General features: G+C 38.1%; 53 protein-coding genes (2 of these 53 only partly in view). 40 read left to right on the top strand and 13 right to left on the bottom strand.

The window, feature by feature from the left end; all coding sequences use genetic code 11:
* A protein-coding gene (locus tag F933_RS13875; protein WP_005062244.1) for a glucose/quinate/shikimate family membrane-bound PQQ-dependent dehydrogenase crosses the window boundary here: on the top strand, positions 1-1,812 show its 3' portion. 612 nt of this gene lie to the left of the window's left edge; 1,812 of the gene's 2,424 nt are visible here — the last part of the coding sequence; its start codon lies off the left edge, out of view; its stop codon occupies positions 1,810-1,812.
* A gap of 67 nt (positions 1,813-1,879) precedes the next feature.
* Here the strand turns inward: F933_RS13875 and F933_RS13870 are convergent, their stop codons facing one another.
* Positions 1,880-3,004, bottom strand: coding sequence for a linear amide C-N hydrolase (locus F933_RS13870; protein WP_005062243.1), 1,125 nt, complete (start codon positions 3,002-3,004; stop codon positions 1,880-1,882).
* A gap of 327 nt (positions 3,005-3,331) precedes the next feature.
* Between F933_RS13870 and uraD the strand changes: the two genes are divergently transcribed.
* The 4 genes from uraD (at position 3,332) to F933_RS13850 (ending at position 7,066) form a co-directional block, all read left to right on the top strand.
* Positions 3,332-3,832 (top strand): 2-oxo-4-hydroxy-4-carboxy-5-ureidoimidazoline decarboxylase, encoded by a 501-nt coding sequence (gene uraD / locus F933_RS13865; protein ID WP_005062242.1) that lies wholly within the window; start codon positions 3,332-3,334, stop codon positions 3,830-3,832.
* A complete protein-coding gene (gene uraH / locus F933_RS13860) occupies positions 3,832-4,167 on the top strand; it encodes a hydroxyisourate hydrolase (RefSeq protein WP_005062240.1) in 336 nt (111 codons plus the stop codon). Before uraD ends, uraH begins: the two co-directional genes overlap by 1 nt.
* A 43-nt stretch (positions 4,168-4,210) precedes the next feature.
* Entirely contained in the window at positions 4,211-5,587 is a 1,377-nt protein-coding gene (locus F933_RS13855) for a nucleobase:cation symporter-2 family protein (RefSeq protein ID WP_005062238.1), read from the top strand.
* A 183-nt stretch (positions 5,588-5,770) separates the two neighbouring features.
* Entirely contained in the window at positions 5,771-7,066 is a 1,296-nt protein-coding gene (locus F933_RS13850) for an OprD family outer membrane porin (protein ID WP_005062234.1), read from the top strand.
* Between the two features lie 134 nt (positions 7,067-7,200).
* On the opposite strand, the gene hpxO is transcribed toward F933_RS13850, so the two are convergent.
* A complete protein-coding gene (hpxO, locus tag F933_RS13845) occupies positions 7,201-8,358 on the bottom strand; it encodes an FAD-dependent urate hydroxylase HpxO (protein WP_005062226.1) in 1,158 nt (385 codons plus the stop codon).
* A 227-nt stretch (positions 8,359-8,585) separates the two neighbouring features.
* Positions 8,586-9,296 carry a FadR/GntR family transcriptional regulator gene (locus F933_RS13840; RefSeq protein WP_005062225.1) on the bottom strand — a complete coding sequence of 237 codons (711 nt, stop codon included), beginning with the start codon at positions 9,294-9,296 and terminating at the stop codon, positions 8,586-8,588.
* Between the two features lie 167 nt (positions 9,297-9,463).
* Between F933_RS13840 and alc the strand changes: the two genes are divergently transcribed.
* From alc to F933_RS13820, 3 genes are all read left to right on the top strand, one after another.
* Positions 9,464-10,468: an allantoicase gene (gene alc / locus F933_RS13835; RefSeq protein WP_005062224.1), complete on the top strand. Its 1,005-nt coding sequence runs from the start codon at positions 9,464-9,466 to the stop codon at positions 10,466-10,468.
* A gap of 66 nt (positions 10,469-10,534) precedes the next feature.
* A complete protein-coding gene (locus F933_RS13830; RefSeq protein WP_005062223.1) occupies positions 10,535-11,053 on the top strand; it encodes an ureidoglycolate lyase in 519 nt (172 codons plus the stop codon).
* A 532-nt stretch (positions 11,054-11,585) separates the two neighbouring features.
* Positions 11,586-11,966, top strand: a complete 381-nt coding sequence (locus F933_RS13820) for a hypothetical protein (protein WP_005062213.1) — start codon at positions 11,586-11,588, stop codon at positions 11,964-11,966.
* Between the two features lie 89 nt (positions 11,967-12,055).
* Here the strand turns inward: F933_RS13820 and F933_RS13815 are convergent, their stop codons facing one another.
* Positions 12,056-13,069: an isopenicillin N synthase family dioxygenase gene (locus F933_RS13815; RefSeq protein WP_005062212.1), complete on the bottom strand. Its 1,014-nt coding sequence runs from the start codon at positions 13,067-13,069 to the stop codon at positions 12,056-12,058.
* A 652-nt stretch (positions 13,070-13,721) separates the two neighbouring features.
* On the opposite strand from F933_RS13815, the gene F933_RS13810 reads away from it, so the two are divergent.
* From F933_RS13810 to F933_RS13795, 4 genes are read left to right on the top strand one after another with little or no spacing between them, the layout of a single operon-like run.
* On the top strand, positions 13,722-14,699 hold the full coding sequence (locus F933_RS13810) for an ABC transporter substrate-binding protein (protein WP_005062211.1): 978 nt from the start codon (positions 13,722-13,724) through the stop codon (positions 14,697-14,699).
* Positions 14,700-14,751: 52 nt separating this feature from the next.
* Positions 14,752-15,567 (top strand): ABC transporter ATP-binding protein, encoded by an 816-nt coding sequence (locus tag F933_RS13805; RefSeq protein WP_005062209.1) that lies wholly within the window; start codon positions 14,752-14,754, stop codon positions 15,565-15,567.
* Positions 15,560-16,354, top strand: a complete 795-nt coding sequence (locus F933_RS13800) for an ABC transporter permease (RefSeq protein ID WP_005062207.1) — start codon at positions 15,560-15,562, stop codon at positions 16,352-16,354. Before F933_RS13805 ends, F933_RS13800 begins: the two co-directional genes overlap by 8 nt.
* A complete protein-coding gene (locus F933_RS13795; protein WP_005062205.1) occupies positions 16,351-17,793 on the top strand; it encodes an amidohydrolase family protein in 1,443 nt (480 codons plus the stop codon). Before F933_RS13800 ends, F933_RS13795 begins: the two co-directional genes overlap by 4 nt.
* Before the next feature lie 249 nt (positions 17,794-18,042).
* Here the strand turns inward: F933_RS13795 and puuE are convergent, their stop codons facing one another.
* Positions 18,043-18,993 carry an allantoinase PuuE gene (gene puuE, locus F933_RS13790; RefSeq protein WP_005062203.1) on the bottom strand — a complete coding sequence of 317 codons (951 nt, stop codon included), beginning with the start codon at positions 18,991-18,993 and terminating at the stop codon, positions 18,043-18,045.
* Between the two features lie 131 nt (positions 18,994-19,124).
* Complete coding sequence (locus F933_RS13785; protein WP_005062199.1) at positions 19,125-20,054, bottom strand: LysR family transcriptional regulator; 930 nt, start codon at positions 20,052-20,054, stop codon at positions 19,125-19,127.
* A gap of 176 nt (positions 20,055-20,230) precedes the next feature.
* On the opposite strand from F933_RS13785, the gene F933_RS13780 reads away from it, so the two are divergent.
* The 9 genes from F933_RS13780 (at position 20,231) to F933_RS13740 (ending at position 31,294) form a co-directional block, all read left to right on the top strand.
* A complete protein-coding gene (locus tag F933_RS13780) occupies positions 20,231-21,286 on the top strand; it encodes an aromatic ring-hydroxylating oxygenase subunit alpha (RefSeq protein ID WP_005062193.1) in 1,056 nt (351 codons plus the stop codon).
* 148 nt (positions 21,287-21,434) lie between these two features.
* On the top strand, positions 21,435-22,187 hold the full coding sequence (hutC, locus tag F933_RS13775; RefSeq protein ID WP_005054455.1) for a histidine utilization repressor: 753 nt from the start codon (positions 21,435-21,437) through the stop codon (positions 22,185-22,187).
* Positions 22,184-22,765, top strand: a complete 582-nt coding sequence (locus tag F933_RS13770) for a HutD/Ves family protein (RefSeq protein WP_005062190.1) — start codon at positions 22,184-22,186, stop codon at positions 22,763-22,765. The genes hutC and F933_RS13770 overlap by 4 nt, the downstream gene beginning before the upstream one ends.
* Before the next feature lie 248 nt (positions 22,766-23,013).
* On the top strand, positions 23,014-24,681 hold the full coding sequence (hutU, locus tag F933_RS13765; RefSeq protein WP_155757864.1) for a urocanate hydratase: 1,668 nt from the start codon (positions 23,014-23,016) through the stop codon (positions 24,679-24,681).
* 85 nt (positions 24,682-24,766) lie between these two features.
* A complete protein-coding gene (hutH, locus tag F933_RS13760) occupies positions 24,767-26,305 on the top strand; it encodes a histidine ammonia-lyase (protein WP_005054450.1) in 1,539 nt (512 codons plus the stop codon).
* Positions 26,306-26,369: 64 nt separating this feature from the next.
* Complete coding sequence (locus F933_RS13755; protein ID WP_005062182.1) at positions 26,370-27,782, top strand: amino acid permease; 1,413 nt, start codon at positions 26,370-26,372, stop codon at positions 27,780-27,782.
* A 51-nt stretch (positions 27,783-27,833) separates the two neighbouring features.
* Positions 27,834-29,039, top strand: a complete 1,206-nt coding sequence (gene hutI / locus F933_RS13750) for an imidazolonepropionase (protein ID WP_005062174.1) — start codon at positions 27,834-27,836, stop codon at positions 29,037-29,039.
* 30 nt (positions 29,040-29,069) lie between these two features.
* A complete protein-coding gene (gene hutG, locus F933_RS13745) occupies positions 29,070-29,990 on the top strand; it encodes a formimidoylglutamase (protein ID WP_005054445.1) in 921 nt (306 codons plus the stop codon).
* 32 nt (positions 29,991-30,022) lie between these two features.
* Positions 30,023-31,294 carry a Glu/Leu/Phe/Val family dehydrogenase gene (locus F933_RS13740; RefSeq protein ID WP_005054442.1) on the top strand — a complete coding sequence of 424 codons (1,272 nt, stop codon included), beginning with the start codon at positions 30,023-30,025 and terminating at the stop codon, positions 31,292-31,294.
* A 65-nt stretch (positions 31,295-31,359) separates the two neighbouring features.
* On the opposite strand, the gene F933_RS13735 is transcribed toward F933_RS13740, so the two are convergent.
* Together F933_RS13735 and F933_RS13730 are read right to left on the bottom strand one after the other, a co-directional pair.
* Positions 31,360-32,187 (bottom strand): SDR family oxidoreductase, encoded by an 828-nt coding sequence (locus F933_RS13735; protein WP_005062172.1) that lies wholly within the window; start codon positions 32,185-32,187, stop codon positions 31,360-31,362.
* A 37-nt stretch (positions 32,188-32,224) separates the two neighbouring features.
* Positions 32,225-32,941 (bottom strand): enoyl-CoA hydratase/isomerase family protein, encoded by a 717-nt coding sequence (locus F933_RS13730; RefSeq protein WP_005062170.1) that lies wholly within the window; start codon positions 32,939-32,941, stop codon positions 32,225-32,227.
* Between the two features lie 117 nt (positions 32,942-33,058).
* Between F933_RS13730 and F933_RS13725 the strand changes: the two genes are divergently transcribed.
* Together F933_RS13725 and F933_RS13720 are read left to right on the top strand one after the other, a co-directional pair.
* Positions 33,059-34,123 (top strand): AraC family transcriptional regulator, encoded by a 1,065-nt coding sequence (locus F933_RS13725; RefSeq protein WP_005062168.1) that lies wholly within the window; start codon positions 33,059-33,061, stop codon positions 34,121-34,123.
* 68 nt (positions 34,124-34,191) lie between these two features.
* The gene (locus F933_RS13720; RefSeq protein ID WP_005062165.1) at positions 34,192-34,515 is read left to right on the top strand and encodes a hypothetical protein; all 324 of its coding nucleotides are present in this window, start codon (positions 34,192-34,194) and stop codon (positions 34,513-34,515) included.
* A gap of 69 nt (positions 34,516-34,584) precedes the next feature.
* Here F933_RS13720 and F933_RS13715 read toward each other — a convergent pair whose 3' ends face one another.
* Positions 34,585-36,006 carry an aminotransferase-like domain-containing protein gene (locus F933_RS13715; protein ID WP_005062159.1) on the bottom strand — a complete coding sequence of 474 codons (1,422 nt, stop codon included), beginning with the start codon at positions 36,004-36,006 and terminating at the stop codon, positions 34,585-34,587.
* Between the two features lie 232 nt (positions 36,007-36,238).
* Here F933_RS13715 and F933_RS13710 point away from each other — a divergent pair, with 232 nt between their 5' ends.
* Both F933_RS13710 and F933_RS17290 read left to right on the top strand, forming a co-directional pair.
* Positions 36,239-37,057 (top strand): hypothetical protein, encoded by an 819-nt coding sequence (locus F933_RS13710; protein ID WP_005062153.1) that lies wholly within the window; start codon positions 36,239-36,241, stop codon positions 37,055-37,057.
* A gap of 44 nt (positions 37,058-37,101) precedes the next feature.
* Entirely contained in the window at positions 37,102-37,275 is a 174-nt protein-coding gene (locus F933_RS17290) for a cbb3-type cytochrome oxidase assembly protein (RefSeq protein ID WP_005054427.1), read from the top strand.
* Between the two features lie 66 nt (positions 37,276-37,341).
* Here the strand turns inward: F933_RS17290 and F933_RS13705 are convergent, their stop codons facing one another.
* On the bottom strand, positions 37,342-38,349 hold the full coding sequence (locus tag F933_RS13705; protein ID WP_005062152.1) for a helix-turn-helix domain-containing protein: 1,008 nt from the start codon (positions 38,347-38,349) through the stop codon (positions 37,342-37,344).
* 167 nt (positions 38,350-38,516) lie between these two features.
* On the opposite strand from F933_RS13705, the gene F933_RS13700 reads away from it, so the two are divergent.
* From F933_RS13700 to F933_RS13675, 6 genes are all read left to right on the top strand, one after another.
* Positions 38,517-39,518: a putative solute-binding protein gene (locus F933_RS13700; RefSeq protein WP_005062151.1), complete on the top strand. Its 1,002-nt coding sequence runs from the start codon at positions 38,517-38,519 to the stop codon at positions 39,516-39,518.
* Positions 39,519-39,579: 61 nt separating this feature from the next.
* Positions 39,580-40,494 carry a metal-dependent hydrolase gene (locus F933_RS13695; protein ID WP_005054421.1) on the top strand — a complete coding sequence of 305 codons (915 nt, stop codon included), beginning with the start codon at positions 39,580-39,582 and terminating at the stop codon, positions 40,492-40,494.
* Between the two features lie 116 nt (positions 40,495-40,610).
* Positions 40,611-41,618, top strand: a complete 1,008-nt coding sequence (locus tag F933_RS13690) for a putative solute-binding protein (RefSeq protein WP_005062150.1) — start codon at positions 40,611-40,613, stop codon at positions 41,616-41,618.
* A 160-nt stretch (positions 41,619-41,778) separates the two neighbouring features.
* On the top strand, positions 41,779-44,187 hold the full coding sequence (locus F933_RS13685; protein ID WP_167539096.1) for an FdhF/YdeP family oxidoreductase: 2,409 nt from the start codon (positions 41,779-41,781) through the stop codon (positions 44,185-44,187).
* 49 nt (positions 44,188-44,236) lie between these two features.
* Entirely contained in the window at positions 44,237-45,025 is a 789-nt protein-coding gene (gene fdhD / locus F933_RS13680) for a formate dehydrogenase accessory sulfurtransferase FdhD (protein ID WP_005062137.1), read from the top strand.
* 83 nt (positions 45,026-45,108) lie between these two features.
* Positions 45,109-46,050: a Dyp-type peroxidase gene (locus tag F933_RS13675; RefSeq protein WP_005062135.1), complete on the top strand. Its 942-nt coding sequence runs from the start codon at positions 45,109-45,111 to the stop codon at positions 46,048-46,050.
* Between the two features lie 44 nt (positions 46,051-46,094).
* On the opposite strand, the gene F933_RS13670 is transcribed toward F933_RS13675, so the two are convergent.
* Together F933_RS13670 and F933_RS13665 are read right to left on the bottom strand one after the other, a co-directional pair.
* Positions 46,095-46,490 (bottom strand): acyl-CoA thioesterase, encoded by a 396-nt coding sequence (locus tag F933_RS13670; RefSeq protein WP_005062133.1) that lies wholly within the window; start codon positions 46,488-46,490, stop codon positions 46,095-46,097.
* A gap of 437 nt (positions 46,491-46,927) precedes the next feature.
* Entirely contained in the window at positions 46,928-47,545 is a 618-nt protein-coding gene (locus F933_RS13665) for a TetR/AcrR family transcriptional regulator (protein ID WP_005054412.1), read from the bottom strand.
* A gap of 485 nt (positions 47,546-48,030) precedes the next feature.
* Between F933_RS13665 and F933_RS13660 the strand changes: the two genes are divergently transcribed.
* From F933_RS13660 to F933_RS13640, 5 genes are all read left to right on the top strand, one after another.
* Positions 48,031-48,990 (top strand): metal-dependent hydrolase, encoded by a 960-nt coding sequence (locus tag F933_RS13660; RefSeq protein ID WP_005062132.1) that lies wholly within the window; start codon positions 48,031-48,033, stop codon positions 48,988-48,990.
* Positions 48,991-49,296: 306 nt separating this feature from the next.
* Entirely contained in the window at positions 49,297-50,271 is a 975-nt protein-coding gene (locus F933_RS13655) for a metal-dependent hydrolase (protein WP_005062129.1), read from the top strand.
* A gap of 38 nt (positions 50,272-50,309) precedes the next feature.
* Positions 50,310-51,134, top strand: a complete 825-nt coding sequence (locus tag F933_RS13650) for an SDR family NAD(P)-dependent oxidoreductase (RefSeq protein ID WP_005054404.1) — start codon at positions 50,310-50,312, stop codon at positions 51,132-51,134.
* Between the two features lie 96 nt (positions 51,135-51,230).
* Entirely contained in the window at positions 51,231-52,751 is a 1,521-nt protein-coding gene (locus F933_RS13645; RefSeq protein WP_005062128.1) for a flavin-containing monooxygenase, read from the top strand.
* Between the two features lie 93 nt (positions 52,752-52,844).
* A complete protein-coding gene (locus F933_RS13640; RefSeq protein ID WP_005062126.1) occupies positions 52,845-53,720 on the top strand; it encodes a class I SAM-dependent methyltransferase in 876 nt (291 codons plus the stop codon).
* 65 nt (positions 53,721-53,785) lie between these two features.
* Here F933_RS13640 and F933_RS13635 read toward each other — a convergent pair whose 3' ends face one another.
* Positions 53,786-54,013 (bottom strand): hypothetical protein, encoded by a 228-nt coding sequence (locus tag F933_RS13635; protein WP_005054400.1) that lies wholly within the window; start codon positions 54,011-54,013, stop codon positions 53,786-53,788.
* 292 nt (positions 54,014-54,305) lie between these two features.
* Here F933_RS13635 and F933_RS13630 point away from each other — a divergent pair, with 292 nt between their 5' ends.
* The 4 genes from F933_RS13630 to F933_RS13615 all read left to right on the top strand — a co-directional run.
* Complete coding sequence (locus F933_RS13630; RefSeq protein ID WP_005062124.1) at positions 54,306-54,917, top strand: LexA family protein; 612 nt, start codon at positions 54,306-54,308, stop codon at positions 54,915-54,917.
* Between the two features lie 5 nt (positions 54,918-54,922).
* A complete protein-coding gene (locus F933_RS13625) occupies positions 54,923-56,221 on the top strand; it encodes a Y-family DNA polymerase (protein WP_005062122.1) in 1,299 nt (432 codons plus the stop codon).
* Positions 56,222-56,347: 126 nt separating this feature from the next.
* Entirely contained in the window at positions 56,348-57,115 is a 768-nt protein-coding gene (locus F933_RS13620; protein ID WP_005062121.1) for a LamB/YcsF family protein, read from the top strand.
* 31 nt (positions 57,116-57,146) lie between these two features.
* Positions 57,147-57,671, top strand: the 5' end (the start) of a protein-coding gene (locus F933_RS13615; protein ID WP_005062119.1) for a 5-oxoprolinase subunit B/C family protein. 1,059 nt of this gene lie beyond the right edge of the window; 525 of the gene's 1,584 nt are visible here — the first part of the coding sequence; it begins with the start codon at positions 57,147-57,149; its stop codon lies beyond the right edge, outside the window.

Raw genomic sequence — 57,671 nt, 5'->3', positions numbered from 1 at the left:
CGTACAGGTGATTTCACCACAGGATCAGGTAATGGTGCTGAAGATCAAATGACACCCTTGCAGGTCGGAAATAAACTTTTCTTATGTACTCCGCACAATAATATTTTTGCTTTAGAAGCCGATTCAGGTAAACAACTTTGGAAAGCAGAAATAAATTCTAAAGCGGATGCATGGGAACGTTGTCGTGGTGTTGCATACTTTGACTCAACTCAAGCATTGCAACAACCAACACTAGTTGGCGCAACACCAGTCAAAGCGGTTGCAACAAATACTTCTTGTTTACGTCGCGTTTATACCAATACACCCGATGGACGCTTGATTGCAGTGAATGCCGACACAGGTGAGCGCTGTAAAGACTTTGGTGTAGATGGAACAGTTGATTTATTAAAAGGATTGGGTGAGGGTACCAAAGCCCCACGTTTTGAAGTTACTTCTGCACCAACTGTTGCTGGTTCAGTATTGGTTATTGGTAGTCGTATCGCAGATAATTTTGCCGCTGATATGCCTGGTGGTGTAATTCGTGCATACGATGTCATTACAGGTGAATTGCGTTGGGCATTTGATCCACGTAACCCTGATCCAAACTATGTACTTAAAGACGGTGAAACCTATAAGCGTAGTTCTGCGAATTCATGGGCAGCCATGTCTTATGATCCGCAAATGAATACCGTATTTTTACCGATGGGAAGTTCATCTGTCGATGTTTGGGGTGGTAATCGTCAGCCACTCGATCACAAATACAACTCATCTGTTTTGGCTTTAGATGCAACTACAGGTAAAGAAAAATGGGTTTATCAAACTGTCCATAATGATTTATGGGATTTTGATTTACCAATGCAACCAAGTCTTGTTGATTTTCCAATGAAAGACGGAACAAATAAGCCTGCGGTTGTGATTGGAACAAAATCAGGTCAATTCTTCGTGCTGGATCGTTTGACCGGTCAGCCACTGACAAAAGTGATTGAGCAACCTGTAAAACCTGCCGATATTAAAGGTGAACAATACAGTCCGACACAACCTCGTTCGGTTGAAATGCCGCAAATTGGCAATCAAACCTTAACCGAATCAGATATGTGGGGTGCAACACCATTCGATCAATTGATGTGTCGTATTAACTTCAAATCAATGCGTTATGAGGGTTTATTTACCGCACCAGGTAAGGATGTTTCACTCAGCTTTCCGGGTTCTCTAGGTGGAATGAACTGGGGAAGTATTGCATTTGATCCAAGCCATCAATATATGTTTGTGAATGACATGCGTTTAGGCTTATGGATTAGATTGATTGAGCAAACGCCAGAAGATTTAGCGCTTGAGGCGAGCGGTGGAGAAAAAGTCAATACAGGTATGGGTGCAGTACCAATGAAAGGCACACCATATAAAGTAGACAAAAACCGCTTTTGGTCAGCGTTTAATATTCCATGTCAAAAACCACCATACGGTACGATGACTGCAATTGATATGAAAACACGTCAAGTTGCATGGCAAGTACCAATGGGAACAGTAGAAGATACTGGACCAATGGGTATCAAAATGGGACTGAAAGCACCAATCGGTATGCCTACAATTGGTGGACCAATGGCAACTCAAGGTGGTTTAGTCTTCTTTGCAGCAACACAAGACTACTATTTAAGAGCACTTGATTCTTCAACAGGTAAAGAGTTGTGGAAATCACGTTTACCAGTCGGTAGTCAAAGTACCCCGATCAGTTATGTTTCTCCAAAAACGGGCAAACAGTATGTAACGATCACTGCGGGTGGTGCACGACAATCTCCTGATCATGGTGATTATGTGATTGCGTACAGCTTGCAATAAGCGTTTAAAATTCACTTTGAAAACCTGCAATAATTGAATTATTGCAGGTTTTTTATTACGTATTGAATTACGCTGAAGCTTTCAGAATAGGCATTTGAATCGCATCTGAAATCACCACAAATTGCGGTTCAGCATTTTGTTGAAGTTGGAAGTCAGAGAAATTAACTTGCCAAAATCCTAAGCTAGCGGTTGTTGATATATAGAAGATTTGATTGTTGTGATCTCGAATAATTTCCCACTGGGTATAATCACCTTTAATATTGCCACTTTGGTCAATACATTGCTCTTGGGTAACATATATTCCTTTAATGACATTCATCGCATAAGCGATTGCAGCAGTATTGCTAGGTTTAGTATTTTGATTGAGCCAAGGAATAGAGTAGTTCAATGTCATCGTGGTGCGCAAGAAGCGATCTGAAGGCAGTGCCGAAGATGATAAGCCAATAGAACCGCCGCCATTGCCTGCTTTATTTATATTCATACCAATAATGGTTTTACTGTTGGTTTCAACATTGGTTAGGCTTAAATAATTTTCTAAATTGGTACGATGCCAGTCAATAAATGGGGTGTTAGTCATCACGCCGATATCTGAATTATCGGTAATCGATAATGCACCATCTCTAAATTCAAGAACTAAGCTTGCACCAGTTTTGTCATGAAATTGAAAATGGATAGGAATTAAATTTTTGACTTCATTACTGTTATTTAATTCACTATTTTCTGAAAATTGTAAGGGATCCCAAAAATATAAAATCTCACCTAAAGATGTAACTTTGCCTTGTTGAATGGCATATAAATCATTTTTTAAGGTTTCAACTGAAGCATAATTAGACACAGCCCAGCCACAGATATCTAATGCAGAAATTAACTTAGCATTTTGTGGTGCATTCGCCCGCTTTGGATAAATTGAAGGAGGTAACCAAAGTGCGGCAGCAGAAAATCCTTCGGTGTTCATTGCATCACACAATTTAGTATCGAGTATATTTAGCGGCATTTTTATCCCAATGCCCATAAAACCATATTTTGCTTGCCAGTGATAAGCTGGTGTAGAACTATGCAAGGTCTCGATAGATTTCAAAGATGTTGCCAACGGAATTACTGCTAATTGCCATGTAAATGTGGCAGCAAAATCCATTGTACGACCTGAAATACGATAACCAGTAGCTTGAGGTAAAATAAACTCAGTACACATATTATTTTCTCTTTTAATTATGAATATTTACTAATTAATATTGGTGATTATTATTTAATCTTATATTAATGTTTATTTGCTCTAAATATATAAGATTAATCGAGCATATAAAAACTAGCAGATGATATTTTTATAGTCAAATTATTATTTAAATCAGTTCATATAATTTACTTTAGATTATTTTATAAATGGGTTTAGAATAAATATATTTTCATAATATCTATTTTTAAATCCAATTGATTCTGAATGTCTAGATTGGCATGTTCATTGCTTAAAGATATATGATCTGGTCAGACCAGTCTGACAATGAAACAATTTGGAGCAAAAATGAATTTGGAACAATTCAATCTTTTAAAAGATGAGCAAGCGATAGAAGTCTTGAAATCCTGTGTTCATATCCAATCTTGGATTCAGACTATTCTTCAACAGCGTCCTTTTATTTCAACAGAAGAATTATACGAAACGGCGAGCTTACAAGCCAAAACATGGAACTGGTCAGAAGTATCACAAGCATTGGCGCTACATCCGCGAATTGGTGAGAAAAAAGCAGCTATTGCTTTATCGGCTAAAGAGCAGAAATTTTCGCAAAATGAACAAGCTTTGCTAGATGCTAATAGCGATCTTCAACAAGCACTGTCTCAGGGCAATTTAGCTTATGAGCACAAATTTGGTCATATTTTTTTGATTCGAGCATCAGGTCGTTCAGGTACAGAAATGTTAGCAGAACTCAATCGACGTTTAGAAAATTCAGATGAACAAGAGCAGCAAGAAGTCAAACAACAACTCAGTGAAATTGCATTAATTCGCTTAAAGCAGGAGATTCAATAATGGCAGGTATAAGTACACATATTCTAAATGCTTCATTAGGTAAACCTGCTGTGGGGGTTTCTGTGGAATTATTACAGGAAACATCGCAAGGCTATTTTTCTATAGATAAACAGTTAACTGATATAGATGGTCGTATTAAAGCATTTAATCTCGATTCATTTAAACAAGGAAATTATCAACTAGTTTTCTATGTGGAGAATTATTTTAAATCTATAGATGTTGAATGCTTTTATCCAAAGGTTTGTATCGATTTTAAAATATCAGATATCCATCAGCACTATCACGTGCCCTTATTAATTAGTCCATTTTCCTATTCAACCTATCGCGGCAGTTAAACAGAAAATGTATTCATGATGAATTTTTATTGAGGAATATCACATGCACAACGATAAAATAGACAGTGAAGTTCGTGCAAGCGTTTCAGCAGAACATCAATATTTAGGAATGAATAAAAATGTTATTTATGGACTGCAACATGTACTGACCATGTATGGTGGAATTATTGCACCACCCATCATTATTGGTGCTGCCGCAGGTTTAGAAGCCTCGGAAATAGGTTTTTTGGTTGCTGCGGCACTCTTTGTTGGGGGCATTGCAACAATGTTACAGACCTTAGGCTTTAAACACTTTGGAGCAAAGTTGCCAATAGTTCAAGGGGTATCTTTTGCTGGTGTTGCTACAATTTTGGCGATTGTCACCACAGGTGGGGGATTAGCTTCAGCGTTTGGTGCAGTTATTGTTGCATCATTAATTGGTTTGTTACTCGCACCATTCTTTTCAAAAATTATTCGTTTTTTCCCACCAGTGGTGACTGGTTGTGTAATTACCATGATTGGTATTTCTTTATTGCCCGTTGCGATTCGTTGGATGATGGGTGGTAATCCAAAAGCTGAAAATTGGGGCGATCCAGCAAACATTGGTTTAGCTGCGATGACTTTAGCGATTGTTATTATTTTCAGTATGTTGAAAAGTCAGTTAATGCGACGTCTAGCGATTTTAATGGCGATTGCTTTAGGTACGATTATCGCTTCATTGGCTGGATTTGCAGATTTTTCCAAAGTTGCTAATGGTTCTGTGTTCGCTTTTCCTCATATCTTCCATTTCGGCATGCCAGTATTTGAATTTACAGCGATTCTTTCTATGGTGATCGTAACTTTAGTCATTATGACTGAAACTACAGCAGACATTATCGCAATTGGTGAAATTGTTGGAAGCAAAGTTGATTCTAAACGGATTGGAGACGGTTTACGCGCTGATATGTTATCTAGTGCGGTTGCCCCAATTTTTGGTTCATTTATGCAAACCGCATTTGCACAAAATGTGGGGTTGGTTGCAATTACAGGAATCAAAAGTCGTTTTGTTGTAGCTACTGCTGGAGGGATTCTGATAGTACTTGGCTTATTACCAATTGTTGGGCGTTTAGTCGCTGCTATTCCAATGCCAGTATTAGGTGGGGCAGGTATTGTATTGTTTGGTACAGTGGCCGCAAGTGGTATCCGCACATTGGCAAAAGTTGATTATAACGATCATAAAAATCTGATTATTGTCGCAACCTCATTGGCAATTGGAATGATTCCGATAGCAAACAATGAGTTCTATGCACAGTTTCCAAAATGGGTTAGTACGCTATTACATTCTGGAATTAGCTCAGCATGTATCACGGCCATTTTGCTCAATATTTTATTTAATCATTTACCTTTCGCCAAAAAATCGGTGGAAACAACAACATTACCTATTAATTCTGGCCACTCATAGCGTATAGAAGTGGCCTGATTTTCCAAATCCATTACACGTTTTAAACATCAACCATTAAAAAATTACTTATTCATTTTTGAATAGGTCTAGAGGAGCTTTTGATTTTAAAAATCAAAGGTTGGGGCTTTGACGACTTAAAAATGAATTGAGTTGATTTTTTAAATGAATCATTAGGGGAATATTATGAAAAATTTTACTTTGAAATCGGTGACTCTGCTTATCGCAATGGGGAGCATGGGCCAAGTTTCGGCTGGGGATACAAGCTTGAATGGTCTGTTTAATTTAGGGCAAGATTGTAAAGTGCAAGATAATTCAGTTAAATCCGTACAGGAAATGCTGACATGTGGAGCGATACATAGTGCAGTTAAAACAGCTTATTATTCTTTGAATAATGGTTATTTTGTCAATAATCTTAATCAAGATACAGTTTCCATCGGAGGTTATATTAGATATGAAACAGCGCCATTTTACGGTATACAAGCAACCATTGGTTATGATCTGCAACGTCGTTTAGATGAGAAAAATAAAAATGATGAAGTATCTGAGTTAAAAGAAGATCGCGATGGCTTGGCGGAAGCCTATGTGACTTGGAAAAATGATTTCGCACGGGTGACGGTCGGTAATCAGCGTCTTAATTTACCATTTATGGGGGATTATGCAGATCGGCGCATTTTAATGGCTTTGTATCAAGCTGCGGATCTCCAAATTGGAAATAACACTGACTTTATGCGCCTAACCAAAGTCAATAAATTTAAAAGCTATGCTGATGATGAATTTACCAAAACCACACGTCAAAACTCAAATATTCAATCAGATGGTGTTTGGTCAGTTGGTGCAGGTAAGAGTTTTGACATCGATGAAGATAAGAAGCTTAAAGCTCAGTTTTGGTATCAAGACTATGATGATTACACACGTTTGATTTATATCCAAGCAGATTTGTCTTTGCCAAAATTGAATTATTCGCCAGAGTTTTCTATGCAATATATTTCGGGTAAAGATCAAGGGAAAGCTTTAGCTGGAGAGGTAGATAGCCAGATTTTTGGTGTTCAGGCGGCGTTTAAAATTTTTCCAAAAGCAAGTTTGAAAGTGGCTTATAACTATATCAAACCAGATAGCGAAAGTTATTTAAATGGTGCTTTGTTAACACCATATGCTACTAAAACTTCTTCAGGTGAAATTTTTGCACAGCCATTTTTTACCAGTACGCAAGATTTAGGTACGGGAAATGCTTTTATGACATCCTTGGAAGGGAAGCTCACTGATCAAGTGATTGCTGGTGTTCGATATTCTTTTATGGATTTGAAAGATGCCGATCATCTTGCGAGTCGCAATCAGTCTGAGTATATGGTTTTTGGCATTTATAATTTCACAGGCGCTTTAAAAGGATTTAGTGTGAGTAACTTCTTTGGTATCCAAACTTCACCACGTTATGAAAAAGACTTTTTACAAAATCGATTTACATTGAGCTATAAGTTTTAAAGTTTGCTTTATCGCAATTGCCTATTTCAGCTATGAAATGGGCTTTTTTATTATCAGCTTTATAAGATTACCTGATTAAGTTATTTAGATAAAAAAAAGCCCCCATTGAAGGGGGGAGTTAAAACTTTATGTTATTAATCTAAAGGATTTCCCACAATATTGCTAATAATTCCTTGCATGATGTGCGAACCTTGTTCTGTATAAAGTGATTGATACCATTCTTCAGTCACTTTTTGATCTTTCATATGCGTTACATCACAACGCTTACGAGCTCGCAATACCATTTCTTTGGTTCGGTCATTACGTTTGTTTTGGTATCGTTCTAGTGCATCACTTAGCCCAAAAGTATTTATTTGCAAAGCACGTGCCAAGTATATGGCATCTTCCATAGCTTGGCAGCCACCTTGCCCAATGTCTGGAGTGGTACTGTGGGCTGCATCACCAAGTAAAACGACAGGACCTTTATAAAAATTCATAAAAGGTTCAATATCATGGATTTCAACGCGATTGGTTTTTTGTTCATCCAAACAATCAATCAGTTGATGCACAGGTGAACACCAGTCTTTGAAATATTTTTTCAGCTCAGTTTTATATTGATCACGTTGATTGGGTAGACCTGCTTCTATAGGCACATCAAAAAAGAAATAGAAACGATTTTGTGCTACAGGCATAAGGGAGACACGTTTTCCTTCACCGACGTAGGTTGTCCATTGTTGCGCCGGTGCAATTTTTTCATCGATTTGAACCAGCCCATTCCAATTGACATAACCAGCATAACGCCGTTCGACTTGACGGCCGAGTACAAACTTGCGTGTGATGGAGTGGGTTCCATCCGCACCAATTAATAGATCAGCTTGAATCTCGGAACCATCGGCAAAACGAAGGCTGACATATTCAGACTGATCTTCAATCTCAGTCATTTTCATACCCAGTTTAATATTTTCTAAGCCAAACGTTTCCATGAGAAGTCGTTGTAAATCTGCACGTGCGACAGGGTAGGCACGTTGTCCAACTTCTTTGTATAAAGGAGTTAAATCAAACTGAGTCATGGTTTGATCGTTAAGACCATCGATGTAGGCTAATGATTCCATTTCACCGCCTAAAGTTTGAATCTGCTCAGTCAAACCAAGATAATTTAGGCATTTTACGCCGTTCGACCAGAGTGATATTGCTGCTCCTACTGGTAATATTTCAGCTGCTTGCTCATAAATCGTGACTTGATGACCAAACTTTTTTAAAGCGATACCAGCCGTTAAACCGCCCATACCTGCACCAACAATCGCAATATTCATTTTTAAGACCTTAAATATTTTATCAATACATCAAAAATTTCTAAGGAGTATTAAGCGAGAAGCGTGCCAATTTTATAAACTGGTTTTACTGGTCATACCAGTAGTTTTGCATCATTAGAATGCAAGATAGGGTGAGGCGCAATATCATTGTTCAGAAGGTGAAATAAAGTGGTGCAACTTGTGCTGATCTTATCGGTTGGATATATTCAAAGTTAATTTGTGTACCTTTAGCTATCATGTCGAGAAAAATAAACACCAGCTCTTTGTGCAGCACCAATAATATGTACACGCATGGCTTTTTCAGCAGCAGGTGCGTCTTGTTGGAAAAGTGCTTGCAATATCAAATCATGTTCTTGAATGGTCTTGAATGCTAAATTTGGTTGAACAAATGGAAGAATTTGACTCTTTTTAATCCATTCAGTATGCATTTTAAGTGTTTGAATAATAGATTGATTGTGACTTAATTCGATCACATGTTGATGAAAAGCATAGTCAAATTCAGAAGCGGCTTGCCAGTCCTGTTCTTTGATTGCATGTGCTAGATTTTCATAATGTTGCTGCAATATTGTTTTATCTTGATCAGTTAAATATTCACATGCAAGTAGGGCACAAAAGCCTTCAAGTACATAACGTAATTGATAAAAGTCTTTTAATGAAACTCGATGTTCCCCATCCCATTGTTCAGCCGCTTGACTATGTTGTGAAATAACATAAACGCCTTTACCTGCTTTGATTTCTAATAGACCTAAGGCTGCAAGACGAGTCAGGGCTTCACGTAGAGAGGCACGGCTTATACCGAGTTGTGCCGCTAAATCACGTTGCGAGGGCAAAGCTGATCCAATCGCATAGCTGCCTTGTTGAATGCGTTGATGAATCACTTCCACAGCTTGCTCAGTCACCTGAGATGATTTTCCATTAAGCATTGCTTGTGGACTCATAAACATCGTTTCCGAAAATAAAAAATGAACAATTTGATTCTACACAAAATTCATAAATTTAAATTGCTTCAAAGCTAAAAATAGATAATTATTTACAACAGGTCAGACCAGTTGGACTGGATTTTGCATAGAATGAACTATATGAAAATATTATTTAGGATTGATCAATGACGGTACATATTGCCAAAGTAGTGACTTTGCCAGATAACTTACAGGGTTTAACCAATTTAGCTGATGCGCGTATTGGCGCAAGCATTGTGTCATGTTCTGATGAGTTTTTTGCAAGCGCGGAAAGAATGTTACAACCAGAACCTGCGAAATTCATTGAGGGTAAGTTTGATGATCATGGCAAATGGATGGATGGCTGGGAAACACGCCGTAAGCGCGAAGCAGGGTACGATTGGTGCATTGTCCGTTTGGGTGTCACTGGAAAAGTATCAGGATTTGACCTCGATACTTCTTTTTTTACAGGGAATTATCCTGCTTCTGCTTCAATAGAAGGGTGTTATGCACCTGATGATCAACTGGAAAATACCACTTGGATTCCATTGTTAGAAAATTCAGTTTTGTCTCCAGATCATCATCATTTTTTTAATTGCGAAGCACATAAAATCAGCCACATTCGACTCAATATTTTCCCTGACGGTGGTGTTGCGCGTTTACGTGTTTATGGCAATGTTGTACTGGAAAATATAGATTCAAACCAACAAATTGATCTGATTGGTTTGAAAAATGGTGGACGCATTGTTGCATTTAGTGATGCGCATTATGGGCATCCAAATAACTTACTTAGCCCAGATCGTGGCATCAATATGGGAGATGGTTGGGAAACTAAGCGTCGCCGCGCGCCTGGTTTTGACTGGTGCGTTATTGCGCTAGGTCAAGCTGGGAAAGTAGAAAAAATAGAAGTTGATACAGCACATTTTAAGGGTAATTTTCCTGCTTTATGTTCGATACAAGCTGCTTATGTGGAGGATGCTACGGATGCACAGTTGATTCCTCAGAGTATGTTTTGGCCTTTTGTGTTAGAGCAGCAACCGTTATCAATGGATGCGATTCACGCATATATTGCCGAAATTTTGCAGCATCAAAAAGTGAACTATATTCGTGTTAATATGATTCCTGATGGTGGGATTAGTCGCATTCGCTTATGGGGTAAGGGCGGTATTTAAGCAGCATGGTGTCGGGCGTATTTACTGCGCCCTGATATTGGCTTAGAGATTTAGGATGTTCTAGCAATGAATATAACCATGATTCAAATACAACCTTTAACCCAAGAGGCATTTGCAGCATTTGGCGATGTGATTGAAACTACAGGGCGAGATTTTTTTACTATTAATCAAGGTCTTGCTGAGCGTTATCATGCCTTGTCTTTGGCTCAGGTCAGTGGTGAAAATGTCGCTGTGGGTATGAGTATTTTTCATAATTTGGCGGCAACAACGCTTCCTTTTAGTATTGAAATGTTGGAACGGCATCCTTATGGTTCACAGTCTTTTATTCCATTACAACAACAGAAATTTGTGATTGTGGTGGCATTGCCATTTAATGAAACACAACCTGATGAACAACAGATTCATGCCTTTTTATCCAATGGTCGGCAAGGTGTGAATTACCACCAAGGGGTTTGGCACCATCCACTCATTACTTTAGAAGAAAATAGTGATTTCTTGGTGGTTGATCGAATTGGTGGTGGACATAATTGTGATGTTTATCGGTTGGTAGAGTTAAGTTGTATTGTAGAAGGAAAAATTGTATAAAAGTATTTATTATCATATGGAATTTTTACTAAGGATAATGAGCGAAATATCTTCTATTTGTGAGGTAATTGGTGTCAGAAAACTATTATGAATATCTTAAGAATAATCCTATTTATTATAGTGTGATCGTTTGGGGTGTTTTATTTTTAACGGTTTTAAAATTTTTTATGGATGTCTATGGATATAAGTGTATTGCAGAATATAAAGCAAATAATAAAAGTGATATTTTGGCAGCATGTATTTATTATACTGGAGATTATAAGACAAAGTATGGGGAGAGTACTATTTTTCTGTAAATAGAAATATTTTGATGATAGAGATTTTTATGCTGAAAAGTTTTCATTTTAAATATAAACAAAGAGATTTTTATCGAGATATTGATAGAAATAAATATAGTTGTTATAAAGTTAAGTATATAGAAGTAGGGTATTCATTCTTTAAGAAATTTTTTATTTATGACTATCTGGGATTAATATATTAGAATTATTTTTTATGTGTGTTTTGGTTAGATAGTTCTATTTAGGGTAATCTTATGGATGATGATCGTTATAATACTAAAGTCATATTTATTGTGATAATCATAATTTTTGTGGGAATATCTTATTTTATAGCTGACTATCTTTGTAAATTGAAAGCAGTAGAGCTTTCTGAAAAACAGGATAGTATTGTACATGGATGTTTGTCTTTAAAAAAATCCTATTCTGATAAAAATGCATACAAAGATTATGATGTTGATATTGATGGAAAAGAGTATGTGATTAGGCGTATTTTTATTAGTGATTTTCCATTTGTTGATAAATATCATAACTTTATTAAAAACATAAATAAAAATGTATCTTGTTATAAAATTAAATATGTAAAAGTAAAATTTTTATTTGTAGAAAAAAGATATATTTATGATTTGGTTGAGTGATTATCTTAAATTTTTATGTAATGGCATTTATTTTTAAATCAATCAATAAAAAAATCAGCCAGTATCGCTACTGGCTGAATCCTAAATAATCAATATTTCCCTTTAAAATTTGCACTAATTCTTTGTTTTAGATATTCCTTTGCCGTGATTGCTAGATATTTTTTCTGTGGGCTTTCGATCAGGACATCTTCATTGGCTTGACAGAAAAATGCCAAACTATAACGTGCGCCTTGATATTCATCAGCTTCAGGATTTTTGACACGATGAAAATTCGATGGAAGCTGATCATCACTCCAGCGCATGAGCATGTCCCCAATATTACAAGTGATTACATCATCACGCGGTTCGATACTTGTCCATTGTTGTTGTTCCATGTCTTTACCAGGACAAACTTGTAGACCACCTTGACCTTTACGCTGAAATAGTAAGGTTAAGCAATCAAAATCGGTGTGTGCACCAGCACGCCATAACCCTAGTTGATCTTTGATCGCAGGATCAATTGCATAGTAGTGCAACATCCGCAGTGTACTTTGATAGGTTTCTTGATCAGGATCATGTGCAAGTGTAAAGAAATTATCTGCGAATCCAAGTTTGTAGGCGAAACAAGATAATATTTTCATACCTACTTGCCAGCACTCCTGTTCAAATTCCAGCATGGTATTTTTAAAATTAGGTAGTTCTTGTTCAGTCGGATATAACCCATCCATTCGTGGACGAGTGATTTGATAAGATTCCTTTTGGTCAGGAGTGCTTGTCGATGGTCGAATCTGAGCTTTACTTTCCCAGCCCGCATTACGATTTAAAGGATATTGCGCTTTTGTGTTCGTTGGTAAATCAAAAAACTTTTTTGTCATTTCAAAAGCATTGTGAATTTTATCCAAACCAAGCCCATGATTTGAAACTTGGAAAAAACCAATATCAGTTGCGGCAGACCAAAGCTGTTCTGCAATTTCACATTTACGATCTTCAAAGTTTGAAAGATCAATGATACGGACTTCACGGTCGTAAGTCTCTTGACCCAAAGCACCCATGCGAGATTCTTTCTGGAGTTCTTCTAAGCTGTAATTGGTTTCAGCTAAATTGGTCATGTTTGCGCTATTCATATTTCACCTCAATTTTTTGGATAAACCATGACCCAATCAAATTGAATGAAAGGAGACTGGATCATTTTTCAAAAAAAAGCAACACGTTCCAAATAAATAGAAAGTGAGCTTATTCCTGAGCAATGACCCACATATATTTTTTGATATATGCTGAACGCTTCTACTCTGACAAATCTATATAAGCATTTTCTATACCAAATATAAGAAGATGTTTATCTGTATAGTATATTGATGAAAATAAGACGATATGAATCAATAAAAATTCAAGTATCATTTTTCCGACTCTTTTTCGTGCGGTGCGGTGTTTTAAAATGGTGCATTCTAAGTTTAATGTCATATATTTTTTATTTAAATAAATGCGGAGACAAAAATTATTCAGCAAAATTCAATAAAGATTTAATAATCACAACAATTAACTATGAAAAAACAACTATTAATGAATACTGGCATGGTGTTTGCTAAATCTTAACTGAGTATAAGCGGTTAGTGTGTAAAACACATGGGACATTGCTCTACAGCGTTAGCTGTTCCTCCAAGGGGGACAAAGTCATTTCTTCATTGGCTTTGAGAGAATCTATGTGCTTAATACATTTGGTTTTTATTCCCCTAGAGAACAGTGAATTGAGTTCAAACATATTTAGGGGTCTTACTTATGAAAATTCAGCACTTTGTAGGCAAAACAACATTAACAGTTATTGCTAGTACATTATTTCTTAGTTCATTTACGCATGCTGCCGATAAATTGGTTTTACAAACGACTTGGTACGCGCAAGCAGAGCAAGGTGGCTATTATCAAGCACTCGCGCAAGGTATTTATAAAAAATATGGTTTAGATGTTGATATTAAAATCGGTGGTCCTCAGGTTAATAATATGTCACTTTTATTGTCTAAACGTGCTGACATTATTATTAATTATGATCTACAAGTATTAAAAGGTATTGAAAGTAATTTTCCCATTAAAGCGATTGCAGCACCATTTCAATTTGATCCGCAAGGGATTTTAACCCACAGTGATATAAAATCTTTAGCTGATTTAAAAGGGAAAACAATTCTTGTATCTACCAGTGGACAAGCAAGTTGGTGGCCATGGTTAAAAGCTAAATATCATTTAAATGTAGCACAAGCACGTCCTTATACTTTTAATATGCAACCATTCCTTGCAGGCAAAAATGTTGCACAACAAGCTTATGCAACGTCTGAGGTTTTTCAGGCAAAAAAAGCAGAACCATCAAGTAATTTCTTCTTATTCGCCGAAGCGGGATATCCAGCTTATGGCGGAATTTTAGTGACTCGAAATGATGTCATTCAAGCAAAACCTGAGGTGGTTAAACGTTTTGTACAGGCCTCGATGGAAGGTTGGAAAAACTATTTAGCTGACCCTCGCTTAGGTAACGCCATTATAAAAAAAGAAAATCCAAATATGAATGATGAGCTATTAGCTTTTGCTGTCGGACAAATGAAAAAACTGCAACTTATAGATGGTGGCGATGCAAAAATTAAGGGAATTGGTGTGATGACAGATGCACGCTGGAAAGCAACACGTGATTTTATGGTGAATGCAGGTTTGCTGAATGCCAAAACCAACTGGAAATCGGCTTATACCACGCAGTTCAATCCTGTGAAGAAATAACGATTAAACCAGTAGGTTAGCAAATAAGACATATGTCTCAAGGGGAAGCCGCATGAATTCAGTTTTATCAGTAGATATTCCAACAACATCAAACTTTGTTACGCCCATGATCATGGTAAGAGGCGTCGAAAAAACTTATCCAAATGGTACACACGCTTTACAACGTCTTGATCTCAATATTGCTAGAGGTGAAATTATTTCGTTGCTCGGACCATCAGGCTGTGGAAAAAGTACGTTATTGAAAATGTTTGCCGATCTCGAACAACCATCAGCAGGTCAAGTCCGTTGGAATGGCAAGGCAGATATCCAATCACAATGCAAAATGGCAATGGTATTCCAAGAAGCCACACTTATGCCTTGGGCAACTATTGAGGAAAATGTACGCTTACCACTTGATTTACGACATATTGCAAAGTCATTGAGTAAAGAAAAAGTTTTAGATGCTTTGAAAGCTGTAGGCTTAGATAAATTTGCGAAAGCTTATCCGCGTGAACTATCTGGTGGTATGCAAATGCGTGCTTCTTTAGCTCGTGCATTGGTAACGGAGCCTGATTTATTGCTCATGGATGAACCGTTTGGGGCTTTGGATGAGTTTACTCGACATAAACTCGATAGTGATATCCGTAAACTTTGGTCAGAACGTGATTTAACTGTGGTTTTTGTCACTCATAGTATTTATGAAGCGGTGTATTTGTCTTCTCGAGTGATTGTAATGGGCGCACGCCCAGGTCGAGTTATTGCTGATCTTGAGGTGGATGGACCTTATCATCGTGATGAATCATTTAGAACATCCGAAAGCTTTATTAAACAATGTTCACATTTTTCTGAACTATTGGCACAAGCAAGTGGAGGACAAGATCATGATTAAACCATTAATACAACATCCTATTGTGCAACGTATTGCAGCACCATTAATACTTGGTTTTTTATTTTTGCTGATATGGCAATTGAGCTTTCAGCAACTTGAAGTGCCTGTATATGTCGTACCTAAGCCCAGTGATATTGTGATGGCATTGATCAATCAATCTTCGCTGTTGTTAGGTAGTTTATTGGTGACGTTAAAAATCACGTTACTTGCTTTTGCGTGTGCAGTGATTATTGGAACTTTAATTGCTTTTCTATTCGTGCAAAGTCGTGTTGTCGAAGCATGTTTTATGCCTTATGCCATTTTATTTCAAGTTACACCGATTGTGGCGATTGCACCTTTAGTAATTATTTGGATTCAAAATACCACTTTGGCATTAGTGGTATGCGCTATGTTAGTGGCTGTTTTCCCTATACTTACCAACACAACTTTAGGTTTGCGTAGTGTCAACAAAGGGCTACTTAATCTTTTCCAGATTAATAAAGCCAGTCGTTGGCAAATTCTGATGCGTCTGCGCGTGCCGAATGCCTTACCTTATTTTTTTGGTGGCTTACGTATTTCATGTGGTCTGGCGCTTATTGGAGCAGTAGTTTCCGAGTTTGTTGCTGGTGCTGGGGGTACAAGTGCAGGCTTGGCCTATCAAATTTTGCAAGCAGGATTCCAACTAGATTTACCGTTAATGTTTGCTGCACTATTTCTCATTACTTGTACAGGCTTAGGGCTGTTCGTATTGATGTCTTTATTAAGTCGTGTATTTCTCAGTAAATGGCATGAGAGTGAACAAGCATGATGAATAACAGCTATTTGATTAAAAATGCGCATGCAATTTTGACAGGTTTATCTGGTACAGCAGCGCGTTCATCTGCTACGGATATTCGGATTCAAAATGGAAAAATTTCTGAAATTGGGCAGTTAACTGAGCTTGAGAATGAACAGGTAGTAAATGCGAAAGACTGTGTTATTTATCCTGCATGGGTAAATACTCATCACCATTTATTCCAGTCTTTATTAAAAGGAGAACCTCAGGGTTTAAATCAAAATTTAAGTGCATGGCTTGCGACTACACCGTATCGATTTCGAGGTGCATTTGATGAAACGACGTTTAGAATCGCAGTACGTATTGGCTTAATTGAGTTACTACGTTCAGGTTGCGCTACGGTTGCAGATCATCATTATTTATATTGGCCGAAAATGGCATTCGATGGCGCTGCCATTCTATTTGACGAAGCCGAAAAGCTGGGCATGCGCTTTGTGCTGTGTCGAGGTGGTGCAACACTTACGCGTGGCTTAGAAAGTGATTTACCACAAGCTTTGCGACCTGAGAAGTTTGAAGATTACATGGTCGATGTTGAGCGTTTAGTTGCTCACTATCATGAGCCGAGCTCAGATGCATTTCGTAAAATTGTTATGGCGCCAACATCTACACTACATTCTACAACAGCGCAACAGTTTCGAGAAAGTGCCAAGATCGCGCGTCAACTTGGTATTCGAATGCATAGTCATTTATCTGAAACGGTAGACTATTTGGATGCAGCAAAAGCTAAATTTAATATGACACCTGTGCAATATTGTGCTGAAAATGATTGGGTGGGCAATGATGTTTGGTTTGCGCATTTGGTGAAGCTATTACCAGAAGAGATCCAAATTTTGGGTCAAACAAAAACTGGAATTGCACATTGTCCACAAAGTAATGCGCGTTTAGGCAGTGGTATTGCTGATCTAGTGACTTTAGAAAATGCTGGCATGACAATTTCAATCGGCGTTGATGGTGCGGCTTCCAATGAGGCTGCTGATATGTTGTCAGAAACGCATGCCGCATGGTTATTACAACGTGCTAGAAAAGGTATGTTGGCAAAACCACAATATGATGGTGGACAATTTGAAGGCGGTGCCGATGCTGCAAGTATTGAAGATATTATTCGCTGGGGAACAGTAGGTGGTGCAAAAGTTCTAGGTTTAGATCAAGTCGGTACGATTGAAGTTGGTGAACAAGCTGATTTGGTGTTGTATCGTTTGGATGATCCTCGATATTTTGGCTTACATGATATGGCAATTGGGCCTATTGCAAGTGGTGGTCGAGCACGCATTAAAGCGATGTTTATTGCAGGAAAAATGGTGGTAGAAAATGACCAAATTCCTGATGTTGATATGATGGAGCTGGCTTCGCAAGCCAAACAATCAGTAAAGCTGTTACAACAGCGGAGTATACAAATGGCTAAAATAGCCTAAGTGATTATGTAATGTTGCTAGGCTATGATCTACTTTAGAACTTAAGCTTTTTGAATTTATATTGATGATTACTGTCATGGGGGCGGCATGGATGCCGCCTGTTGGACTGCGGTAGTAGGGAAGTACCGTCAGTCTAACAAAGATTTTTGATTACTTTTGATCCTTCAAATTAAGAAATCGCCAATATAAAAGCAATCTGTTTGTACATTGCTGATGTAGCAATGCTAGAAAACTTTAAAAGAAATAGATCTATCCCTGATAAGGATGATATTTATGCCAATGTTCCGCAATTTGCTGACGAGTACAAATCCATACTCGATCATGATTTTGCACATAATCCAAAAAGCGCTGTAGTGCTTTAAAACGAGCAGGGCGACCTAGAATTCGACAATGCATCCCGATAGATAACATTTTCGGTGAAGTCGCCCCTTCAGCATACAGCACATCAAAAGCATCTTTTAAATACTCAAAAAAATCTTCACTACGATTAAAACCAGTCGGAGAGGCGAACTTCATATCGTTGGTATCTAGTGTATAAGGAATAATGAGATGAGGACGAGTTTCACCATTCTCTTTCGATAAGCTTGTCCAAAAAGGCAGGTCATCGCCATAATAGTCACTGTCATACTGAATCTGATCATAGTCAGCCAAGAGTTGACGGGTATTAGGACTATCACGCCCTGTATACCAACCTGTTGGATATTCCCCGAATAAATCTTTTAAAATTTGCATGGCTTCAGCCATATGTGCTTTCTCGGTATCAATATCTATATTTTGATAATGAATCCAACGTAAACCATGCGAAACAACATCATAATGATGCTGTTTAATTGCTTCTACAACCAACGGATTTCGTTGTAGTGCCATGGCGACTGCAAAGATACTCATAGGTAAATTACGTTTGGCAAACTCTTGGTGAATGCGCCAAAACCCGACACGTGAACCATACTCGTAGATGGAATCCATCGAAAGATGACGAGCAGGATAACTATCAGCGCCACTGATTTCGGAAAGGAACTGCTCTGAGCCTTCATCACCATGCAAAATGTGTTTTTCTCCACCTTCTTCATAATTCAATACAAACTGAACGGCAATTTTTGCTTGATTTGGCCACTGAGCATGTGGAGGATGATTGGCATAACCTAACATATCTCGAGGATAATCATGGGCGACATGGCTATTTTGATCTAAGAGTGTCATGGGTTTGCCTAAGAAGATAGAAATGTGAAACTTCTCATTAAATTACTCGATGAATTGTTTGGGTGTCAAATAATAAAACAATATAAATCAAATGTTTGATTGATTTGTTTTGGTGCGTTAATTGAGTTTGTTTATTGGGTGATTTCAGTCATGCTCAATTTTAGTGCTTCCATATGTTCAATGATCAGATTCATCATAATTTGTGATATTCGTGAGAGTTGCCGTTTTGGTGCAACACACAAGGCGAGGGTAATCGGATGTAGTCCATTTTCGTGAATCGTTCTGAACAGAAATTCACCATTTTCAATAAAAGCATAGGCATCTAGATAACTCATGATACCAATACCTAGATTATTTCTAAGCAATGAAAGCATCATACGAATATCATTGCATTCAATTTGATGGGGCGGATTAAAATCATGTTTCTTATATAAAGCCATCACATGATCATGAATAATCAGTGGTGCAGCGGCGATGATATGATTGAATTCCAATGTATCCGAAAAATAGATTTTTTCTTTATTTGCTAAGGGATGTTGTTTGGGAATGACGAAACCAAGTGGCATTTCAATAAAAGAGCTGACTTGCAATTGATGCTGATGTTTTGGATTGAGGATTAAACCAAAATCGAGTTCTGCGTTAATTACGAAATCAGCAACAGAGTCGCTATCTAACACGCGAATATTGAAATTAATCCAAGGATAATCTTGATGAATAGACTGAATAACATCCGTAATAAAACTTTCACTGAGTGCGGAAATTACACCAAAATCAATTGAACCGCGCTGTAAGCCTTGGATTTCATTCAAGCGTTTTTGTGTCATTTGAAAGTCTTTTTGCCAACTTAGCAAATCTGCATATAGCAACTCACCGGCCAAAGTTAGTTTTAAGCCATTTGGCAGGCGTTCAAATAGAGCTACACCAAGTTCTTCCTCAGCCAAAACGATTTGACGATGTACCGCTGAAACTGAAATAAAAAGCTGATCCGCTGCTTTTCTTAAACTACCTGTTTTGGCGACTGCAATAAAATATTCAGCGAAGCGAGAAAAGGGTAATGCCATTACATGTACTTTTTATAAAAATAAGTATTTATACAAAAGCAATTTTAGTGCCGTTCCTGTTCTAATTTTTAGAATGAATGATCAAATTCATTCTAATAGACGAAAAAAACATTCTGTTCCACACTGCATTTAAGCCATACAGATCCATGATCTATAGCAGAAAATGAGAGCAAAGCATGAATGCAATTTCGTTAATCAATCTTCCAAATAAACCTTGTCACAGTCAGTTTGACGATCAGGATTGGCACATATTGGCTCAACATTGGTATCCCGTTGCACGAGTTGAAGATGTGACGACAAAGCCACAGCAAGTCACTTTGCTGGATCTGAAAATGGCGATTTATAAAACTGAGTCAGAGAATATCCATTTAGTTCGTGATATTTGTCCACATCGTGGTGTACCACTGAGTAAAGGTTGGGTTGAAGGCGGAACGATTATTTGTCCTTATCACGGTTTGCATTTTAATGAACAAGGTAAATGCATAAAAATTCCTGCACAGCCTGATCTAACCAAAATTTCTGATCGTTTTTCCTTAACCAAATTTCCAGTAGTCATAAAATATGGTTTGGTATGGACGAGTATTTTAGGACGAGATGAAAGCTTGGCAAATTTCCCAGTACTGGATACATGGGATACAGAAGAACACCAAGGAATTTTACCTCCATATGTGGATATTGCTGGTTCAAGTGGTCGTCAATTAGAGGGTTTTATTGATGTGGCGCATTTTGCTTGGGTGCATCACAATGCATTTGCGGACAGAGAGAATCCTGTCGTTCCGAAGTATTCGACTGAACGCACCAATTATGGGTTACATACTGAATATGTCAGTAACGTCAGTAATTATCCGCATGGGATGCAACATTTAGCGCCTGATGATTTTCTTTGGGAGCGGATTTTTGATGTCTATCCACCATTTTCAGCAGTACTCACCATCCATTTTCCAAATGCTGGCGTGTTGAAAATCCTCAATGCCTGTTGCCCAACTTCGCATAACAAAACTCGGTTGTTTGTGCCTTTAACTCGAAACTTTGATACGAAGGGTGATTTACAAGGCGTATATGATTTTAATGCGCAGATTTTTGCAGAGGATCAAGAGATGGTAGAGTCTCAAAAACCTGAAGAATTACCTGTAGATATTACAATGGAAGCACATTTTGAAGCGGATCGTTCTTCGACCATGTATCGCCGTATATTGGCAGATTGGGGTTTGAGTAAGCGTTATACAGTTTAGGATTATACAAGTTTAGAATTTTGAAAAATCAAGCAAATGAAATGCAACATTATTTTTATTTTAGAAGTTTAATTGTATAAGCTTGTATATACAAATTGGCGATAATCTATATACAATAGCTCAAAGTATTGTGTATGAGTTTTAGTCAATGTCAAGAACATCCAAGCAGACCGATTTGGATTTATCACTCGGGGAAGACAGCCCTGTTCCTTTGTACTTGCGTGTGAAACAAATGATTTCACAGAAAATCTACGAAGGCACATGGACAGTCAATAAAAAGATTCCATCCGAGAGTGAGTTAGTGAATTTGCTTGGTTGTAGTCGTATGACAGTTAATCGTGCGTTGCGTGAGTTGACCAGTGAGGGCTTGCTGGTTCGCATACAAGGTGTGGGTTCTTTTGTTGCAGAAGGACAAGGGCGCACAGCTTTATTTCATGTGAATAATATTGCCGAAGAGATTATTGCTCGAAATCATAAACATCGTGCAGAAGTATTGGTGTTGGAGCAAATTCAAGCCAATACAGAACAAAGCGTGTTAATGCAGATGCGTGAAGGGCAAAAGCTATTTCATTCGATTATTGTGCATTATGAAAATGATGTGCCTGTGCAAATAGAAGATCGTTTAGTTGATCCAGTCTTGATACCAGATTATTTAGCGCAAGACTTTAAAGCGATCACGCCGAATGCTTATTTGATGTCAAAAGCACCTGTGACTGAGGGTGAGCATGTGGTTACAGCGATTTTAGCTTCGGCTCAAGAATGTAAATGGTTGAAGATTAATAAAACAGAACCTTGCCTATTGATTCGCCGTCGCACATGGTCAAATAAACAACTGATTTCTAGTGCACGTTTGATTTATCCAGGTAGTCGTTATTATTTGGAAGGTAAATTTACGCAATGATTCAGCATCTAAGCACAGCAGATTATAAACGCATGCTGTGGAAAAATGGTGCAGGCTATACAGTTGAACTTGCTCGGAGTGAAGGGAGTTGCCTTGAGTCATTTGATTGGCGTATTTCCATGGCGGACGTCAAAACGTCTGGTTCATTTTCCAAATTTGAAGGTATGCAACGCTATCTGACGGTTTTGGAAGGTCAAGATATTTTGCTGAATATTGATCATCAAGTGAAGCATTTACAATATCTGGAATCGATAAAGTTCAGTGGAGACAGTCGGGTTAGTTGTGAATTGCCCAATGGAAAGATTCGAGACTTTAATCTGATATATGATGCTAGAAAATTTCATGCAGATTATGAATGGATGTTCGAGTCTGCTGCTTCTGAAATAACGAGTTCTGCTGATTTAATTTTTGTTTTCAATCAAAGTTTAGAACCTTTAGAAATTAAAATAAATGAATCTATTTTCTATCTTGAATATCAAGAAAGTTTAATTATAAAAGATCAGAATTACTTGAAAAATATTGCTTTTGGCAAGCAGGATAAAAAGCAAGTTTGTGCGATTCGACTTACAAAAATTTAAATAATTCACACTTTTTTGAAACCCATACAATTTTTAGTTGTATGGGTTTTTTATGGTCATAATAAAAATAAATCAATTTATTTCATATGTTTAAAATTTATTTTCATAAATGGAATGAAATGCATCTTTTCAAGATAAAAGATTTGTGTAGTATGTAGATGTATATACAAGTTAATACATTGCTATACGTTAAAAGCAGTTTAATTTGCGGTTCAAATCTCAAAGGAAGGAGTCCGATTGTGACTACAATGACAACAAAATTTCGTGACGTAGAAATTCGCGCACCACGTGGTACACAACTGAATGCAAAAAGTTGGTTAACTGAAGCACCGTTACGTATGCTGATGAATAATCTTGACCCTGATGTGGCAGAAAATCCAAAAGAACTCGTTGTTTATGGTGGGATCGGTCGTGCTGCACGTAACTGGGAATGCTTTGATAAAATTGTTGAAACTTTAAAAAAATTAGAAGCGGATGAAACCTTGTTGGTTCAATCAGGTAAACCTGTTGGCGTATTCAAAACTCATAAAGACGCGCCACGTGTTTTGATTGCAAACTCGAACTTAGTTCCACATTGGGCGAATTGGGAACACTTCAATGAGCTAGATGCAAAGGGTTTGGCAATGTACGGTCAAATGACAGCAGGTTCTTGGATCTACATTGGTAGCCAAGGTATCGTACAAGGTACATATGAAACTTTTGTTGAAGCAGGTCGTCAACATTACAACGGTGATTTAACAGGTCGTTGGGTACTGACTGCTGGTTTAGGTGGTATGGGCGGTGCTCAACCATTGGCAGCAACATTGGCTGGTGCATGTTCACTGAATATCGAATGTCAACAAATCAGTATCGATTTCCGTTTACGTACACGTTATGTTGATGAACAAGCGACTGATTTGGATGATGCATTGGCGCGTATTGAAAAATACACCAAAGAAGGTAAAGCTGTTTCGATTGCATTGCATGGTAATGCAGCAGAAATTTTACCTGAATTAGTCCGTCGCGGTGTACGTCCTGATATGGTCACTGACCAAACGAGCGCACATGATCCACTCAATGGTTATTTGCCAGTGGGTTGGACATGGGAAGAGTACCGTGAGCGTGCTAAAGCTGAACCAGAAGCTGTGGTAAAAGCGGCTAAACAATCTATGGCGCAGCACGTTCAAGCGATGCTTGATTTCCAAAAAATGGGTGTACCTACATTTGACTATGGCAACAACATTCGTCAAATGGCACAAGAAGAAGGTGTTACGAACGCTTTTGATTTCCCAGGCTTCGTCCCAGCTTATATTCGTCCATTGTTCTGTCGTGGCGTAGGACCATTCCGTTGGGTTGCACTTTCAGGTGATCCAGAAGATATCTATAAAACAGATGCCAAAGTAAAAGAGTTAATCCCTGATGATGAACATTTGCATCGTTGGTTAGACATGGCGCGTGAGCGTATTAGCTTCCAAGGTCTACCAGCACGTATTTGTTGGGTCGGTTTAGGTCTACGTGCCAAACTTGGTTTAGCTTTTAATGAAATGGTTCGTAGTGGTGAGCTTTCAGCGCCGATCGTCATTGGTCGTGATCATTTAGATTCAGGTTCAGTATCAAGTCCGAATCGTGAGACAGAAGCGATGCAAGATGGTTCAGATGCAGTATCAGATTGGCCATTATTAAATGCGCTCTTGAATACAGCAGGCGGCGCAACTTGGGTTTCTTTACATCATGGCGGTGGTGTCGGTATGGGCTTCTCTCAACATTCAGGTGTCGTGATTGTATGTGATGGTACCGATGAAGCGGCGGCACGTATCGCTCGTGTATTAACCAATGACCCTGCAACTGGGGTAATGCGTCATGCTGATGCAGGTTATGAGATTGCAGTTGAATGCGCGAAAGAGCAAGGTTTGAACTTGCCTATGATCACACAGTAAACAGACAACAACATTACGATGCTTTTTGCAATTGTGTAATCAGCATCGTAAGCGAACAATACAATGCAAAAACAGGACGCCAACGATGGAACTTTTAATTCAACCCGGCAAACTTACCTTAGCAGATCTTCGTAAAGCTTACCTAAATCCAATCCAAGTCAAACTTGATGAAAGTGCATCAGCAGGCATTAATGCCAGTGTTGCATGTGTCGAAAAAATAGTAAATGAAGGTCGTACTGCTTACGGGATTAACACAGGTTTTGGCTTGCTTGCTTCAACTAAAATTGCACCAGAAGATTTAGAACAATTACAACGTTCTTTGGTACTTTCACATGCCGCAGGTGTTGGTGAGCCATTAGATGATGCAATGGTTCGTTTAATCATGTTGCTCAAAGCAAACAGCTTGGCACGTGGCTTCTCTGGTATTCGCCGTAAAGTGATTGATGCCATTCTTGCGTTGATCAACGCAGAAGTCTATCCACATATTCCACTGAAAGGTTCGGTGGGAGCTTCGGGTGACTTGGCACCACTTGCACATATGTCTTTAGTGTTATTAGGTGAAAGTAAAGCACGTTATAAAGGTGAATGGTTACCAGCAGTAGAAGCACTTAAAATCGCAGGTTTAGAGCCAATTTCTCTGGCGGCTAAAGAAGGTTTAGCACTGTTAAATGGTACGCAAGTTTCCACTGCATATGCTTTACGTGGTTTATTTGAAGCTGAAGATTTATTTGCTGCTGCAACGGTTTGTGGTGGTTTAAGCGTTGAGGCAATGTTAGGTTCTCGTGCACCATTTGATGCGCGTGTTCATGAAGTTCGTGGTCAACGTGGTCAAATTGATGTTGCTGCGGCTTATCGTGACTTGCTCACTGATTCAAGTGAAATCGCACATTCGCACGAAGATTGCAGCAAAGTTCAAGACCCATATTCACTGCGTTGCCAACCTCAAGTGATGGGTGCGTGTTTGACTCAAATTCGTCAGGCAGCAGAAGTATTAGCAATTGAATCAAATGCTGTATCCGATAACCCACTGGTTTTCGCAGCTGAAGGTGATGTGATTTCAGGTGGTAATTTCCATGCTGAGCCTGTTGCGATGGCGGCAGATAATTTGGCACTGGCAATTGCAGAAATTGGTTCACTATCTGAACGCCGTATTTCGATGATGATGGATCGCCATATGTCACAACTTCCACCGTTCTTAGTTGCCAATGGTGGTGTCAATTCTGGATTTATGATTGCTCAAGTGACTGCCGCAGCTTTGGCAAGTGACAACAAGGCTTTAGCGCATCCTGCAAGTGTGGATAGTTTACCAACATCAGCAAACCAAGAAGACCATGTTTCTATGGCACCAAATGCGGGTAAGCGTTTGTGGTATATGGCGGACAACGTTCGTGGCATTCTTGCTGTGGAATGGTTAGGGGCATGTCAAGGTCTTGATTTCCGTGAAGGTTTAAAAAGCTCGCCAAAACTTGAACGTGCGCGTAAAGCATTGCGTGACCAAGTGCCGTATTACAGTGAAGATCGTTTCTTCGCTCCTGATATTGAACAGGCGAGTGAATTACTCGCAAGTGGTTGTTTGAATGAATTACTCATTCCAAATTTATTGCCAAGCCTATCTAACGCGTAATCAGGATAACGGTCACATGGAGTGACCGACTCTAACTATATTTCCTCAAGGATTGGAGATAATAATGTCACAACACTCCACTTTACAGCGGGGATTAAACACCCGTCACATCCGTTTTTTAGCATTAGGTTCAGCAATAGGAACGGGGCTTTTTTACGGTTCAGCAACAGCCATTAAAATGGCAGGTCCATCAGTTTTGCTCGCATATATTGTTGCAGGGATCGCAATATATATCGTAATGCGTGCATTAGGTGAGATGGCGGTTCAAAATCCAGTTTCAGGCTCTTTCAGTCATTATGCTTCACAATACATTGGACCACTTGCAGGTTTTACCACAGGTTGGACCTATGTTTTTGAGATGATCATTGTTGCGTTGGCTGACGTAACTGCATTTGGAATCTATATGGGATTTTGGTATCCCGATGTTCCGCGATGGATTTGGATTCTGTCACTCATCATGTTCTTAGGTGCAATCAACCTCATTCACGTCAAAGTTTTTGGTGAGCTTGAGTTTTGGCTTTCTATTGTGAAAGTGACTGCAATTATTGCCATGATCTTAGGTGGTTTAGGACTGATGTTCTATGGTTTCCAAGCAGATCATAGTGGTTTTACCACAGGCATTCAAAATCTATGGATTCATGAAGGCTTTATGCCTAATGGTATTGCGGGTCTGATTGCATGTTTATCTGTCGTCGTTTTCGCTTTTGGTGGTATTGAAATTATTGGGATTACGGCGGGTGAATCTAAAGATCCAAAGACTTCTATTCCGAAGGCAATTAACGCTGTCCCTGTCCGTATTTTACTATTCTATGTCTTGACGATTTTTGTATTGATGTCGATTTTCCCTTGGAATCAGATCGGTAGTCAAGGTAGCCCATTTGTACAAATTTTTGAAAATCTAGGTATTGGTTCTGCTGCGACAGTTTTAAACATTGTAGTGATTACCGCTGCGGTATCTGCGATTAATAGTGATGTATTTGGTGCGGGACGTATGTTATTTGGTATGTCAAGCCGAGGACAAGCACCGCAAGTGTTCCAAAAAATCTCTAAAAATGGTGTGCCGTGGATGACAGTCGTGGTTATGGCTGGAGTCTTACTTATCGGTGTGCTTCTCAACTATCTAATTCCTGAAAACGTATTCCTTATCATTGCATCAATCGCAACTTTTGCAACGGTTTGGGTGTGGCTCATGATCTTACTTTCACAAGTTGCGATGCGTCGTAAGTTGTCGAAAGAACAGATTAAAGCACTTGATTTTCCTGTGATCGGTTGGCCGTATGCTCCTGCATTTGCCATTGCATTCATGCTGTTTATTTTGGCAATGATGGGTTATTTCCCTGACTCAAGACCAGCACTGTATGTTGGTATTGGATGGTTAGTTTTACTGTGTATTGCATACAATATTTGGGTTAAACCAAAGCAAGATGCAATTAAGGTTGATGAGGATTTACCCCAAAATTTCAAAATGGAAAGCTAATAACCCAACTGTTCAAGAGCGCATAGCTCTTGGACAGGGAGATGATCTGAAATGAAAAAGCTTTGGAAAAACTGTCATATCGCTACTATGCAGGATGGGAAATACAACAGTATTGAACATGCTGCTTTAGTGACATTTGGACAGCATATTCATTGGATTGGTCGTGAAAGTGATATTCCAAATGATAACTATGCTGAAACCATTGATTTGAATGGGGCATGGCTAACACCCGGTTTAATTGATTGCCATACCCATAGTGTGTTTGGTGGAAATCGTAGTGTTGAGTTTGAGCAACGTTTGCAGGGTGTGAGCTATGCAGAGATTGCGGCAAATGGTGGCGGTATTGCCAGTACTGTTCGTGCAACACGCGAGGCGAGCGAAGATGAGTTACTTGCTTCTGCACTAAAACGTATTCGTTGTTTACTCAAAGATGGGGTCACCACCATCGAGATTAAATCTGGATACGGTTTGGACTATCTGAATGAACGTAAAATGTTACGTGTGATTCGTCAAATTGCAAATATTTTGCCAATGACTGTACGTAGTACATGCTTAGCAGCGCATGCATTACCTCCTGAATATAAAGGTCAAAGTGATGCCTATGTCGATCATATTTGTACAGAAATGTTGCCAAAACTGCATCAAGAAGGACTGGTGGATGCGGTCGATGCATTTTGTGAGTATTTAGCATTTTCACCAGCACAAGTTGAACGTATATTTAATACAGCACATGCACTCAATATCCCAGTTAAATTGCATGCAGAACAATTGTCTTCTCTAGGTGGCTCTAGTCTTGCTGCTCGTTATCACGCATTGTCGGCAGATCATTTGGAATTTATGACTGAAGACGATGTTAAAGCAATGGCTAGCTCAGGAACAGTTGCAGTGTTATTACCTGGTGCATTCTATTTTTTGAGGGAAACACAACTTCCTCCGCTAGAGAGTTTGCATCAACATGGTGTTCGGATTGCGTTGTCGAGCGACTTGAATCCAGGAACTTCTCCAGCATTGTCTTTACGTTTGATGATGAATATGGGAAGTACCTTATTTCGCTTAACACCTGAACAAACTTTGGCAGGCGTAACCATTCACGCGGCACATGCTTTGGGACTACAAGATTCACATGGCAGTTTAGAAGTAGGCAAAGTTGCTGACTTTATTGCTTGGGAAATTGAACATCCATCTGAGATTGTGTATTGGCTCGGTGGAGATTTACCTAAACGTATTATTCAGCATGGCAATGAAATTTTTGTGTAGTGCGAACAGTTTTAATTAGTGATATTGAATATGAATCATTCATTTATATGGCAAGGACGAAAAGATGGCGAGGGTGTAGATCATCTACGCATTCATCAAGTCATTAATACTAGTCCTCGTGCTGATTTTGCTTTGATCGGTTTTAGCTCTGATGAAGGTGTTAAACGGAATAAAGGACGTTTAGGTGCAGCAGATGCGCCTGATTCGATTCGTGCGCAATTAGCAAATTTACCCGTTCATCAACCGATTACCATTGCAGATATAGGAACTGTTATTTGTGACGGTTCTAAACTGGAACAAGCACAAGCTGAACTCGCAGAACAGGTTGAACGAAGCTTAAAACAAAGAATGAAACCGATTGTTTTAGGTGGCGGACATGAAGTTGCTTTTGGCAGCTTTTCTGGTTTATTTCAATATGTCCAAAACTGTGAGCCAAATAAGAAAATTGGCATCATTAACTTTGATGCACATTTTGATTTACGTGAAGCTGAAAATGTAACCTCAGGTACGCCTTTTTTAAATGCTGCTCAACTCTCCGAACAGCATCATCAAGAATTTCATTATTTATGTATTGGTGTCGCAAAACATTCCAATACCAAAGTGTTGTTTGAAACGGCTGATCGTTTGAACTGCACATATATCTATGATCATCAATTACAGCCTAAAAATGTAGAAAATATCATCTCAAAAGTCCAAGATTTTATTGGAAAAGTTGACTATTTGTATATTACGGTTGATCTTGATGTATTTAGTGCTAGCATTGCGCCAGGTGTAAGCGCACCAGCGGTTAAAGGTATTGATTTGTCAGTCTTTGACCCACTGTTAGCTGCCATAAAGGAAACAGGAAAAATTAAGGTTTTTGATGTGGCAGAATGTAACCCACGGTTGGATTTGGATAGTAGAACCTCCAAATTAGCCGCTTATATAATTTTTAACTACATATTTGATTGATGGATCATGTGAATTCATCAAAAGGTTAAAACATGTCTAATTTATCTTATGTCTCTCAAAATGAAGGCCCATGGGCAACTTATCTTGAACAGATCGAGCGTGTTGCTCCATATCTAGATGGTTTACAAGACTATGTTGACACATTGAAGCGCCCAAAACGTGCTTTGATTGTTGACGTGCCAATTGTTATGGACGATGGCACAATTCGTCATTTTGAAGGTTATCGTGTACAACACAACTTGTCACGTGGTCCGGGTAAAGGCGGTATTCGCTATCACCCAGATGTAGATTTAAATGAAGTAATGGCACTTTCTGCATGGATGACAATTAAAACTGCGGTGGTAAATTTACCATTTGGCGGTGCAAAAGGTGGCATCCGTGTTGACCCACGTCAACTTTCACCACGTGAATTAGAACGCTTAACACGTCGTTATACCAGTGAAATCAGCCATATTATTGGCCCACAAAAAGATATTCCTGCACCAGACGTGGGTACCAATCCAAACGTGATGGGTTGGATCATGGATACCTATTCATCTGGTCAAGGTCATACTGTGACTGGTGTTGTAACGGGTAAACCTGTACATCTCGGTGGTTCTCTTGGTCGTATCAAAGCGACAGGCCGTGGCGTATTTATCACAGGCCAACAAGTTGCTGAAAAAATCAAATTACCTTTAGATGGTGCAAAAATCGCAGTTCAAGGGTTTGGTAACGTAGGTAGCGAAGCTGCATATTTGTTTGCTGATTCGAAATCGATCATTGTGACGATTCAAGATCACACTGGTACGATTTTCAATCCTGAAGGGATCGATCTTGCTGCATTAAAAACTCACATGGAAACGCATCAAGGTGTGGGTGGTTTTGCTGGTGCGCAAGTAATCAGTGATGAAGAGTTCTGGAATGTAGAAATGGATATCTTGATCCCTGCTGCATTGGAAAGCCAAATCACAGTTGAACGTGCTCAAAAGTTAACTGCGAAGTTAGTGCTTGAAGGTGCGAACGGTCCAACATTCCCAGAAGCAGATGATGTTTTAGTTCAACGTGGTATTACTGTTGTTCCTGATGTGATCTGTAACGCAGGTGGTGTAACGGTATCTTACTTTGAATGGGTTCAAGATATGTCGAGCTACTTCTGGTCTGAAGAAGAAATTAATGAAAGACTGGATAAGTTGATGATTCAAGCCATTAATGATGTATGGCATAAATCAAGCGAGAAAGAATGTACTTTACGTACAGCAGCCTTTATTTTAGGTTGTGAGCGTATTTTAAAAGCACGTAAAGAGCGTGGTATTTTCCCGGGTTAATACGGGTGAAATAACTTTAAGCGACCTTAAAACTATAGTTTTAAGGTCGCTTTTTTGTGTTGGTGTTAGTCTAAAAAGAAATCTTTTTGTAGTTGAGTGTTACCTTCAATACATGCATAACTTCTAAGATCAGTAATTCCAATTCTTGCTAGAGCTTGCTCATCAGTTAAACTCTGACCAGTCAGCTCACCGCGATTGGTCGTATAAATTGTATAAGCTGCATCTGCCATAATTTCAGGTTTGCGACTTACATGTAATGTATTCTCTTCGCCTAGATTTTTTGAAACAGCAGCAGTCGCAATATAAGTTTCGGGCCATAGCGTATTACATGAAATACTATAGTGACGAAATTCCTCAGCCATACCTAAAGTCAGAATGGTCATACCATACTTTGACAGCGCATAAGGCGAGAGCATCCCCAACCATTTCGGTGACATATTGACTGGTGGAGACAAACTTAAAATATGCGGATTTGAAGATTTTTTTAAGTAAGGCAATGCTGCTTGAGCACAGATAAATGTTGCTCTGTGATTGATGGTCTGGATCAAATCATATTGTTTCAGTGAAGTTGATTCAACACCAGTGAGAGCGATCGCGCCTGCATTATTGATAAGCACATCCAATCCACCAAAAGTTTCAACTGTTTGTTGAATAGCAGAATGAATTTGTTGCTCATCGCGTACATCTAAAATAAGTGGAAGTGCTTTGCCTCCCTCAGCTTCAATTTCTTCCGCTACACTATAAATCGTGCCTGAGAGTTTGGCCGTCTCGACAGCAGTCTTTGCTGCAATCACGACATTCGCACCGGCTTGGGCTGCCTTTAATGCAATTGCTCGACCAATACCACGACTTCCACCGGTAATAAAAACAGTTCTTCCTTGCATATTATTCATTGATATTTCCTAAATTTGAATTGTTGTAACCGTTGAATTAGATCATGAAAGGGTGTGCAAATTTTTCAGCATCATATAACTGGCGTTGTTTGGCAATTTCTACAATTCGATGGCGTAATTGACGTTTAATTACGGCATAGGTCAGGCGATGTTTCTGTGACATATCTTCTGCAAATCTTAAAGTCTCGGTCGGTAAAGATTCAACAGAATGTATTTGGCTCACGACTTGAGCTTGTAAACATTCAACGCCTGTCATCGATTTGCCTGTTAACGACATTTCCCAAGTTGCATATTGATTAGGTAGCAATTGGACAATCTCTGCAATAATATCGGTAAAAGGAATGGTCAGTTTTATTTCAGGAAAACAGAATCGACCTTTATCTGACCGCATAAATCTAAAGTCACAAGCTGTTGCTAAGATTGCACCGCCTGCATAAGCATTGCCATTGATTTCAGCAATGACAGGGAGATTCAATAATGCTAAGCGAAGTAACATATCTTCTAGTTGTGAAGTAAATACTTTTTTATCTTCGATAGATTGCTGCATTAACCATGCAAGATCTAATCCATTACAAAATGTTTTGTGATGATCACTTCGAATAATCAGGCTCGCGTTATTTTTATCGTTTTCAATTTCATCAAAAACCGAAATATATTCATCCAAAACGTCTTTGTTGAGCGCATTTTCCTGATCGCCGTTGATTAATGTCAGCACATAAATGGATTGTTGTTTGTCGAGATGTAGGCTTGCCATTTAAGCAATTCCTCTAAGTTTATTCATTCATTTATGACTGATTATTCAGAATAAACTTCTCGCCCAATAGGGTAGACTATGCCATATTAATAATCATTTTAGGACACTGGATGTGCAATGCGTGATCCTTTTGGGCTGTTTCAAGAAAACATTTCAGTTTCTTATGCTCATGTATTATTAGAAATTACTGAAGCATATGGCATCGAGAATCAAACGGTTTTACATAATACAGGGTTGGTTCTAGCAGCTATGAAACATGCTGATGCCAAAATGAGTGCTCATCAGTGGTCTAAGTTGGTGGTGAATGCATTACAACTCACAGGTAATCATCGTTTGGGCATTGAGTATGGACTCAAACTTCGTCCTACTTCACATGGGGCATTGGGCTTTGCATTTTTAAGTTGCGCTGATGTTGAAACTGCTTTGACTCTCTGTCAGCAGTATTTCTGTACTAGGATTCAGAATTTCACACCTGAATGGACTGTAGATGAAAATTTTGTATATGTTTATTTAAATGATGTACATCCTGTTAGATTGGGTGATGAGCAACAATCAGCGCAACTACGATCTTTTCTAGTCGAATGTTTGATCTTTGGAGCAATTCATTTCTTAAGTTTGTTTTCAAAAGAGCTGATTGCACAGAGTGAAGTCTTTCTTGATTGGGAAGAAAGCGATGATTACCAATGTATTGAGCTTTCAAAAGTTAAAATACATTTTAGTCAAAAAAGAAATGGGCTTCGTTTCCCTAAATTCTTCCTTAACTGCAAAAATAAAAATGCTGATCAAGTTTCTTTTCAGCAGGCACTTTTGTATTGTGAAAATGATAAAGGGCGATTGGTTAAAGAAAATATAAGGGATTTACAGAAAAGTATCCGCTCAGAATTATTGTATAACTCAAGCAATGGTTATCCCACATTGCCCATGATTGCTGAACATTTGAATATGTCTGAACGAACTCTAAAAAGACATTTACAGGCGCAAGGGACGACTTTTTTACAGATTTTAGCTGATGTGCGATTTACCGAAGCTAAAAAAATGCTGCAACAAAAACAATATAGCATTCAGGATATTGCAAGTATTGTTGGCTATGAAGAAGCGACCAATTTTATCCGTGCCTTTAAAAAGACATTTGGAGAAACACCAAGTCAGTATCGGAAAAGGTGTTTATCTATAGTGAATTAATTTTATATTTTTAATAATTTTTTGGTTATTAAAAATTTATTAAGGTTTTTTATTGAGAGTATCTAAGAATGGGGATTGCTATTATTATTTATAATAAACAGGATGATATAAAATCATTTTATTTAGGCAGCTTTAGTGCATTTTTCTCACAAATTAATTGTGCGCAATTAGAAAATATGCCTGTATTTCGTGATTTAATTGATAACTCTAATAATGAAAATGATTTTTTTATTGAAAATATAGATTTAATTAAATTTATAGATGAAATAACACAACTTTTGGAAAGTTATGATTCCATTTATTTATCAGAAAATCTGAGGTTTTCTCTACAAGATTTTTTGTTATTTGTTAATGGTAAAATTTTAGATGAGTATAAATTATTAATTTCCTAATCATTAGTATTAATTTTTAAATGGTTTTCTAATGGGGTTGCTAAGAATTTAAATTTAATATTTTTAAAATCAGGTACTTGGTTTTAATAATCTATTATCAATGATTTTCACAAACTGATCTACGGCATGTTGAATCTGTTCTGTCCATTCAAAGGAACAATTCATACGAATAAAATGTTGATGTGAGGGCAACACATTAAATAAAGGGCTTGGCGCAACGCCCACCTGTTGTTGAATCAGCTGTTCATAGACTTGCATACTACTGACTTTATCAGGCAGTTGAATCCAAAGAAAATAACCACTTGGATAATTATATACCTTGCAGCCTTCGGGTAAATGTTGTTTTAGATATTGGAAAAATTGTTTTTTATTTTTCTCTAGTGCACGTCTAAGCATTCTTAAATGCTTTTCATAATGATGATGTGATAAAAATTCAACGAGGGCATTTTGAATGAGCGCATTTGCAGAAATTGTACTCATCAGTTGTAAATGTTGGATGTGCTCTGAGAACTTACCTGCATAGACCCAGCCCATTCTAAAACCAGAACCTAAAGTTTTCGAGAAAGAAGAGCAGTGCAATACCAAATTCTGTTGATCGAAATACTTCATTGGAAGTGGTTTTTGACTGCCGTAAAACAATTCTTCATAGACATCATCTTCAATTAAATGAATTTGATGTTCATGCAAAAGTTGAGCAATTTTATATTTGATTTCATCACTGACCGTAAAGCCAATTGGATTGTGTGCATTGAGCATAAACCAGCAGACTTTGATAGGATACGTCTGAATTACTTGTTCAAACGCTTCAATATCAAAACCATGCTGCGGATGTTCAGGCAGTGTAATAACTTTTAATCCTAAACGTTCGGCTGCCTGCCAAGCACCATAAAAAATGGTTTGCTGCAATAGAATATAATCACCGGGTTGGGTGATCGCTTGTAAGGAAAGATTGAGTGCTTCCAAGCCGCCAGAAGTGATGACAATATCATCCGCATCGGTTGGTATACCTTGCATACAATAGCGTTGGGCGATCAGTTTCCGAAGTTCCAGATTTCCGGGTGGAAGATTGGTGGTTTGGTCATAACTATGTCGATTACGGGAGAGTTGCCCCATGATTTGAATCAGCTTGGGTGGATAGAGTAACTGACTGTCAGGAAATGCCGAGCCTAGTGGGCTGATATGTTTGGATTGAATTGATTTTAGATATTTAAACACCAAAGAGTTAATTTCAATTTTGGGATTCAATGCTACAACAGCGTGCGTTTGTGGAATTTGAGTTGTTACTTGCTCAGCGACAAAATAACCTGATTTTTCTTTTGAATAAATTAATCCTTGCGACTCTAATTCTTGGTAAGCATTCATCACTGTGATCAAGCTAAAACCTGAACGTTGTACTTGCTCACGCAGAGAGGGAAGTTTGCTATGCACCTTCCAAGTACCATTTTCGATCAGTAATTTTAGGTTCTGTGCTAACTGTTCTGACTTATACATAAAGTTTGCAGCCTTAGTAATATCTGCTTTTATTAAAAATGAAAATCTATGTTGATTTTATAACAGATTTGGATAATTAGGATCATCTGTTATATTTTTTTAAGCAAACTCTGTAGCTATTTAATAATTAAAAGAACGATCAAAATAACAGCATCAACGATTTCAATCTTATTCAAAATTTTAGATTGAAGTGTTTATAAATCATGATTCGATTGGAAAAGGGCGTATATCGATGTTTGAAACAAAAGAGCTGAATGCGATCACTCAGATTTTTCAATCTAGTGAGCCTTCACAATCGATACAAGCTCAATTACATTTTGAATATGTCAATCTTGAGGCAACTTTATTAAGAGCAAAGGTTTTAAGAGGTTTCGCTAAGGAAAAAGTCACCTATATTGCTCAAGCACAAATTCATGACAATGATCAGAATCTAGCATATTTATTTGCGCCATTTGTACTTGCCAATTTAAATCTTCCCGTGATTTATACCACCCTCAACTCAGCGTCGGTGCTAAAGATTTTAAATCAATATTATCAGGCGGAAAAAAGAGTGAAGTTTGATGTTGTAGATTTGCTGCAAAGTCTGAAAGTTTATATTGACGTTGTGGATGAACCAAACGACCAAGATGACTTTCTGTTCAGGAGTTTGGTTAAAGCACTGTGCAGATCAGATATTTCACAAATTTTTTTGATCACATCATCTGTGATAAATCATCAGCAGCTTCAACAGTTGCAAGATTTCTTGGGGATAAAGATTAGTGTCATTCAGACAGTTTGTGAAGAAAGTATTGTAAAGGATGAAATGTTAAATACTCGGAAATTGTTGTTTAAAAACAAAGATGATTTTCATCGAAATATTTGTACATTGTTTTCACATTTAAACGCAAAACTCATTTCTCAGGTTGGTCAATTTAGTGAAATGCAGGCAGCCCATTTGATTGAAGATATGTTTTATTCGGAACATATTTTTGAAAAGTTATCTGTGTATGCCGAATACATGCAAACCCGAATCCAAAATGGATCAAGTTATAAAACCTTATCCATGATTTAAACATTTAAGAGCTGAATATTTGTATTTAAATAGGAGTAGACGATATGTCTCAAGAGCAGTCAAAATTTCCTTATTTAGTCGTTGGAATCAGTATTTTACTCGGTTGCTTATTTTTAGTTTTCTTCTTTCTCGCAGTCAGTAATCAACCAGATTATATGCCGTCACAACAGAAGCAGAATATCAATCAAGTTCAGCACAATATGTCATCAAATAAATAATAAAGAACAATAAAATATTGTTTTCACTCACTTACTGATTATTTGAGCTGTAATCAGTAAGTTTTTTTATTCAAAGCGTCTTGGAGAGGTTGTTGTCCAACGTTTAAATGCACGAGAGAAATTTTTTGAGTTTGTATAGCCTAAATGTTCAGCAATCATCTCAAGAGATAGGTTCGGATTTTTCAATAGTTGAATCGCTTTTTCACATCGTATTTTATCTACAAGTGCTCTAAAACTCGTTCCTTCACTTTCTAATTTGCGCTGTAAGCTGCGCTCAGAAATTTGTGCCTTTTGTAGAATATCAGTGAGTGAGCTAATGCCCATCGCTTCATCGTAAATCAAATCCTGAACAAAACTGGTGAAACTATCTTGATTGAGTAATTTACGCAGTTGAGATTTACATTCTTCTCGTGCGAGTCGCTCTGCTATCGCATCAGAGTGGAGCAGTGGAAGGTTTAATATTTCGCTATCAAATTCTAATCGTGTAGCTGGACGATCAAATCTTACCTCACCAGGAATCAAGGGAAGTAATTTGTCAAAATAGTCGGGTTTACTAAACTGAACATCTGCAAAACCTCTCAGCTCTTGTCCAGAAATTGTTTTCCCCATTTGAGCAAATCCAATCAATAAAGCAATTTGAATGACTTCATCAAGATAATATGCATCGGTTTGCTCGAAGATAATTACAGCGCGATCATCTAAGACTTCAAGTTTGATGGTATGAATGCTGGATTGCAGAGAAATAAACTCTTGAGCGATATTTAAGGCTTGTCTGACATCGCTTGCCAACATTGCGGTCATGCCCATTAGACCGTGACATGTAATGGTCATTTGCATACCTAAATAAAAACCAAATTCCAATGCAGGCACTTGGGTAATATCAAGCGCTCGTCGCAGGATACCCATTACAGTTTTCGCATCTGCACGCCATAAGGGTTGCAACAATTGCTCCGTGTTAAAACCTGATCCTTTTAGAATTTCATCTGCTGAAATATCCCAACGCGAAACGACATCGACCATTAAGGCGATGTATGTACCCGGAACAGTTTTTTCTATTTCTTTGTTCAGTTTCATAAAAGCAATGTCGGAAAATGATACCAAAATGGCTTGCTATGAACTATTACAGCATTTTTTTTTATTTAAAAATAGCCTCAATAAATCTTAAGCGATTGCTTCGTTACACAGCTTAATGATCACTTTCGATTTGGGTGCTTAGATTAAAAATAATATTAGGATGAGTCATGAAAAAAGGAATTTTGATTGCAGCCTTCATTACAGTTTTATCAACAAATGCACAGGCAAAAATTGATATATGCGTATTTGATTTGCTTGGAAAAGCAGGTGAGTCGTACAAAATGGTAGAAGAATGGTCTTTAGCAGCTAAATCTTGGAATGCTGATCTTAATTTGATGCCATATCAAGATGAGGCAAAAGCACAAAGCGACTTTGAAGCAGGTAAATGTGATGGTGTCTCTATGACATCAATGCGAGCGCGTAAATACAATAAATTTGCAGGATCAATTGATGCATTAGGTGCGATTACCAGTAATTCAATTGCCAAAAAAGCAATTAGTTATGTATTGGATTCGCGTAATAAAAATCGAATGGTTTCTCGTATTAATGGCGAAGCGTTTGAAGTCGCTGCGATTGCTCAAATTGGTTTAGCGTATGTGTTTGTACGAGATAAAAATATAAATACGATTGAGAAAGGTAAAGGCAAAAAATTTGCTTATTTACATTATGACCAAGCGCAAAAAATGATTGTAGAACGTCTAGATTTGGTGGGAGTGCCTTCAGAAATATCAGATTTTGCAAAAAAATTTAATAATAAACAAGTCGATGTGATTGCCGCACCAGCATATGCCTATAAGCCATTAGAAATAGCCAAAGGGCTAGGTACTCAGGGTGCAATGTTTAATTTCCCAGTGATCAATCTAACGGGAGACATCATTATCCGTCCTGAAAAATTTCCAGCTGGTTTTGGTCTGAAATCACGTGATTGGGCAATTAAACAACTGCCGAAAAATTTTGCCACGATTGCACGATTAGAAGCGGAAATTCCTGCGAAATATAAACAATCTCTTTCATCAGAAGATACCCGCCGCTATCAGCAAATGTTGAGAGATGGACGAATAGAACTCACAAAATTAGGCATTTATGATCCATTAATGATGAGTGTTTTAAAGCGTGCGCGTTGTACGGTCGAAAGAACAAATTTTGAATGTTCTTTAAGTGGTGAGTAGTAATTTTTTTTAATTTCAAATATTTAGACGTTATAAACCTAGATTGTAAGTAGAGGTCAATATGAACGCGATTGTTCAACATCACAAGCTGGTCGCAAGAGCAGTTAAGTTTGATTTTTCTAATTCTCCTGTGCAGTGGATTCCAAATGATCCTGTTTGTTCGCATCTGATTAATGGAATAAATCTAATCTTGCCCGCAGGTGAGTTTTGGTTTTGTCGTGTTTATAACAAGACACTTCCTTACATTCATCATCCAGTTTTAATCGATGATGTAAAAGGATTTATTCGTCAAGAAGCAACTCATGCTCGAGCACATCAGAGTGCACAAGAGTTTCTTATTCAACATGGTTATGATCTTGATCCTGCTTTAAAAAAAATTAATTGGATTTTCGGTGTCTTACTTGGTGAAAGTCCTTTAGGTATTAAAGCCTTAGAGTTAAAGCCATTAGAACATTTCTGGTTAGTCACTAGAGTGGGTGTAGTTGCAGCGATCGAACATTTTACAGGTGCGCTTGGTCAGTGGTGTATGGACAATAAGTCTTGGGACAAAGCAGATCCAGTCATTGCAGATATGTTTCGTTGGCATTTGGCTGAAGAGGTTGAGCATCGAAGTGTAGCTTTTGATTTATTTAAAGAAATGATGCCAAATAAAGTGTTTTTTTATTTATATCGTCAGTTTTTAATGCTGCTTGTCTTTCCTATTTTCATTTATGTTCTTGCTGATGTAGGGCGCAAACTTGGAAAGCAAGATCCTGATCAAGCCGTTCAGAAAATTGCTAATCGGACATTAGTTGGATTACTTAGCAAATATCATCGACAAGCAAAACAAACAGATAATGGTCCTACGCTGACATTTTTACTTAAAACAACAGTACGTTGGTTATCACCAAAATTTCATCCTGAAACAGAGGGAAATACACAACAAGCTTTGGATTATTTAGCACGCTCTCCAGCGGTTCAAATGCTAAGTAAATGAAAAAATGTGTTTATTTCGTCTGATAAATATGAATCAAGCCATAAATTAGCGATCAAAAAAACTTAATGTAGTCGTCATGTGGAAATCAAACGATACGTTTGTCAAAGGAAGAACTTATGAAAAAAATCGCACTTGCTATCGCAACAACTTCAATTTTGAGTGTCTCTGCTTCGACCCAAGCAGCAATTGACGTTTGTGTGTTTGATATTTTAGGAAAGTCTGGAGAGGCTTATAAAATGATGCAAGACTGGGCACTGGCAGCAAAAGGTTGGGGTGCTGATGTTAATCTTCTTGCCATTACTGATGAGCAAGTTGCCGACAACAATTTTAAAGCAGGGAAATGTGCGGGTGTGGCAATGACCTCAATGCGTGCCCGTCCATATAATAAATTTGTCGGTTCGATTGATTCACTTGGTGGTGTACCCAGTGATGAGATTGCGAAACGTGCCATTACTTTCGTATCTGACCCGCGTAATGCAGCGAAAATGACCACAAATTTAGCTGGCAATAAATATGAAGTCGTCGGTATTTCTCCATTAGGTTCAGCATATATCTTTGTCCGTGACAAAAGTATCAACTCAATTGAAAAAGCTGCAGGGAAAAAATTTGCGGTATTGGGGTATGACGATGCACAAAAATTGATTGTACAACGTGTTGGTGCGCAAGCAGTACTTTCGGATATTTCTAACTTCGCTGCTAAATTTAATAATGGTCAGGTGGATATGATTGGTGCGCCAGCGTATGCCTATAAACCATTGGAGCTTAGCAAGGGCTTAGGTACAAATGGTGTTATGTATAATTTTCCTGTACTGCAAGTGACGGCAAACTTAGTCATACGTCCTGAAAGGTTTCCAGCAGGTTTTGGTCAGAAATCTCGTGATTGGTCAGTCAAACAGCTTCCAAAAGTCTTCGCTACGATCAAGCGTCTTGAGGCTGAAATTTCTGCAAAATACAAAATGAATCTTACGCCGGAAGATAAATTGAAATATCAAAAAATGATGCGTGATGGTCGTATTGAGTTGACGCAGAGAGGTATTTACGATGCAGGTATGATGTCTGTATTAAAAAAAGCGCGTTGTTCAATAGATAAAACAAATTTCGAATGCTCTTTGGCTGGGGAATAATAAAAACCAATATTGGTATTGTAAAACTTGATCAAGCCTAGTTCATCTGGGCTTGATTTTTAGATGCTTAATTAGACAAATCAAGAATAGAAAAGAATAAAAAATCGTGTTAATCCTAATGCTAATAATTTTTAAGAATAGCTCAGATGAGGGCAACATGATGGACGACTCAGAACAAACCATTCATAAGCAAGCAAATACGAGCTACGCCAGAATCGAACCTTATACTCAACCTGCGGGTGGTTGGGGAGCATTACTCAGTGTTGCTCGTAATCTCAAAAGACAAGATATTTTAAAGAAAGGTTCAATCACATTACTTAACATAAATCAGCCTACAGGTTTTGATTGTCCGGGTTGTGCTTGGCCTGAGAAAAAAGATGCGCATGCCTTTAACTTTTGTGAAAACGGTGCCAAAGCCGTTGCATTTGAGGCAACCAGTAAAACGGTCACACCTGATTTTTTTGCGCAGCATACTGTGAGTTGGCTCGCTGAACAAAGTGATTTTTATTTGGAAGATCTCGGACGCTTAACTGACCCTATGCGTTACGATCCTGTGACAGATAAATATGTGCCGATTTGTTGGGATGAGGCTTTTCAGTTGATTGCCAAACATCTACAAGCACTCGATCATCCTGATCAAGCTGCTTTTTATACGTCTGGTCGTGCTAGTAACGAAGCAGCCTTTTTATATCAGCTTTTTGTGAGAAGCTTCGGAACCAATAACTTTCCTGATTGTTCCAATATGTGCCATGAAACTACCAGTGTCGGTTTAAAAGATACAATTGGTTTAGGTAAAGGCACTGTCATTTTAGATGACTTTGATTTGGCGGATGCGATCTTTAGTTTTGGACATAATCCCGGTACAAATCATCCACGCATGTTAGCAACCTTAAGAGAAGTCTCTCGACGAGGCGGTAATATTGTTGCCATTAATCCAATCAAAGAGCGTGGATTGGAACGGTTCCAAGATCCACAAGCACCACTGGAAATGATGACCAATGGCAGTACGCCAATTAGTCGTTATTACTTCCAGCCTAAAATTGGGGGTGACTATGCCCTGATGTTTGGGGTGATGAAGCATTTGCTGGAGTGGGATAACAAAGCACTTGCTAAAGCAAAGCCAAGCGTTTTTGATCGTAATTTTATTGAGATGAATACAATTGGTTTTGATGAAATGTTAGCTGAGATTGATAGTACAGCGTGGTCTGAAATTCATAAGCATACGGGACTTTCAGCTGAACATTTAGAATCGATTGCTCAGATGTATCTAGATGCGAAAACGGCAATTTTCTGTTGGGGTATGGGGATTACCCAACATCGGCATGGCACAGCCAATATTCATATGCTCTCCAATTTAATGTTGGCTCGAGGGCATATTGGTCGTCCAGGATCAGGCTTATGTCCAGTACGTGGTCACAGTAATGTGCAAGGTGATCGTACTATGGGAATTAATGAAAATCCAAGTGATAAACTCTTGGATAGCATTGATCGTGTCTTTGGGATTAAATCACCGCGTAAACATGGTTTTGGCGTTGTCGATACCATAAAGGCGATGTACGAAGGCGATGTAAAAGTCTTTATTGGTTTGGGTGGAAACTTTGCAGTTGCTACACCTGATACGCCTTATACCCAAGAGGCATTACGCCGTTGTAATTTAACCGTCAATATCACAACTAAGTTGAATCGTAGCCATTTGGTTTGTGGTAAAGATGCTTTGATGCTGCCGTGTTTAGGGCGTACAGAAGTTGATATGCAAATGCATGGGCCACAAGCAATTTCAGTAGAAGATTCGATGTCGAATGTGCATCTTTCAGCAGGACGTAATCCTCCGATCTCTGAAAATATCTTATCTGAACCTGATATTGTAGCCCGTATGGCAGCAGCTGCTTTGCCTAACAGTCAAGTCAAATGGCGTTGGTATATCGATAGCTATGATCGTATTCGTGACTCGATTGCCGATGTCTTCGATGAGTTTCATGACTTTAATCAACGAGTCTACCAACCGAGTGGTTTTCACTTAGAACATCCTGCCAATCAGCATGTGTGGAATACGCCAAGTGGCAAAGCACAATTCATGATTACGCCATTGGCAGAAGTCTATGAAGATAAAGAAAATCAATATGCAGCAGCCTATAGTGAGCGCAAAGTATATACCTTGATGACGACTCGTTCTCACGATCAATACAATACGACATTATATGGTTTAGATGATCGTTATCGCGGGGTGTATGGGCAGCGACGTGTCCTGTTTATGAACCAAACAGATATTGATGAGGCAGGTTTTGAGGCTGATCAATGGGTCGATATTGAAAGTGTATTCTCAGATGGGGTTAAACGGATTGTACATAGTTTCCGCATCGTACCTTATAACATTCCACAAGGCAGTCTGGCGGCTTATTATCCTGAAACCAATCCACTCGTCGCATTAAGTAGTCATGATAAATACGCTAAGATTCCAGCATCAAAAAGTGTTCCTGTGATTCTTCATGCAGGACAAGCTCCCGCGCATTTTAACTTAGCAGTTGAGGTTGATCCTGAACATGCCAATGAACGAGTGGGGAGTGCGTAGTTGATTCATCATCTATTTTCTTGAATCAAGCGCATAAATGAGGTTAAAGGTGGATACAAAAATACGCGGCTACGAAACGATGCAAGTACATCGTTTTCATCAGGATATGTATGAAAATGAAATGGACTATATTGTTCAAGAGTATCCTGTTGCAATGATTTACAATGGAATTTCTCATGCGGTGATGATGGCAACGCCGTCTGATTTTGAGGTGTTTGCCAAGGGTTTTAGTTTATCTGAAGGTATTTTGCAAAGTTTAAACGAGTTGTATTCACTCGATATTCGTCAAAATGAACTGGGGATTGAAGTGGACATGACTATCTCATCTCGTGCTTTTATGGCTTTAAAAGAACAGCGAAGGATGATGGTGGGGCGCACAGGCTGTGGCTTATGTGGCATTAAGAGTCTCAATCAACTCTATGCAAATCTACCTGCGGTCAGTACCCAAGTGCCATCAACATGGTTAAATCAGATTCCCAATGCGATCGCCCAACTTAAAGTGGGACAAAAAATCACTGCGCTTACGGGTGGAGCACACGCCGCAGCATGGGTGGTGAAAGGGCAGATCGTAGCATTATTTGAAGATGTTGGGCGGCATAATGCATTGGATAAATTATTGGGTTATTTGGCAGAGCAAAAACTCGATGTTACTGAAGGTTTTGTAGTGATGACCAGTCGCGCCAGTTATGAGTTGATCCGCAAATGTGCGCAATACAATATTGGATTATTGGCGACCATTTCTGCTCCGACCAGTATGGCGATTGACATGGCAAAGCAATTAAATCTCACCTTAGCCAGTTTTTGCCGTGGTGATAGCTTTGTTTTATACACGCAATAATAGTAAAAATTTGTGATTTGCTTGATTTCTAATGCATTGATTTGTGTAGGATATGAGCATTAAGTTTTTTATTCACAAATATTATGAATACACCTTTAAGATATCAACCTGTGATCAATAATCTTTCAGGTGAAAATGCTTTATTTATCGTACTTGGAATCAATACCAATCCTGATCATTCAGGGGTAATCGATTTTCTCGCTAATTTTTCTGCGTTCGTCCGCAGTCTAACCAATCGTTTTCCAAACAGTAATTTTAGTGCTTCGGTGGGGATTGGCTCAAATGCTTGGGATTTGCTGTTCCCAGATTTAAATAAGCCGAAAGAACTAGCCCCATTTCAAGAGATCAAAGGACCAAGACATACTGCGGTCGCGACAGCAGGTGATTTATTCTTTCATATTCGTGCCAATCAAATGGCAATTTGTTATGAACTCGCCTCAATTCTGCATGAGCAATTAAAAGAGGATACCTATCCAATTAGTGAGACCAAAGGTTTTAGATACTTTGATGGTCGCGCGATTATTGGCTTTGTGGATGGGACCGAGAATCCTGAGCATGAAATTGCCAAAGAGATTGCTTATGTCGGCCAAGAAGATGCCGAGTTTCTTGGTGGCAGTTATGTGTTTATCCAAAAATACCTACATAACATGGAAATGTGGAAGGGCTTAAGTACCGAAGAACAAGAAAAGGTCATTGGTCGCAAGAAATATGATGACGTTGAGCTTGGCGATGATGTCAAACCACAAAGCGCACATAATGTGGCTAGTAAGGCACATGATGCGGATGGGAATGAGCTAAAAATCTTAAGAGCCAATATGCCATTTTCCAATCCAACAGAAGGAGAGTACGGCACTTTCTTTATTGGCTATTCTCGCTCTTTTAATATCACCAAAACCATGCTGGAAAATATGTTTTTAGGTAAAGAAACTGGACATGTCGATCGTTTACTTGATTTTAGTACCGCAGTTTCAGGCAGCTTATTCTTTGTGCCGACCTTTGATTTTCTCGAAGATTTAGGCGAATAAGTTTAATCCGCTGAAATAAATCAGTCTATTTCAGCGGAAAATATTTATTGGCTTATCAGATATTGTTGTAACTGGTCACGGAATTGATCTGGGATACGACTTGATTTTTGCGTGCTGAAATCAAAATACACCTGAACAGCTTTGCCACGGGCAACACAGTGATCATTTTGCCAAGCTTCATGCGCAACAATAAAAGAAGAATTGCCAATCTGTTCAATCCATGTTTTGATTTGGATATCAGCGCCGTAATAGATTTGAGCAACAAAATCGACTTCAACCCGAGCCAGAATCAAAGGTAGGTTTTTGATTTGCATACTTGGATTGAATAAACGAAAAACAGGTTCACGTGCTGTTTCAAACCAGCCTGTGATCACGGTATTGTTGATATGTCCAAAAGCATCGGTTTCATAGAATCTGGGTGTAATCGAAAGTGTAAACATAGATTAACTGTTATTTTCTGATTTAAACCTAAACACTATAAGGGCTGAATCTTTAAAAATCAGCCCAAATTATAGACTTAAGCGTTTACGAATGCCGAGATAATCCACCCCTAAAGCTTTATACAATTCAATATGATTATTCAATCTAGTTTGTTCAAGCATCAGCAAACTTTGTTGAATCGCATAAATAGAGTGTTATGCATCTAATCGAGAAGGTGATGGCATAGAGAATTGGCGCTGGTGACTTTGTGGTGAAGCCTTTTAACCCTGATAATGGGATCATGGAGCGATTGCAGATCAAGGCTCTATTCAGTATGAAAATAAGAAACCGAATAGTATCTTTACCGATTCTCATCGGCACGGTAAAGACTAAAATTTATAAGCAGTGAATTCTTAGCGAGTTGTCATAAATTCGGATTTAATATATTGATATATGACTATTTTTCAGCATCTGCTAATTCTGCTTCAATATAACAAATGATCATTCTACTTAAACCTTTCACCATTTCATCAAAAGTAATTTGTGGATTTGGTAAAATCAGGTGGCGTGCCACATTAAAGATACTACTATTAATACTAATATAGGCTGTCACGCTTAAGTTATTCACTTTGAGATATCTTGGATGGCGCATCATATATTTCATCAGAACCTCCATAAGCGCCATTTCGATCTGACCAATATAACGCTCATACTTGAGCTCTGTTGCATAGCGCAAGCAAATTAGATAGCGATCATTGTCACGTGTCAGCAAGTCGCGGAAAGTATAAAAAATCATTTCGAATAAAGGTTCTAGCTCCATTTCAACAATAATGGGTGTCAGCTCCTTCACCATATCAAGCACTTCTTTGACAAAAGATTTCGCCATGGCATCGTAGATTTCTTCTTTATTTTTAAAATATTCATATAAAGAACCAACACTTACACCTGCAATATCAGCAATGTGGCGAGTGGTTGTACCACTGGTACCATTGGTTGCAACAGCAATAAAACCTGCTTCAATAATGGTATCTACAGTAACTTTCGAGCGAGATTGACGAGGTTTACGAGTTGCCATAAGTGTTATTATTAAAATCCGAACATACTGTCAGATTAACATGCTGTTGAAATTAGAGAAAGCATACTCTTATTAATCCGAACAAATAAAATTACACTGTTTTTAATATCTAATTTAAAACTGTAATAAAAATTTTTTTGACTAATTGAGTCATGATTTTTTGATATTAATAATTTTGAATTTTAAAATTAAGATTTTGAAATATATAGATTTAAATAAATTTTTAAAAATATTTGAGATAGAGTTTAATTTATAAAAAGATACTTTTTAGAAAATATTGCTACATGTAGTTAATAGAATTTTACCCGAATTGAATCCGAACATAAGATCAGTTTACAGTGTTTGTAGTAGGAAATTAGGTTCAAGAAAATCTCCCGAATATTTTTTCGTAACTCAAAAAATTATTTAGTTATACGAAAAGAGATGAACCTGATTCAAAAATGTTAAGGGCAAATGACGCTCAAGTGAAGTAGGTAGGTGTAGCCATGATCAGCAACACATTAAAGAAAGGTTTAAGTTTATTTAAATCTAACCCAATAACTGAGCAAATTGACTTTGCAAGTAAAAAAAGCATTCCGATTCGACATTTGGCGATTGGATTTGAAGGCAAGCAAGTTGATTTATCATTCTATATGAACAATCAGTTTGCTACGATTTTTTTTGCTACGTTGTCTGTGTTTTTGACTTATGGCGAAGATTTAGTGATTGAAACTGCACGCCATCACCGAGATTTATTAAAAGATCCTATTTTAAAGCAACGAGTGACTTCACTCATTGGTCAAGAAGCTATTCATTCAAAACTACACAATGAATTTAATGATGCAATAGTTGAATTGGATTATCCCGTGAGACTGTATCGCTTTCTAGGCGAAAAATTCTTTGAGCATATCTTCCTGAAGTTCCCACAACCATTAAAACTTTCAATGATGGCTGGAATTGAACATTTTACTGCAGTGTTGGCTGAATACATGATGGCACATGAGCAAAATTTCTATTTTTCAGATGATGCTAAAACACGTGCATTGTGGATGTGGCACATGTTAGAGGAATCTGAACATAAAGACGTTGCTTATGATGTTTATCAAACTTTAAACGGTAACTATGCATTACGTATTTCAGGTTTCTTCCTTGCATATTTCACCATTCTTGGATTGATTCCATTCTCTGCGACGATGGTACCGATTTTACGTAAACCACAAGAAATGCTGACAGCTAAGTTTTGGAAAGATGCAAGACGTGGTGTGAAGTTGATCTTTAGTCCTAAAGATGGTGTTTTTGGTAGTACACAAGGTCGAATTTTTGATTATTTACGTACCGATTTCCATCCGAATGATCATGATGCTTCAGCGTATTTTGAGTACTACGAAAAGAAATTATTGTCTGAAGGTGGCGCATTACATCCTTTCTTCGTGAAAGAGTTTACGCCCAAAGTTCAAGCGGCTTAATTATCCAGTTGGTGGATGAATAGTGCACTACAAATTCAGTAAGTTCAGTTGGCATAAACGTTCAAATGTTTATGAGCAATTTGGTTCTTGTTGCCCATATTTTGCTAGTGCACTATGCAATCATTATTCTTCAAAGTTTATCCATTGAAGGATTTTCTAAGACGAAATGAGCTAAGTCATCAAACTTAGATTTTGTAGGAATTGGAATCAATAAAATTGCAGAAATAATCTTAATAGACAATTTTATCGTTCCAGTTGATTTTTAGCTCTTTAGCTTTATTTAACTCTCTCTATGGGGATCAAGTTATGGTCGCTCAAATTATTCGAAATGCTTTTTCAGAAAAATTAAGCACTAAGTATCAAGGCATTATTCAAAATTTTGTGAATAAACCACCCATTCCAATTCGTCATTTTGATTTTAAATTCAACCCAAATGAATTGGATGAGAGGTTTTTTCTAAATAAAGAATTAGCGACATCATACTTTCATGCGCTATCTATTTTCTTAACCTTTGGTGAAGATGTTGTTATCGATACCGCTCGTCATCATCGTGATTTTATTCATGATCCTATTTTAAAACAAAGACTAACCTCTTTGATTGGACAAGAAGCAATTCACTCTAAAATTCATAATCAATTCAATGATGAAGTTCTGAAAGAGAATGGTTATCCCGTGGAGTTGCTACGTGCAATTGCAGATAAAGTATTTGAGTACGGCATTTATAAGTTACCTAACTCAATGCAATTGTCATTGATGGCTGGGATTGAGCATTACACGGCTGTCCTTGCTGAATTTATGATGCAGCATGAAGACTATTTGCTCGGCTCACAAGATGAAAGACAGCGTGCGATGTGGATGTGGCACATGCTAGAAGAATCAGAGCATAAAGATATTGCTTATGATGTTTTTTTAGAGCTATCGGGTGATTACTGGGTTCGGATTACTGGTTTCTTGCTTGCAAGCTTAACTATTTTGGGTGGCGTGTCTTTAGGTGGTTATCTCATGCCATTTTTTAGAAAGCCAAGTAATCTCATTAATCCGCGTTATATGAAAGATGTTGTCGAAAGTACTGCATTATTGTTCGGCAGTAAACGAGGCGTATTTGGTAGTAGCTTTATGCATATCTTGGAATATTTACGCCCAAGTTTTCATCCAAACGATCATGACACCTCAGCCTACATGGAATATTACAAGGATCGTTTATTAAACCCAGAAACAGGTTTATTGACACCCTATTTTCTCAAAGAATTTACCCCACCTGTACGTGCAGCTTCTGCATAACTTGGTCTGTTTAAACACGAGATTGCTGGAAAACAAATATGAAATTATTTGGAAAAAGAACAAAGCCAAGTCAAAAAGCGTTTGCTGTTGTGACTGGTGCGGGAAGTGGGATAGGTCGTAGTTTTGCACTTGAATTAGCAAAACGTGGTGGCACAGTTGTGTGTTCAGACATTAATCTTGATGCAGCGAATGAAACTGTTGCTATGGTCGAAGCACTTGGTGCAAAAGCCTTTGCAGTGCAATGTGATGTTGCTAAAGAGGAGCAGGTGAATCAATTGGCTGAACAAGCTGAGCAATTGATGCAAAATCCTGCCACCTTAGTGATTAATAATGCAGGTATTGGTCTAGGTGGTAAGTTTGATGAAATGTCATCAGAAGACTGGAAATGGTGCATGGATATCAACCTATGGGGCGTTATCTATGGTTGTCGTGCCTTTGTACCAAAGTTTAAAAAGCTGGGTCATGGTGCAATTATCAATGTTGCTTCAGCAGCCTCTTTTACTGCTGCACCAGAGATGACGGTTTATAACGTTTCTAAAGCAGGGGTACGTGCTTTATCAGAGACCTTGTCCGCTGAACTTAGAAAGTCAAACATCAAAGTGAATGTACTGTGCCCGACCTTAGTACCGACCAATATTATTAAAAATGGCAAAGTACCGCACAAAGGTCTTTTAGATTATGCCTTGACCAATTTGGCATTTACAACCAGTGATAAGGTCGCAAAGCTAACATTAGATCGTTTGGATAAAGGCGAGCTTTATACCATTCCTCAAATCGATGCCAAGTTGTTCTGGTTAATGAAGCGTACTGCACCTAATTTATATGCAAAATTTTTAGGCAACTCTTACAGATTTATGAAGTAATCCCTTGGATGGGAGAAAAGATTTTGATCGATGGATTAAGCCAAAATCTAATCATGGCAGGCTTATTTCATTTCAATAGATGAAAGGATAGTTTAAATGACAGCTCAAGCAAAAAAATTAAATTCTGCTGACAAAAAAGCATTACCGCAACATATCTACGATACCTTTATCGTGGGTGCAGGTATTTCAGGTATAGCGACTGCGATCCGTCTTGATCAAGTCGGTTATAGCAACTACAAGATCATTGAAAAGGCAACACGTGTTGGTGGTACATGGCGTGAAAACACTTATCCTGGTTGCGGATGTGACGTGCCATCAGCATTATATTCATACTCATTTGCACCGAGCGCAAAATGGAGTCACTTATTTGCGCGTCAACCTGAAATTCTGAACTATTTAGAAGAAGTCAGTGAAAATTTTGGTGTAAGTTCAAAAATAGAATTTGGTACAGAACTTATCAATGCCAAGTGGGATAATGAACGTAATTTATGGGTAATGGACACCAATAAAGGTCAGTTCTTGGCTCGTACTACGATTTTCGCAACAGGTCCAATTACTGAAGCACAGATTCCAAAACTTGAAGGTTTGGAAACATTCAAAGGTGAAATGTTCCATTCAGCAAAATGGAATCATGATTATGACTTGACTGGTAAGCGTATCGCCGTGATTGGAACTGGTGCATCAGCAATTCAGTTTGTGCCACAAATTCAACCTTTGGCAAAAGAGTTATATGTTTACCAACGTACAGCGCCGTGGGTTGTTCCAAAGCCTGATACAGATTTGGGTGATGTCAGCAAAAAACTTATCGAACAGTTCCCGCTCATTCAAAAAACATGGCGTCAAGCCGTTGCTCAATCATTGAATGCGATTAACTTTGGTTTACGTAATCCAGCTATGTTAAAGCCTGTAGGTGAGTTGGCTAAATTCATATTACGTTTCCAAATTGAAGATCCAGAACTGCGTAAAAATGTTACGCCAAACTTCACTATTGGTTGTAAACGTCTATTGTTCGCTAACAACTATTATCCAGCGTTACAACAACCAAATACTAAGCTCATTCCGCATGGTTTAGTCAAAGTAGAAGGCAATACCGTTGTATCAGCGAATGGTGAACGTCATGAAGTAGACGTGATCATTTGGGGTACAGGATTTGAAGTTTCTCACCCGCCAATTGGTAAGCGTGTTACCAATGAAAAAGGCGAGATTTTAAATGATCTATGGAAAAGCAGTTCACCAGAAGCATACTTAGGAACCAGTATTGAAAATGTACCAAATGCATTCTTGGTGTTAGGTCCAAACGTGTTGGTATATGATTCTTTCATTGGTTTGGCTGAAGCGCAATTGGATTATATTGTCGATGGTCTATTAAAAATCCGCGATCAAGGGATTGCTAAATTAAATATCAAGCCTGATGTGATCAAGAAGCATAATGAGTTGGTACAAAAGCATCTTAAAACCACGGTATTCAACGCGGGTGGATGTAAGAGTTATTATTTAGATGCGAATGGTCGTAACTTTGCGGCTTGGCCTTGGTCGTTGAAGAAATTAAAGCAACGTTTAAAGCATATGGATTTGAATGATTATCAAGTCACGTATCAAACTGAAAAAACTAAATAATCTCAGATAAATAGTGTATGAGCAGTAAATTTTATCTTAGGATGGAATTTACTGCTTATTTTTTGCCAGATATAAAGAACTTGGGATAGAGATATGAAAGAAGGACAATCGAGCCGAACTGCTGAAGCAGCGGCAGCATTACGTGCTAATCATTTCAAAAATGCTGAAAATCCCGTTTTTTCTGATCCATTTGCATTTGATTTGACCAGTAAAGGGTGGCAAAAATTACTTACAACACCGTTAACCGTTAAATTAATCAATTCTCCTGTGCTTAATCGAACCTTGGGATTGCTCACAGGACAAGTTGTTGGTCGCTCACGCTATGCAGAGGATTTACTTCAACAGGCGATTGAGAAGAAAATAACGCAATATGTATTGGTTGGTGCGGGATTAGATTCATTTATATTACGACAAGCACAACAATATCCGAATCTGAAAATTTTTGAAGTGGATCATCCTGATACACAAGCAACGAAACAAAGAAAATTACAACGATTTGGTGAAATTCCTAAAAATGTTGAATTCGTGGCAATTGATTTTGAGAAAGAATCGATTGCAGATGCATTATCGAGAAGTAGTTTCAAACAAGATAAACCTGCATTTTTTTCATGGTTAGGAACAACACATTATCTTGAACCACAAACAACATTGAACACTTTAAAAAGCATTGCAAAAATTGCTGCTCCAAAAAGTGAAGTAGTTCTAGACTACTCGATTGATCATCGAGAATTATCAGGTGTAGAGCGATTTGGCAGCCTTTTTGTTTCCCAATTTACTCGATTTTTGAAAGAACCGTTAAAAGGGCAGTTTCGACCTAAGTTATTCCATGACTCTGTAAATCATATGGGTTTTGAAGTTGCTGAAGATTTATCAGGTGATGGTTTAAGTCATCGCTATTTTAATACTCGAGCTGACCATATTCGACATACGATCGCAACACACATGCTTCATTTAAGATTAATTAAATAGATCTAAAAGCTGCTTCGGTTTATCTAGTGCTAAAGCAGCTTATAAATTCTTTTTTCATCTACGATTTATAAGGGTTGTAAACCTTGTACGATATGTTGGAATTCACTGCCATTTAACCAAAATGATTTCTTTAAAAACAAAGTGGTCATAATACTTTCAGCTGCTTCACTGTCTGGACTTTCACAAAACAGTCCATAGCAGTTACCTAATACCGTGTTATTCTCAATTAAGCGAATAAAATAGGCATGTTGTTCATCAGCATAGCCAAGAATAGCATCACGTTGATTGTTCATTTTTCATGTCTCCACATCAAAAATATTTGAATAAAAACTATCTGCTGAAAGATCAAATATATTAGTCAATTAGATCAATAACTTAATATCGTGCATGATATGCTAAATAGACCTAAGATACTGATTTAAAATATTAATTTTAGTTTGTTTTACATCCTTGTCTAAGTTGAACAAGCTAAAATCTGATCTATGGAATTTATTGTTATGCAAAAAATATTCTACGTCAACTTGAATTTGTAACTTTTTCAAGTTAAATTGATTTAATGCAAATCAGAGTTGGGAGGGGGAAGTTATGTCCAAAAAAACAGAATATGAACACGGCGGTGCTAGACACAATGCTGGACGTAAAGCTCAGTTTAGTGAGCCGACCAAAGTTATTCGAGTGCCAGAATCTCAAGTTGATTTCATCAAAAATTGGCTACTGAATAATGTCAAAACAGGTCAGCATTCTGATCTAAGCACTTCATTAAAAATCCAGAACGTACAAGCCAACAATGATCGAATTTACCACATTCCTTTGGCAACGGAACGTGTTGCGGCAGGTTTTCCATCGCCAGCGCAAGATCATGTAGAGCAAGCCTTAGATTTAAATCAATATTTAATTCGCAATGAAAACTCAACTTTTATTGTAAAGGCAAATTCACTGTCGATGTTAGATGTTGGAATTGATATTGATGACCCTCTCGTGGTTGATCGAAGTATTCCTGCAAAGTCGGGAGATATTGTCATAGCATTAATTGACAATGATTTCACAGTAAAAAGATTGATGATTGACCACCATTTTAGTCCGCCCAAAGTGTGGTTAAAAGCTGAGAATCCAGACTATCAGAATATTTATATTGACGAAGGGCAAGAATTGCAGATTTGGGGTGTGGTAACTTATAACTTGAAGCCGATGAGGTAATCGATATGGGTTTGCCACACCGAATTTTTGCTTTGATTGATGTGAATAACGCTTATGTGAGTTGTGAGCGTGTGTTCAATCCAAAGCTGGAAAATCGTCCAGTGGTGGTATTATCCAATAACGATGGCTGTGTAGTTTCGCGCTCCTACGAAGCAAAAAAACTTGGTATAAAAATGGCCGTGCCATTTTTTCAAATTGAAGACATTGTTCAACAACATCAAGTTGCAGTTCTGTCTAGTAATTATGCTTTATATGCAGAAATGTCTCGGCGTTTCATGAATATATTAAGTGGTTTTGTGGATTCTTGTGAGCAAGAAATTTATTCTATAGATGAATGCTTTTTAGAGTTAACAGCCTATCAGCAACATTTTCAGTTAACTGACTATGCGCGCAATATACTCAATACAATTAACAATTGGTTGGGGCTTCCTTGCTGTATTGGTATTGGTTATTCAAAAACCCAAGCAAAATTGGCGAATAATTTAGCAAAGCAACATCCATGTTTTAATAGCATATGCAATATAGTGGATGAAGATCCATGCGTTATTGAGGACTTATTATCTCAAACTCCAGTTGGAGAAGTGTGGGGAGTTGGGAGGAAGATACGACAACGTTTAGAAAAAATGCAGATCACCTCAGTTTTAGATTTAGTTGAAGCTGATCCTAAAATGATTGGAAAACAATTTTCGGTAGTATTAGAAAATACGGTAAAAGAGTTACGGGGCATCGCCTGTTTAGAAGTAGAACATATCGTTCCAGATCGTCGGCAAGTTTTAAGTAGCCGCTCTTTCGGGCAGCCTATTTTAGATAAGGATAGTTTAAGTGAGGCGCTTACTGAATTTACTTTAAGAGCGGTAGAGCGCTTACGCAGTCAGAAACTTTTATGTAAGGCTATTGGTGTTAGTATTCGTACCAATCGATTTAATCATGCACACTATAGTCGTCCGTTTACTACGGTTTATTTAGCTGACTATAGTGATGATCGTTTGGAAATTATCAAAGCAGTACAGCATGGTTTAGATCGAATTTATCAAGCGGGTCATCGCTATAAAAAAGCTGAAATTATCTTACTAGATATTATTCCAAGACATAGCCATGCTATTGATTTATTTCAAGACACCACAGCAATGTTAAGACGACAAGAGCTATCAGTTACGTTTGATGATATTAATGAAAAGTTTGGTAAAGATACGATGTTATTAGGACGATTAATTACACCAAATGGTCGTAAATGGGCAATGAATCAGAACTTTAAATCCCCAAGCTATTTAACCAATTGGAAAGAGATATTAAGAGTAAATTAACTTGTTTACTGGTATGAATATTCTCTATTTTGACTCAAATTCACACCAATATTTATACCCTAAAGATAGGTAATTGGCTAAAAACTATATATATTATTTGTATTAAAATCTAAAAATTATGGGCCTATGACCAGCAAGCATATTGATTTGAATAGTGATTTAGGCGAAAGCTATGGCGCTTGGAAAATGGGCAATGATGAGCAAATTCTTGGAATTGTTAGTAGCGCCAATATCGCATGCGGTTTTCATGCAGGTGATCCATCAAATATTCTCAGTACTTTGAAACACGCAGCTAAGCACGATGTATGTGTTGGTGCGCATGTTTCGTATCCAGATTTGGTTGGTTTTGGTCGCCGTAATATGGATTTATCCTATGAGGAACTATACGCAGACGTACTTTATCAAATCTCAGCTTTGCAAGGCTTAGCTCAAGTCGCAGGAACCAAAATAAGTTATGTCAAACCACATGGCGCATTGTATAACACCATTGCTACCAATTTGACCCAAGCTCAAGCGGTAATTGATGCAATACAACATTTTGATAAAACATTAGTCTTAGTCGCATTGGCGGGTTCACCATTAATCAAATTTGCTCGTGAACAGAGGCTTAGTGTTATTTCTGAAGCATTTGCTGATCGTGCTTATCATCGTGATGGAACGCTAGTTTCTCGTCGCTTAGAGGGGGCAGTTTTACATGATGCTGAAATCATAGCTCAGCGTGTATTGAATATGATCCAGAACGGCGGTATTGAGTCGATGGAAGGGGATTTTACGGTCATTCAGGCTGATACAATTTGTTTACATGGGGATACGTTAGGAGCAGTCAAAATGGCGGCAAAGATTCGTGATGTATTGTTAGAAAATAAAATTGAAATTCGTGCTTTTAGTCGTTAAGTAAATTTTGAATGTTTCCAACGAGTGATTTATGCGATTTTTATCCGTTAATTTAGATTGTTTTCTTATTGAGTTTCAAAGTTTAGAAGAAACGATGGCAGTTTATTACTGCTTAAAACAGGCACAGCATCCGCATATAAAAGAACTCATTCCTGCGGCACGTAGCATATTGATTGACTTTGATCCTTTGCTAGTAGAAATTCGATCACTTATTCAATGGATTTCAAACCAAAAAATCAGTCAGGATGTTTTGCGTCAAGGTAAGGAAATAGTGATCAATACACGCTATAACGGAATTGATTTAAACAATGTCGCTGAATATCTGGGAATCAGTACAGGCCAAGTCATTCAGAAACACACTAATTCCGATTGGCAAGTTGCATTTATTGGATTTGCGCCTGGCTTTGCTTATCTCATCAACCCAAAACAAGTATTTGGTAGTATTCCGCGCTTAGCATCCCCCCGAAAAAAAGTCAGTGCGGGTGCTGTAGGACTAGCAGGTGAATATAGCGGTATTTACCCCAAAGACAGCCCCGGAGGATGGCAGTTAATTGGA

Source organism: Acinetobacter beijerinckii CIP 110307 (assembly GCF_000369005.1).
Taxonomy (GTDB): Bacteria; Pseudomonadota; Gammaproteobacteria; order Pseudomonadales; family Moraxellaceae; genus Acinetobacter; species Acinetobacter beijerinckii.
Note: the sequence above shows the minus strand (reverse complement) of the source record. Positions and strands in the feature narration are given on the sequence as shown.

Excerpts from the sequence above, each read along its gene's own strand:
- F933_RS13870 (WP_005062243.1), bottom strand. The coding sequence starts at position 3,004 with ATGTGTACTGAGTTTATTTTACCTCAAGCTACTGGTTATCGTATTTCA.
- F933_RS13755 (WP_005062182.1), top strand. The coding sequence starts at position 26,370 with ATGTCACAACACTCCACTTTACAGCGGGGATTAAACACCCGTCACATC.
- F933_RS13695 (WP_005054421.1), top strand. The coding sequence starts at position 39,580 with ATGAACGCGATTGTTCAACATCACAAGCTGGTCGCAAGAGCAGTTAAG.
- hutH (WP_005054450.1), top strand. The coding sequence starts at position 24,767 with ATGGAACTTTTAATTCAACCCGGCAAACTTACCTTAGCAGATCTTCGT.
- hutC (WP_005054455.1), top strand. The coding sequence starts at position 21,435 with ATGTCAAGAACATCCAAGCAGACCGATTTGGATTTATCACTCGGGGAA.
- F933_RS13710 (WP_005062153.1), top strand. The coding sequence starts at position 36,239 with ATGTTTGAAACAAAAGAGCTGAATGCGATCACTCAGATTTTTCAATCT.
- F933_RS13730 (WP_005062170.1), bottom strand. The coding sequence starts at position 32,941 with ATGGCAAGCCTACATCTCGACAAACAACAATCCATTTATGTGCTGACA.
- uraD (WP_005062242.1), top strand. The coding sequence starts at position 3,332 with ATGAATTTGGAACAATTCAATCTTTTAAAAGATGAGCAAGCGATAGAA.
- F933_RS13630 (WP_005062124.1), top strand. The coding sequence starts at position 54,306 with ATGTCCAAAAAAACAGAATATGAACACGGCGGTGCTAGACACAATGCT.
- F933_RS13670 (WP_005062133.1), bottom strand. The coding sequence starts at position 46,490 with ATGTTTACACTTTCGATTACACCCAGATTCTATGAAACCGATGCTTTT.
- F933_RS13810 (WP_005062211.1), top strand. The coding sequence starts at position 13,722 with ATGAAAATTCAGCACTTTGTAGGCAAAACAACATTAACAGTTATTGCT.
- puuE (WP_005062203.1), bottom strand. The coding sequence starts at position 18,993 with ATGACACTCTTAGATCAAAATAGCCATGTCGCCCATGATTATCCTCGA.
- F933_RS13715 (WP_005062159.1), bottom strand. The coding sequence starts at position 36,006 with ATGTATAAGTCAGAACAGTTAGCACAGAACCTAAAATTACTGATCGAA.
- F933_RS13640 (WP_005062126.1), top strand. The coding sequence starts at position 52,845 with ATGAAAGAAGGACAATCGAGCCGAACTGCTGAAGCAGCGGCAGCATTA.
- F933_RS13820 (WP_005062213.1), top strand. The coding sequence starts at position 11,586 with ATGGATGATGATCGTTATAATACTAAAGTCATATTTATTGTGATAATC.
- F933_RS13795 (WP_005062205.1), top strand. The coding sequence starts at position 16,351 with ATGATGAATAACAGCTATTTGATTAAAAATGCGCATGCAATTTTGACA.
- uraH (WP_005062240.1), top strand. The coding sequence starts at position 3,832 with ATGGCAGGTATAAGTACACATATTCTAAATGCTTCATTAGGTAAACCT.
- F933_RS13735 (WP_005062172.1), bottom strand. The coding sequence starts at position 32,187 with ATGAATAATATGCAAGGAAGAACTGTTTTTATTACCGGTGGAAGTCGT.
- F933_RS13855 (WP_005062238.1), top strand. The coding sequence starts at position 4,211 with ATGCACAACGATAAAATAGACAGTGAAGTTCGTGCAAGCGTTTCAGCA.
- F933_RS13660 (WP_005062132.1), top strand. The coding sequence starts at position 48,031 with ATGATCAGCAACACATTAAAGAAAGGTTTAAGTTTATTTAAATCTAAC.
- F933_RS13645 (WP_005062128.1), top strand. The coding sequence starts at position 51,231 with ATGACAGCTCAAGCAAAAAAATTAAATTCTGCTGACAAAAAAGCATTA.
- F933_RS17290 (WP_005054427.1), top strand. The coding sequence starts at position 37,102 with ATGTCTCAAGAGCAGTCAAAATTTCCTTATTTAGTCGTTGGAATCAGT.
- F933_RS13770 (WP_005062190.1), top strand. The coding sequence starts at position 22,184 with ATGATTCAGCATCTAAGCACAGCAGATTATAAACGCATGCTGTGGAAA.
- hpxO (WP_005062226.1), bottom strand. The coding sequence starts at position 8,358 with ATGAATATTGCGATTGTTGGTGCAGGTATGGGCGGTTTAACGGCTGGT.
- F933_RS13665 (WP_005054412.1), bottom strand. The coding sequence starts at position 47,545 with ATGGCAACTCGTAAACCTCGTCAATCTCGCTCGAAAGTTACTGTAGAT.
- hutU (WP_155757864.1), top strand. The coding sequence starts at position 23,014 with ATGACAACAAAATTTCGTGACGTAGAAATTCGCGCACCACGTGGTACA.
- alc (WP_005062224.1), top strand. The coding sequence starts at position 9,464 with ATGACGGTACATATTGCCAAAGTAGTGACTTTGCCAGATAACTTACAG.
- F933_RS13620 (WP_005062121.1), top strand. The coding sequence starts at position 56,348 with ATGACCAGCAAGCATATTGATTTGAATAGTGATTTAGGCGAAAGCTAT.
- F933_RS13635 (WP_005054400.1), bottom strand. The coding sequence starts at position 54,013 with ATGAACAATCAACGTGATGCTATTCTTGGCTATGCTGATGAACAACAT.
- F933_RS13655 (WP_005062129.1), top strand. The coding sequence starts at position 49,297 with ATGGTCGCTCAAATTATTCGAAATGCTTTTTCAGAAAAATTAAGCACT.
- hutI (WP_005062174.1), top strand. The coding sequence starts at position 27,834 with ATGAAAAAGCTTTGGAAAAACTGTCATATCGCTACTATGCAGGATGGG.
- F933_RS13625 (WP_005062122.1), top strand. The coding sequence starts at position 54,923 with ATGGGTTTGCCACACCGAATTTTTGCTTTGATTGATGTGAATAACGCT.
- F933_RS13650 (WP_005054404.1), top strand. The coding sequence starts at position 50,310 with ATGAAATTATTTGGAAAAAGAACAAAGCCAAGTCAAAAAGCGTTTGCT.
- F933_RS13705 (WP_005062152.1), bottom strand. The coding sequence starts at position 38,349 with ATGAAACTGAACAAAGAAATAGAAAAAACTGTTCCGGGTACATACATC.
- F933_RS13805 (WP_005062209.1), top strand. The coding sequence starts at position 14,752 with ATGAATTCAGTTTTATCAGTAGATATTCCAACAACATCAAACTTTGTT.
- F933_RS13675 (WP_005062135.1), top strand. The coding sequence starts at position 45,109 with ATGAATACACCTTTAAGATATCAACCTGTGATCAATAATCTTTCAGGT.
- F933_RS13830 (WP_005062223.1), top strand. The coding sequence starts at position 10,535 with ATGAATATAACCATGATTCAAATACAACCTTTAACCCAAGAGGCATTT.
- F933_RS13740 (WP_005054442.1), top strand. The coding sequence starts at position 30,023 with ATGTCTAATTTATCTTATGTCTCTCAAAATGAAGGCCCATGGGCAACT.
- F933_RS13700 (WP_005062151.1), top strand. The coding sequence starts at position 38,517 with ATGAAAAAAGGAATTTTGATTGCAGCCTTCATTACAGTTTTATCAACA.
- F933_RS13800 (WP_005062207.1), top strand. The coding sequence starts at position 15,560 with ATGATTAAACCATTAATACAACATCCTATTGTGCAACGTATTGCAGCA.
- F933_RS13690 (WP_005062150.1), top strand. The coding sequence starts at position 40,611 with ATGAAAAAAATCGCACTTGCTATCGCAACAACTTCAATTTTGAGTGTC.
- F933_RS13685 (WP_167539096.1), top strand. The coding sequence starts at position 41,779 with ATGGACGACTCAGAACAAACCATTCATAAGCAAGCAAATACGAGCTAC.
- F933_RS13725 (WP_005062168.1), top strand. The coding sequence starts at position 33,059 with ATGCGTGATCCTTTTGGGCTGTTTCAAGAAAACATTTCAGTTTCTTAT.
- hutG (WP_005054445.1), top strand. The coding sequence starts at position 29,070 with ATGAATCATTCATTTATATGGCAAGGACGAAAAGATGGCGAGGGTGTA.
- F933_RS13785 (WP_005062199.1), bottom strand. The coding sequence starts at position 20,054 with ATGGCATTACCCTTTTCTCGCTTCGCTGAATATTTTATTGCAGTCGCC.
- F933_RS13815 (WP_005062212.1), bottom strand. The coding sequence starts at position 13,069 with ATGAATAGCGCAAACATGACCAATTTAGCTGAAACCAATTACAGCTTA.
- F933_RS13720 (WP_005062165.1), top strand. The coding sequence starts at position 34,192 with ATGGGGATTGCTATTATTATTTATAATAAACAGGATGATATAAAATCA.
- F933_RS13840 (WP_005062225.1), bottom strand. The coding sequence starts at position 9,296 with ATGAGTCCACAAGCAATGCTTAATGGAAAATCATCTCAGGTGACTGAG.
- F933_RS13850 (WP_005062234.1), top strand. The coding sequence starts at position 5,771 with ATGAAAAATTTTACTTTGAAATCGGTGACTCTGCTTATCGCAATGGGG.
- F933_RS13780 (WP_005062193.1), top strand. The coding sequence starts at position 20,231 with ATGAATGCAATTTCGTTAATCAATCTTCCAAATAAACCTTGTCACAGT.